Raw genomic sequence first — 49,873 nt, forward strand, 5'->3', positions numbered from 1 at the left:
GCCGGCGGGGCCGCCGAGTGCGAGATAGTGTCCGCGGATCGCGCCGTGCACTTCGCGGGCTCCGGTGCCGGGGCTCCAGTAGATCGAGCCTGCGGCGAAGTCGTTGTATCGGCCGGCGGCGCCGGGGGTGGCGGTTTCGTCGGTGAGCGGGAGGCCGAGTATGCCGGCGGGGCCGCCGAGTGCGAGATAGTGTCCGCGGATCGCGCCGTGCACTTCGTGCGCTCCGGTGCCCGGGCTCCAGTAGATCGTGCCGTAACTGTATTCCTGGGCGCGACCCCCAGGGATGTCGTATGGGTTGCCGACCGGCGTGCCGAGGAACGATGAGCTGCCGCCGAGCTGCTCGTAGTGCTGGACAATCGCGTCGTCGCCAGCCTGTTCGACCGCCATCGATGCCGGAATGCCCAGCTGCGCAGCCGCCGCCGATGCGGCGGCCGGGGGAAACCCCAGAGCCGTGCCCCCGAGGCCGCCGCCGAGGGCGAGGGCCAAAGCCATTCCGAGGACGGCCGGTCGAGACTGCCGCATGGTACCCCTCCGTGCTGATCAAGACATGCGTGCCTTGGTCAAGACGCTACGGCGCCAGGGCGTGCCCGGGTAGGACCAGAAGTCCCGAGCCGCAATCCGAAGACTTTGACAGGTCGAGGAAAGGGGGCCGCCGGATCTTCCTATTTCAGGAACTTGGATGTCCGCCGGTCGGCGAGGATTTTGCCCTTGGTCTGGCAGGTGGGGCAGTACTGGAGCGCCGTGTCCGCGAACGACACCTCACGCACCGTGTCGCCGCACACCGGGCAGGCCTGCCCCGTGCGGGCATGCACACGCATGTGGCTTCGCTTGACGTCCTTGAGATCCTTGGGCGGCTTGCCGTGCGCCTCGGCCATCGCCTCGCCCAGAACGCTGTGGATCGCATCGTACAAGACCCGGACCGTCTGCCGGTCAAGGGACTTTGCCACGGCGAAGGGCGAGATCCTGGCCGCGTGCAGGATCTCGTCGCTGTAGGCGTTGCCGATGCCGGCGATGACGCTCTGGCTGCGCAGGAGTCCCTTGATCTGCTGCGAACTGCCGGCCAGGATTTCAGCCAGCATGTCGGCGTCGAACGCTTCCGTGAACGGATCCGGGCCCAGGGTGGCGACGCCGGGCACCTCCGAAGGATCACGCACCACGTAAACGGCAAGGCTCTTCTTGGTTCCCGCTTCCGTCAGGTCAAAGCCGCGCGGGCCATCGGGGCCTGAAAAGGCGCAGCGGACCGCGATCAGGCCCTTTCCCATCCGCAGCTGGCTGTCAGCGGGGGAGTCCGTGAACCGCAGCCAGCCCGCCCGCGCGAGGTGGAACACCAGGCACAGCCCGTCCGTGTCGATGCTGATGAATTTTCCGAACCTGCGGACACCGGAAACGGTACGGCCCTCCAGGGCCGTGAAGGGCGGGTCGGCGGTCTTGAGTACGGCGAAGGAGACGATCTGCACCTTGCTGACCACCATTCCCCGCAACTGTTCGTCCAGGAACGCGGCCAGCCCGGCAACCTCGGGCATTTCCGGCATGGCCTACCCGTCCTGTCCCGATGATGCTCCAGCGGCGATTGCCCTCATGCGTCCCATCTTGTCAGAAAGCCGGGCGGTGGCTCCGGCAGTTGTGCCTATACTTTCAGCGGCGGCCCGATCACAGGGCCGCGACGTTGGTGTACCCCGATGAAAGGCCTCCCATGAGCAACATTCCCGAAGACCTGTCCTACACCGCCGAACACGAGTGGGTATCGGCCCCCAACGCCGACGGCGTGGTCCGCGTGGGAATCACCGATTTCGCCCAGGACGCGCTTGGAGATGTTGTCTACGCCCAGATGCCCGAAGCCGGCACGAAGATTACGGCAAACGAAGTCGTGGGCGAGGTGGAGTCCACCAAGAGCGTCAGCGACATCTACGCGCCCGTGAGCGGTGAAGTGGTGGCCCGCAACGACTCCCTGGACACTGATTCGGCCCTGATCAACACCGATCCCTACGGTGACGGCTGGCTCATCGAGGTCAAACTGGCCGAACCGGACGCCGTTGACTCGTTGCTCAGTGCATCGGAGTACGAACAGCAGGTAGGCTAAAGCTAACCGGTATTTCCGGTCCGGCCCCGCGTCGCAGGCAGGACGTCTTCGCACGTCAGCGGCCGGATGGGGAGCCGGGGCCGGACCTGCCAGGGCCGGAGGGTAAACGTTGGCTGCAGGCTTGGGGCCTGCAGCGTCGAAGAGGAGGAATCCATGGCTGGCCACACACACAACCCTGCCGATGGGGATTACGGCACGGGTGCGGCTAAGGCGTCGGAGACCACCTCGATCCATCTCACCCCGGTCACCGATGAACCCACCATCGCACCGAAGCTGTCATCCGATGAGCGGAACTCCGTGGAGGCGCTGCCTGCCGGTTCCGCGCTGCTCGTGGCGCACAGCGGCCCGAACGCCGGCGCCCGCTTCCTGCTCGACTCGGACGTCACCACCGCCGGCCGGCACCCGGACGCGGACATCTTCCTGGACGACGTCACGGTGTCCCGCCGCCACGTCGAGTTCCACCGCACCGCGCGCAGCTTCGAAGTGGTGGACAAGAACAGCCTCAACGGCACCTACGTCAACCACGACCGCGTTGACCGGGTTGAGCTGAAGTCCGGCAGCGAAGTCCAGATCGGCAAGTTCCGCCTCACCTTCTACCTGAGCCCTGCCACAGCTGCAGGCCGCGGCTGATCCGGGGACCGCTGCCTGTGGCAATGGCACAACCGGAACGCCGGGGCCCCCAGGTCCTGAACATCGGCGAAGTCCTCGCCCAGCTCAGTGCGGACTTCCCTGGCATGACAGCGTCAAAAATCCGGTTCCTGGAAGAAAAGGGACTGATCAATCCCCGCCGCACCCCGGCGGGTTACCGGCAGTATTCCGACGCCGACGTTGAGCGGCTGCGCTTCGTGCTGGCCCTGCAGCGCGACCAGTACCTGCCCCTGAAAGTCATCAAGGACTACCTTGACGCCATCGACAGGGGAGAGCGGCCGGACAACCTGCCCGCCGGCGTCGTCGTTTCCCCGCGGATCGTCTCGGACGAGCTCGCCGCGGAGCTGCAGAGCCGGGGCCGGAAGCTGACCGAGGAACAGCTGCGGACCGAGTCCGGCGCCAGCGTGCCCCTGCTCCAATCGCTCCTGAGCTTCGGGCTCATCAGCCACAGCAACGGCCAGTTCGATGAACACGCCCTCCAGGTGGCGCGTGCGTGTGTCCAGCTGGAAAGCCACGGCCTGGAGCCGCGGCACCTGCGCCCTTTCCAGGCGGCGGCCGAACGGGAATTCGGCCTGGTGGAACGAGCCGTGGCACCCCTTGCCTCACGCAAGGACCCGGCATCGCAGGCACGGGCAGCCGAGGCCGCCCGTGAGATCAGCGACCTCTGCCTTACCCTGCACCGGGCCCTGGTGCAGGACCACATCTCACGCATGGACATCTGATGATTGAAGTCGAGATCGTAGGCGTTCGCATCGAACTGCCCTCCAACCAGCCCCTGGTCCTGCTCAAGGAGATGCACGGGGAACGGCACGTGCCCATTTGGATCGGCACCCCCGAGGCCAGCGCCATCGCCCTCGCCCAGCAGGGCGTGGTCCCGCCCCGGCCCATGACCCACGACCTCCTGGTCGACGTCGTGGAGTCGCTGGGGCACTCTGTGGTCAGCGTGAACATCGTGGCTGTGGAGGACAACATCTTCTACGGCCAGCTCCAGTTCGAAAACGGGACGACCGTCAGTTCCCGTGCCTCCGACGCCCTTGCCATTGCGCTGCGCGCCAAGTGCCGGATCTGGTGCGCTGACTCCGTGATGGACGAAGCCGGGGTGCGCATCACCGAACACGATGAGGGAGAAGACGCAGAGCCCGGCCCCACCGTGGACGAGGAGCGCGAACTGCGCCGTTTCCGGGAGTTCCTGGACGACGTGGAGCCCGAGGACTTCGACGGCTAAGGTCACGTTAAGGTTAAAGTTGAGGCTGAAAGTTTCGACACGCCATTTCCAACGGCCCAACGTCTTTGACCTCGGGGCCCCCCGGGCCTAACGTCGAAGTATCAAGTTCCCTTGCCTACGGCAGCCGCGCAAGTCACACTGGAAAGTGCGCCCCGCGGGAATCACACGCATGGTCGTCATGCCACGTCTGCTGAACTGGTTATCGGGAGCGTACGACAAGGAGGATCCAGGTGAGTCCCAAAGGCGAAGCAGGCGGGCTGAAACAGCCCACGGCTGGTGTTGCTGTGCCCGTGAGCGGTGCCCAGGGCCTCCTGTTCACCGAGGACCTCCCGGTGCTGGACGAGGACGCCGGCTACCGCGGGCCCACCGCGTGCAAGGCCGCCGGAATCACCTACCGCCAGCTCGACTACTGGGCGCGCACAGGTCTTGTGGAGCCGGCCGTTCGGGGCGCGGCAGGGTCCGGATCGCAGCGGCTCTACGGCTTCCGCGACATCCTCGTCCTCAAGGTGGTCAAGCGGCTCCTTGACACCGGAGTCTCCCTGCAGCAGATCCGCACCGCCGTCGAACACCTGCGCGAACGCGGGGTGGAGGACCTGGCCCAAATCACGCTCATGAGCGACGGCGCCAGCGTCTACGAATGCACATCCGCGGACGAGGTCATCGATCTCGTGCAGGGCGGGCAGGGCGTTTTCGGCATCGCCGTAGGACGCGTGTGGCGGGAAGTCGAAGGCAGCCTCGCCTCCCTGCCCAGCGAGCACGCCGCCGAGCAGACTTTCCCCGACGACGAACTCAGCAAGCGCCGGGCCGCGCGCAAGATCAGCTAAAGCATTTTGGAACCAACAGAGGGGCCGCTCTCCTGGAGAGCGGCCCCTCTGCCTTGCCGTCTGCGTTGTGCAGGCGGCCCGGGCTGGCGGCCCGGGCTGGCGGGCGCGGCGCAGGCTACCGGGCGCGGCTGCGCAGGCCGTTGCCGGCCGACATCAGGTTGGCGAGGAGGTCGTCAAACAGCTCCGCGGCGGATTTGGCTGAATCCCCGGGCCAGTGGTGCACGGGATGTGCCGCGCCTTGGATCTGCTGCCAGTTGGCCTGCTCCGGGATGCGCGGGCTGAGCAGCAGCTCGCCGAACATGGATTCCATCTCGGCCAGTCGGTAGGTGTGCTCGGACGAGCCGGACCGGACCCGGTTGGCCACAATTCCGGCAGGCGAAAGGTTCGGCGCGAACTCCTGCTTGAACAGCTGGATGGCCCGCATGGTGCGCTCCGTGCCGGCCACCGAGAACAGGCCGGGCTCGGCAACGAGGGCCACCTTGTCACTGGCTGCCCACGCCATGCGCGTGAGGCCATTGAGCGACGGCGGGCAGTCCACCAGGACCAGCTGGTAGGTGTCAGCGCCGGCGAGGACCGTGGAAAGCCGGCGGAGGTCGCGCCGGCCAAGGTCCGGCCGGTCGTAGATGCCGGTGTAGGCGGAGCCGACTGCGACATCCAGGACGGCGGGCCCGGAGCCGTTGGTGTGGGCCCGGTCAGTCCAGGAACTGCGGACGACGTTCTCGGCCAGCTTGGCGCGGCGGGGGCTCTTCAGCATCCGGCCCACGTCCAGCTGGTCGCCTGGCTGGACGCCGAGGGCGGTGGTGGCATCGGCGTGCGGATCGAGGTCCACCACCAGCGTGCGGACTCCCGCGGCCAGCGCCGCAGACGCCAGTCCTGTGGTGACGGAAGTCTTGCCGACTCCACCCTTAAGGCTGCTGATGCTGACTACTTGCACTTGAGAGACCAAAACCTAACGCCGGATGCAGTGTTGGGGGTAATGTTTGCTGCGGCAGAGCCGAAGCCGGACGGTCCTGCCGCCCTACTCATCATATGTTGATGCGTCGGCGAATCCTGCTTAATCGGGCGTCGGCATGGCACCGACTGTGCTGCCGGGGCGGATTCCGCCAGCCAGGCTGTAAGCGTTCGGGACATGACGGGGAAATCTGTGATGGTCGACACAAAGATTTGTGTTTGTCCTTGTAGGTCCTAGACACTGTGACCACTCACCGATCCACCCCGCAATGATGCAGGAGAAGTATGTTTTCCAAAGTTCTGGTGGCCAACCGCGGCGAAATCGCGATCAGGGCCTTCCGCGCCGGCTACGAGCTGGGCGCCAAGACTGTTGCCGTCTTCCCGCATGAAGACAGGAACTCCATCCACCGCCAGAAAGCTGATGAGGCGTACCTGATCGGGGAGGAAGGACATCCGGTCCGGGCCTACCTGGACGTCGATGAGGTCATTCGGGTCGCCAAGGAATCCGGGGCCGACGCGATCTACCCCGGTTACGGTTTCCTTTCCGAGAACCCGGAGCTGGCCCGCGCGGCCAAGGAGGCCGGCATCACGTTCGTTGGCCCGCCCGCCGAGGTCCTGGAGCTTGCCGGCAACAAGGTGGCTGCCCTCAAGGCCGCCCGCGAAGCAGGCGTGCCGGTGCTCAAGTCCAGCGAACCGTCCAAGGACCTGGACGAACTGCTGGCAGCCGCGGATGAGATCGGCTTCCCCATCTTTGCCAAGGCCGTCGCCGGCGGCGGCGGGCGCGGCATGCGCCGGGTCGACACCCGCGAGGCACTGCCCGAGGCCCTGAAGTCAGCCATGCGCGAAGCCGACGCCGCATTCGGTGACCCCACCATGTTCCTGGAACAGGCCGTCCTGCGCCCGCGGCACATCGAAGTGCAGATCCTGGCTGACGCCGAGGGCAACGTCATGCACCTCTTTGAGCGTGACTGCTCCATCCAGCGCCGCCACCAGAAGGTCATCGAGATCGCCCCGGCACCCAACCTGGACGACAGCATCCGCCAGGCCCTCTACCGGGACGCCGTCAAGTTTGCCCAGGCCCTGAACTACGTCAACGCCGGCACGGTGGAGTTCCTCGTGGACACCGAAGGCGAGCGGGCCGGCCAGCACGTCTTCATCGAGATGAACCCCCGCATCCAGGTGGAACACACCGTGACGGAGGAAGTCACGGATGTGGACCTGGTGCAGGCCCAGATGCGGATCGCCTCAGGGGAGACGCTCGCGGACCTGGGACTGTCGCAGGACTCCGTGCACCTCAAGGGCGCCGCCCTGCAGAGCCGCATCACCACCGAGGACCCGGCCAACGGCTTCCGCCCGGACGTCGGAAAGATCACCGGCTACCGCTCCGCCGGCGGAGCCGGCGTGCGGCTCGACGGCGGCACCGTCTACTCCGGTGCCGAGATCAGCCCGCACTTCGACTCCATGCTGGTCAAGCTGACCTGCCGCGGCAGGGACTACCCGGCCGCCGTCGCACGTGCCCGCCGTGCCCTGGCCGAATTCCGCATCCGCGGCGTCTCCACGAACATCCCCTTCCTGCAGGCCGTCCTGGACGACCCCGACTTCATCGCCGGCGACGTCGCGACCAACTTCATCGACCAGCGCCCGCAGCTGCTCAAGGCCCGCGTCTCCGCCGACCGTGGCACCAAGCTGCTCACCTGGCTGGCCGACGTCACCGTTAACAAGCCCAACGGCGAGCTGGCCGTCCACTCGAACCCCGCCGACAAGCTGCCCTCCTTCAAGGGCCAGCAGGCCGCCCCGGGTTCCCGGCAGAAACTCCTGGAGCTCGGCCCGGAAGGGTTCGCCAGGGCACTGCGCGAGCAGACCGCCGTCGCCGTTACGGACACCACCTTCCGCGACGCCCACCAATCGCTGCTGGCAACCCGTGTCCGCACCCGCGACCTCGTGGCCGCAGGACCCGCCGTCACGCACCTGCTGCCGGAACTGCTGTCCGTGGAAGCCTGGGGCGGCGCCACCTACGACGTCGCACTGCGCTTCCTGGGTGAGGACCCCTGGGACCGGCTGGCGGCACTGCGCGCAGCCATGCCGAATGTCTGTATCCAGATGCTGCTCCGGGGCCGCAACACCGTTGGCTACACCCCGTACCCCGAGGAAGTCACCGAGGCGTTCGTCAACGAGGCAGCGGCCACCGGCATCGACATCTTCCGCATCTTCGACGCCCTGAACGACGTCAGCCAGATGGCACCCGCCATCCGCGCCGTCCGCGCCACCGGAACCGCCGTCGCCGAGGTTGCGCTCTGCTACACCGGCGACCTGCTGGACCCGGCCGAGAAGCTGTACACGCTGGACTACTACCTGGACCTGGCGCAGAAGATCGTCGACGCCGGCGCCCACATCCTGGCCATCAAGGACATGGCCGGCCTGCTGCGTCCCGCCGCGGCCGCCAGGCTCGTCACCGCCCTGCGCGAGCGTTTCGACCTGCCCGTGCACCTGCACACGCACGACACCGCCGGTGGCCAGCTGGCCACCCTGCTGGCTGCCGTGGACGCCGGCGTGGACGCCGTGGACGTCGCTTCGGCGTCGCTCGCCGGCACCACCAGCCAGGTCTCGGCGTCGGCCCTCGTGGCAGCCCTGGCGCACACCCCGCGCGACACGGGCCTGAGCCTGGAAGCCGTCAGCTCCCTTGAGCCGTACTGGGAAGCGGTCCGCCGTGTCTACGCGCCGTTCGAGTCGGGCCTGCCGGGCCCCACCGGCCGGGTGTACAAGCACGAGATCCCCGGGGGCCAACTGTCCAACCTCCGCCAGCAGGCCATGGCCCTGGGGCTGGGGGAGCGGTTCGAGGCCATCGAGGACATGTACACCGCGGCCGACCGCATCCTGGGCCACCTGGTGAAGGTGACCCCATCGTCCAAAGTGGTGGGCGACCTCGCCCTGCACCTGGTGGGCCTCAACGCCGATCCCGCCGACTTCGAAGCGAACCCGCAGAACTACGACATCCCCGATTCCGTGATCGGCTTCCTGTCCGGCGAACTGGGCGATCCTCCGGGAGGCTGGCCCGAGCCCTTCCGCACCAAGGCCCTGCAGGGCCGGAGCGTGAAGGTCCGCGACGTCGAGCTCAGCGCAGAGGACAGTGCGGCGCTGAAGTCCGACTCCAAGACCCGCCAGCACACCCTGAACCGGCTGCTCTTCGACGGACCCACCAGGGACTACCTGAAGAGCGTGGAGACCTACGGCAACATCTCGGTGCTGGACACCCGCGACTACCTGTACGGCCTCCAGCGCGGCACCGAGCACGAAATCCAGCTGGAGCGCGGCGTCCGGCTGATCGCCTCCCTGGAAGCCGTTTCGGAGCCCGATGAGAAGGGCATGCGCACGGTCATGTGCACCCTCAATGGCCAGTCGCGGCCGGTGGCGGTCCGCGACCGTTCGGTGGTCAGCAACGTCAAGACCGCCGAAAAGGCCGATCCGTCCCAGCCGGGACAGGTGGCTGCACCGTTCGCGGGCGCCGTCACCGTGACGGTCAAGCCGGGGGAGACGGTCAAGGCCGGCGACACCGTGGCCACCATTGAGGCGATGAAGATGGAAGCATCCATTACGACGCCGGTGGGCGGCAAGGTCAGCCGCCTCGCCATTTCGTCGGTGGAGCAGGTCCAGGGCGGGGACCTGCTGCTGGTCATCGAACAGTAGGCAGCGCCGCACTGCGGCAAACCAAAGGGCCGCTCCGTTCGGAGCGGCCCTTTGGCGTTGGGCGGGAGCGCGTCAGGCGCGGGGCGCCGAGTACATGTCCTCGATGACGTTCTCGAAGTCCTTCATCACCTGCGCACGCTTGACCTTCATGGAGGGCGTCAGATGCCCGGAGGCCTCTGTGAAGTCGGCCGGCACGATGCGGAAGGACTTGATGGCCTCGGCCTGGGACACGGAGCCGTTGGCGGCGGTGATCAGGTCCTGCACCGCGGCCCTCACCACCGGGTTGTCCGCAGCGGCCTCCAGGGACGTGTCTGCCGGCAGGCCATGCCGCTGGAGCCAGCCGGGCAGCGCCTCCTGGTCCAGCGTCACCAGGGCCCCGATGAAGGGCCGGTTGTCGCCCACCACCAGCACCTGCGACACCAGGGCATCGGCGCGGATCTGGTCCTCAAGCAGGGCGGGGATGACGTTCTTGCCGCCGGCGGTGACGATGATCTCCTTCTTGCGGCCTGTGATCCAGACGAAGCCGTCCTCGTCCAGCCTGCCGATGTCTCCGGTGCGGAACCAGCCGTCAGCAAACGCCTCCGCCGTCAGGTCCTCACGCTGGTAGTACCCGCGCATGACGCAGACGCCCTTGGCGAGGATCTCGCCGTCGTCGGCAATCCTCACGGCGTTTCCAGGCAGCGGCTTGCCCACGGACCCGATCTTGATCCGCGACGGGGTGTTGACGGTGATCGGTGCCGTGGTTTCCGTGAGGCCGTAGCCCTCCAGCACCTGCAGCCCGATGCCCTGGAAGAAGTGGCCCAGCCGCTCGCCGAGCGGACCTCCGCCGGACACCGCGTGGGCGACGTGGCCGCCCATGGCCGCGCGCAGCTTCCCGTAGACCAGCTTGTCGAACAAAGCATGCCGCAGTTTCAGGCCAAGCCCCACGCGGCCGTGCTGGCGGGCCTTCGAGAACGCGATGGCCGTCTCCGCGGCCCGGTGGAAAATGGCGCCCTTGCCGCCGTCCTCGGCCTTGGTCAGCGCCGAGTTGTAGACCTTTTCGAACACGCGCGGCACGGCAAGGATGAACGTCGGCTCGTAGCTCTGCAAGTCCGCCAGGAGGTTCTTGATGTCCGGAGTGTGGGCGACGGTGGTCCCGGCCGCCATCGCCAGGACTGAAATGAAGCGGGCGAACACGTGAGCCAGCGGGAGGAACATGATGGTCTTGGCGTTCTCGTGGACGATCTCGCCGATGATGGCCAGCGCGTTGTCCGAGAGTTCGACGAAGTTGCCGTGGGTCAGTTCACAGCCCTTGGGCCGGCCCGTGGTGCCGGACGTGTAAATGATGGTGGCGACGTCGCGAAGGCCCGCAGCGCTGCGGCGGGACTCCAGTTCGTCGTCGGTGACGCCGCGTCCCGCCTCGCGGAGTGCCTCCAGGCCCTGCCCCTCGAGCTGCCAGACGTGCTGCAGCGCTGAGAGCCCCTCCGCATTCACTGCCTGGCGGATGACATTTTCGTGGTGGGCGGACTCGCCGAACGCGGCTACGGCGCCGGAATCACCGAGGTTCCAGGCGACCTGGGAAGGAGAGGAGGTTTCATAGATGGGAACGGAAACGGCCCCCGCGAACCAGATGGAGAAATCCACCAGGGCCCACTCGTAGCGGGTGCGCGACATGATGCCCACGCGGTCCCCGGCCCCCACGCCGCTGGCGATCAGGCCTTTTGCCAGGGCCCGGACGTCGGCCAGGAAGTCGGTGGCCCGGACGTCCTGCCACGAGCCGGCCGAATCCCGGCGCGAAAACAGTGCGGGGTTGCTGGGCTTGCCTGCTTGCCGCAGCACCAGGTCCGTGATGTTTGTTTCCGTTGGGACAACAACAAGAGGCGGAACACTGAATTCGCGCACTATAGCTCCTTTGATATCCGAAGTCCCGCGCCGGGCCATGCCTAAAGACTAGTACCCGCGGCGGGACTGTGCAGTACCCAAACCTACTGGCGAGTAACTTAGCCGTCAATGCGGAAAGACATGGACTGCGTATGTCAAGACAATCCTGCGCCGCGCCTAGAATGGGTCACTATGTACGGACCGTTGCCCGGCGAACAGGCCGGCCCCCTCAAAAGACCGGCACCGCGCCGCACCGGCTACCGGCCGGGCAGGCTGCCCGGGCATGCCGCGCGGAACCACCTGCGCCTCAACCGCAAGGGCCTTGCCATCGGGATCGACATTGGGGGAACCAAGGTGGCTGCCGGCGTCGTCGATGCCGAGGGCCACATCCTGAATGAGGCACGCCGGTCCACGCCCGGAACCGACCCCCGGGCAGTGGAGCGGGTCATCGTGGAACTGGTCGAGGAGCTCAGCCGCGGGCACCGGATCAGGTCCGTGGGCATCGGTGCCGCCGGCTGGATGGACCTCGCCGGCGGAACCGTCCTCTTCAGCCCGCACCTGGCCTGGCGGAACGAGCCGTTGCGCGAGAACCTGGAGCGGCTCCTCCGCCGTCCGGTACTCCTGACCAACGACGCCGACGCCGCGGCCTGGGCCGAGTGGCGTTTCGGGGCGGGCCAGGGCGAAGACAGGCTGGTGTGCATCACGCTGGGCACCGGCATCGGCGGAGCCATGGTCATGGACGGCAGGCTGGAACGCGGACGGTTCGGGGTAGCCGGGGAGTTCGGCCACCAGGTCATCATGCCCGGCGGCCACCGGTGCGAGTGCGGCAACCGGGGATGCTGGGAACAGTACGCTTCCGGCAACGCCCTGGGCCGGGAAGCCAGGCTGCTGGCCCGGGCAAACTCCCCCGTTGCCCAGGACCTGCTGGCCGCGGCCGGGGGACATCCGGAAGACATCACCGGGGCCATCGTGACGGAGCTGGCCCTGGCCGGCGACCGGGCGTCGCGGGAACTGATCGAGGAAGTAGGAGAGTGGCTCGGCCTGGGCCTCGCAAACCTCGCCGCTGCACTGGACCCTGGGCTCTTCGTCATCGGCGGCGGTCTGTGTTCGGCGGGGGACCTGCTCGTGGAACCTGCCCGGAAGGCGTTCGCGCGGAACCTGACCGGCCGCGGCTTCCGCCCGGAGGCAGGCATCGAGCTCGCCGCCCTGGGCCCGAACGCCGGACTGATCGGCGCCGCCGACCTCTCCCGGGTCAGCAGCCGCGTGCGCAGCCAGGGAGCGCGTTAGACCCGGGCGCCGTCGTCGTCCCCATCCTTTTCCTGCGGCAGCTTCATGATCAGGTACACCGTGCCTAAAACGAACACGGCGACGATGCCCACAATGGCCAGCAACGGCGCGGAGCGCCAGAACATCGCCGACAGCAGCAGGGCGACCGGTCCGCCGACGGCGGCAAGCCAGGCAAGCATGGTCAGCGGGTCCGTGCCGGCCAGGCTGGGCGGCTCCTCGGGGATGAACTCCCCGCCGTCGTCGTCCACTTCATAGTCCCGTGGTCCGGCCGGATCGTCCGGCGGCGCGTGCTCGCCGCGGGCCGTGCCGTCGGGCGCCGCAGTCCTGGCCGCTGACCCGTCTGCCGGCGGCGTTCCGGCCAGCCCCAGGGGATCGAAGTCGCGGAACGACGGCGCCGGCTTGCCGGAGGCGCCGGTTGCGCCGGCAGGGGGTTGCCCGCCGGGTACCGGCGGGTCCGGCCGCGTTGCGACGACATCCGATTCGAGGCGCGCCACCAGGTCGAGCCACACGGCGTCGTCCTGGTTGGCGCCGGGATCCGGCACCCCGGGGTCAGGCCTGGCCATGGCGGAGCTCCTGCCCGGCCTGCAGGATGCGCCGGATAAAGGCCACGGATCCCTCGAAGATGCGCTCAGCGTCGTTATCGAGCGTGGCAACGTGGTAGCTGTTCTCAAGCCGCACCACTTCCAGCGGCGCATGCGTCAGCCCGCGCCGGAGCAGCGCCATGCTCGAATCCGACACCACATGGTCCACGGCCGAGCGGTACACCTGGACAGGCGCCGTGACCCGCGGCAGGAGCCGGACAGTGTCCTTGAACATCTTGTTGAGCTCATGGGCTGCCGCGACGGGCGTGCGGGTGTAGGCACCCTCGTCCATGCCGGCCTTGAGGATGTCATTGCCGATCGCGGGGGTGCTCTTGAGCACCAGCTTCAGGATCCCGGCCAGCGGGGCGCGGGGGTCATCGACCGTCAGGCCCGGGTTGACCAGGACCACTCCGGCCACCGGCCGGGTGGCGGCGATCCGCAGCGCCAGCGCCCCGCCCATGCTCAGCCCGGCGGCAAAGACGTGGTCACATTCGGCGTCGAGTTCCAGGTAGGCCTGGTCCAGGGCCCCGTGCCACTGCTGCCACCGCGTCCGGTTGAGGTCCTGCCAGCTCGTCCCGTGGCCGGGCAGCAGCGGCATCCGGACGGCGAACCCGGCAGCGGCGAGTGCGTGCGCCCAGGTGCGGAGCCCGTGCGGGCTTCCCGTGAAGCCGTGGGACAGGACCACCCCGGTGCGGGAACCCTCGCTGCTGAACGCGCTGCTGAAGGGGCTGTGGTCGGGGCCGGCGGTCATGGCGTCTCCAAAGGGCTGGTGCGGCGGGCATGGGCGGCGACGAAAGCGCCCGACTCCGCGAAGATCAAGGGCGCGTCAACGTCAAGGGTAGCCACATGGCCGCTGCCGGCAAGGTCGACCACCTGCACCAGGTTGGCGCCGAGGCCCTTCTTCAGCAGTGCCAGGGAGGTTGGCGGCACGACGGCGTCGGTGCGCGACTTGAAGACCTGGACCGGCGCGGACACGGCGGGCAGGCTGCGGATTGTTGTGGCAAACAGCTTCTTGAGCTCGTGCACGGCGGCCAGCGGCGTCCGCGAATAGTCGCCGTCGTCGGTGTGCGGTGCCCCGGTCTGGTCCTCCTGGATGGGGATGGTGGTCCGCTGGAAATACTTGAGCAGCCCGATCACCCGGACCCTTCGGTCGTAGAAACTCAGGCCCGGGTTGACCACGGTGACGCCGGCCACGGGATGGCGGGAGGCCGTGAACAGGGCGATGGCGCCGCCCATGGACAGGCCTGCCGCGAAGCAGGAATCCGTTCGCGCCGAAAGATCCAGGAAGGCGGTTTCATAGCTGTGGTACCAGTCGCGCCACCCGGTGCGCGCCAGCTGGCGCCAGTCCGTTCCATGCCCCGGCAAAAGGGGGACCGTGACGGCGTAGCCCTGCTCCGCCAGGTGCTGGGCCCACGGCATCACGCTCAGGGGGCTGCCGGTAAAGCCATGGCAGATGGCAACGCCGGTGCGGGCATTGGGACCGTGGCCGGGGTAGCTGAAAGCGGCTGGACGGGACGGGATGCTGCTTTCAGTCATGACTCCATCGTGTCACTGTTCCAGCCAAATCTCACTAGAGTAGGGTTGCATTGAATCCGCTGGCCAGGCCCGTTGCAGGGCTGGGAGCCGCCTTCCGGAGAGGGTCACTACGTGTTCTATTGGGTCATGAAAAGGATCTTCCTCGGTCCGGTGATCAAGCTGCTCTTCCGGCCCTGGGTCAAAGGCCTCGACAATATCCCGGCGCACGGGGCGGCCATCATCGCCTCCAACCACCTGTCGTTTTCCGATTCCATTTTCATGCCGCTCATGGTCCGCCGGCCGGTGGTGTTCCTGGCCAAGTCCGAATACTTCACGGGCACGGGCGTCAAAGGCAGGCTGACGGCGGCGTTCTTCCGGCTCACCAACCAGCTGCCCATGGACAGGTCCGGGGGAGCCGCTTCCGCCGCCTCGCTGAACGCCGGCATGGAAGTGCTGAACCACGGCGGGTTGCTGGGTATCTACCCCGAGGGAACGCGGAGCCCGGACGGCCGGTTGTACCGCGGAAAGGTCGGGGTCGCCAGGCTTGCGCTGCAGGCAGGTGTGCCCGTCATTCCCGTGGCCATGATCGGAACCGACAAGGTCCAGCCCATCGGCAAGCGCCTCCCCAACATCCGGCGGATCGGCATGGTCTTTGGCGAACCCCTGGACTTCAGCCAGTACCGCGACCAGGCAGAGGACAGGACAGTCCAGCGCAAGGTCACTGACGACATCATGGCCCGGTTGATGCGCCTCTCGGGCCAGGAGTACGTGGACGAATACGCCGCTGTGGTCAAGCTCCGTCTCGCGGGCAAGCCGGCGGAACCGGAGGCGGTGGCTGAGCCACTGGCCGCACCCGGACCTGTGGAGGGCGGGCTTGTGCAGGACACCGATACAGCCGCCGGCAGCCAACGGCGCAGCGAGGACGACGGCGGCACCTCCGCCGCCGGTTAACGGCAGGCCCAGCCGGGCCCGGGTTCAGTTGTGACGCCCCGGCCGGGCAGCGTGACAGGGCGGTGTCCACCGGCCGCGGCCTGCCGCTAGTCTTAGATGGTGACTGAGCTATCTGCAAAACCCGCCTTTACGCTGTCCAGCACCGCCCAGAGCGGAGCGGCCAACTATCCCGGACTCGACAACTGGCGGGACCTTCCCATCTCGCAGCAGCCCAGCTGGCAGGACCGGGAGGTCTTTGAGGCCTCGGTCAAGGAACTCTCCGTCCTTCCGCCGCTCGTCTTCGCCGGCGAGGTGGACGTGCTGCGGCAGCGGCTGGCCGCCGCGGCCCAGGGCAAGGCGTTCCTGCTGCAGGGCGGCGACTGCGCCGAAACGTTTGAAGCGGCCACTGCCGACAAGATCAGCGCCCGCGTCAAGACCATCCTCCAGATGGCCGTCGTGCTCACGTACGGTGCGGCCATGCCGGTCATCAAGATGGGCCGCATGGCCGGCCAGTTCGCCAAACCGCGCTCCTCCAATGACGAGACCCGCAACGGCGTCACCCTGCCTGCCTACCGCGGCGACATCGTCAACGGTTACGACTTCACGCCCGAGTCCCGCGGCCATGACGCCTCCCGGATGCTCCGCGCGTACCACACCTCCGCCTCCACGCTGAACCTCATCCGGGCCTTTACCCAGGGCGGGTTCGCCGACCTTCGGTCGGTGCACCAGTGGAACAAGGGCTTCACCGAGAACCCTGCCCACGCCCGCTACGAGTCCCTGGCCAGGGACATCGACCGCGCCATCAAGTTCATGGACTCCTGCGGCGCCGACTTCGAGGCCCTCAAACGGGTCGAGTTCTTCGCCAGCCACGAGGCCCTGCTGCTGGACTACGAGCGCGCCCTGACCCGGATCGACTCCCGCACCGGCTTCCCGTACGACACCTCGGCCCACTTCCTGTGGATCGGCGAGCGCACCCGGGAACTCGACCACGCGCACGTGGACTTCCTCTCGCGCGTCCGCAACCCCATCGGCGTCAAGCTCGGCCCGTCGACCACGGGCGACGACGCGCTGCGGCTGATCGACAAGCTGGACCCCGAACGCGAACCCGGCCGCCTGACCTTCATCACGCGCATGGGTGCCGGCAACATCCGCGAAAAGCTGCCGGCCGTCGTCGAAAAGGTCACCGCGTCCGGTGCGCAGGTGCTGTGGGTCACCGACCCCATGCACGGCAACACGGTCACCTCGCCCAACGGCTACAAGACGCGCAATTTCGACGACGTAATCGACGAAGTGCGCGGGTTCTTCGAAGTGCACCACGGGCTGGGCACGGTTCCCGGCGGCCTGCACGTGGAGATGACGGGCGACGACGTGGCCGAATGCCTCGGCGGCGCGGATCCGATCGACCAGGACGCGTTCCTGGACCGCTACGAGTCCGTGTGCGATCCGCGCCTGAACCACATGCAGTCGCTGGAAATGGCGTTCCTCGTGGCAGGCGCCCTGGCGAAGCACTGATGTCTGCTCCCTGCGGTGGGCGGCGATAACAGCCCGCCGCAGGGCAGCCGGGCCGGGCTACACCACCGTGATGGTGACGACCGAGCCTTCCGGCGCCTTTCGGTTCACGGGGTCCTGGTCCCGGACCGTGCCGAAGAATCCGCCGAGGATGTTGTTCACCTTGACCTGGAACCCCAGGGCCTCCAGGGCCTTCCGGGCCTCCGCGGCCTGCTTCCCGATGAAGCTTGGCACGTCCACCATCCGCGGGCCTTTGGAGATGGTCAGCGTCACGGTGCCGCCACGGGTCAGGGTTCCGTTCGCCGGGGCCTGGCTGACGACCGCGCCCTCGGGGACGGTGCGGTCGAACACCTCATCGCGGGCGACGTCGGCCTTCAGGCCTGCGGCGTCAATGGCGTTCACGGCCTCGCCCTTGGACTTTCCCACCACGGAGGGAACAGGGATCGGCTGCGGCCCCTTGGACACCCCCATGGCCACCGGAGTGCCATGCCGGGCGGGAGTTCCGGCAGCCGGATCCTGGGACAATACCGTTCCTGCTGCCGCCTTCTCATCGAACTGCTCAGTGACGGTGCCCAGCGCCATACCGGCTGAATTCAGGGCATCCTTTGCCTGGTCGAGGCTACCGCCCGTGAGCTTCGGCAACGGAAACAGCTGGGGACCCTTGGAGACGAGCAGGGACACCGGCTGGAATTTCCTGATCTCCGTCCCGGCGTCCGGCTCGCTGCCCACCACCAGTCCCGTCGGCACCTGGTCGTCGAAGACATCGCTCGTCGTCGAGCGGAAACCCGCCGCGTCGAGCATCTGCTGCGCCTGCGCCACGGTCTTGTTGGCCACGGCCGGTACGGCGGCAGGAGCGCCCGGCCCCATGCCAAAGAACCACCCCGCACCCGTGGCGAGCAGTGCAGCGAGTATCAGGACGATCACCCATAGGAGTCCGCGCCGCCGCGGATTTCCCTCCCGAAGCATCCTCGCCGGGGTGGCCGCCGCCCGTGCCCGGTCCCGCGCGTCTTCCTTTTCGGCCCGGCGTACGGCCCGTTTGCTGGGGCGCGGCGGCGGGGGAGACCAGCCGACGCCGGCGTCCCCGTCGTCGGGCAGGGCCAGGCCCGGGTGGCGGCCAGGTGGGTGTGCCGGGGCCGCCGGCCTGCCGGCCGGCATCAGGGTGGTGGGATTGCTGGAGGCCGCCAGGACTTCGGTTTGGTGCTGCTGGGCGCTGGCTGTGACGGCGGCCGGGGGCTGCAGGTCCAGTTCCGCGTCCGTGAGGTTGGTACGGATGTGACGGAGTTCCTGGAGGAGCGCGTTGCCGTCAACCGGTCGGTTCTCCGGGTCGTTGGCGGTGCACCACTGGACCAGTTCGTCCACTTCCGCCGCCAGTCCCGGGACAAGGTCCGACGCCGGGCCGACGGCGCCGTTCACGTGCTGGTATGCCACCTGGATGGGAACCTCGCCGTCGAAGGGCTGCTTCCCGGTGAGCATTTCGTAGAGCATGATGCCCACGGCATAGACATCGCTGCGGGCATCTGCCGGCTTGCCCAGGACGAGCTCGGGCGATATATACGCGACTGTCCCGATCAAGGCACCGCTGCTGGTTGAGCTGGTGACGGCCCGGGCCAGCCCGAAGTCACCGATCTTGATCCTGCCGTCATCGGCAATCAGGACGTTCTCCGGTTTCACGTCACGGTGGATGAAGCCCGCCGCATGCGCGGCCCCCAGGCCTTCGATGACGGGATCGATGAGCGCCAGGGCGAGCCGGGGCGGCAACGCGCCCCTGTCCCTGATGACGTCGCGGAGCGTGTGGCCCTTGATGTACTCCATGACCAGGTACGCGGTGTGGCCGTCCGTGCCCTGGTCGAGGACACCGACGACGTGCGGATGGGAGAGCCGGGCTGCGGCCTTGGCTTCACGGCCGAGCCGGCCCAGAAAGTTCTCATCCGCAGCGAGGTGCGGGTGCAGCACTTTGAGCGCCACTTCGCGGTCCAGCCTCTGGTCGACAGCCAGGTATACGGTGGACATTCCGCCGCGGGCCAGCCTCGAGGTGACGGCGTAGCGGTTGTCCACCAGCGTACCCACCAGGGGGTCTGTCACGTGTTCCTGCACCTTACGATCCTAATCCCGCGGCCAAAGGTGCCTGAAACGGAACGGGTCCGAACCGGTAACGGTTCGGACCCGCTGTTGTGTCCGCGACGGCGATGGCCGGGCCTTAGCTGAAGTTCTTCTGGTGTGCCTTGATGGCTGCCAGGTACGCCTTGGTGTCGTCGTACATTCCGTGCTTGCTCACCGAGTACTGGCCTTGGTAGTAACCGGCAATGGCGGTGTCCTGGTCCTTGCTGGTGGCCAGCAGCTGGCGGATGATCGCCACGCCGGCAGTTGCGTTGTCGTACGGGTCCAGCAGGTTCAGCTTCCGGCCCACCAGGTCGGACGCCCACTGGCCCGAGCTTGGAATGATCTGCATGGTTCCGATCGCGTTCGCCGGCGACACCGCACGCTGGTTGAAACCGGATTCCTGGAACGCGAAGGCGAGGGCGAGCGAGGGATCCACGCCCATTCTGCGCGCCGTGTCTGCCACGATGTTCTTCATCTCCTCCCGGGACGGAACGGGTGACGCGTTCAAGAGGGCCTTGTTCTCGTTGGCGGAGCTCACTACGGCGGCCGGGTAGCTGAATCCGAGGAAGGAGCTGGGCACCAGGGGAGCGGCCGCCGGCTGCGGGGCGGCAGTTGCGGGCTGCGGGGCGGCCTGTCCTGCCGCGCCGGGAATCACCAGCTTGCTGCCGGGGTAGATGACAGAGGTCATGCTGAGCTTGTTCGCCGAGATGAGCTCCGAGAGCTTGACCCCGTGGCGGGAGGCGATGGCAGAGAGCGTATCGCCGGCTTTTATGGTGTAGGAGCCGGATTCCTGGGCCGGCGCCGTAGGAGCGGACGTGGTGGCCAGGACCGGAGCGGCGGCAGGTGCAGCGGGAGCCGGGGCGGGAGCGGGGTCACCGGCTGTGACCTTGATCTTCTGGCCCGGGTAGATGATGGAACGCATGGAGAGGTTGTTCCACGCGAAGACGTCCGAAAGGCCCACGTTGTGCCTGGCTGCGATGGCGCCCAGGGTGTCGCCCGGCTTGACCGTGTAGGTTGCGCCGCTGGCTGCCGATGGAGCTGCCGGGGCGGCCGCGGGCGCCGGAGCCGCAGGCTCTGCCGAGCCTGAAAGCTTAATCTTCTGGCCCGGGTAAATGATGGTGTTCGGCTGAAGGTTGTTCAGCTTCAGTACGTCCGCGGTCTGCAAACCGAAACGGCCGGCGATAGCGCTGACCGTGTCGCCGCGGGCGATGGTGTATTCGGCCGGCGCTGCCGGCTGTGCGGGCTGGAACGCGGCTGGAATCGTGGTGGAGACAGACGACGCCGGGATGACCGTGCCCGCTGCCTTCGCGGCGGCCTGGGCCTTCATCGCTGCCGCCAGGCTGCTGGGGATGGCCCGGGTCGGCTGCTGTGCTGCGGCCGGCTGGGCGAGGGCCAGGGATGACAAGACGACCGCTGGCAGCGCCGCAGTGGTGGCGGCAATCACCGGCAGACTCGGTTTGGGGGGCTGCTTGGGCGAGCGGGACATCGTCATGGAAGGAATCCTCTTCTCAACTGCGGGCGCGGGACGCGGACGGGGATCCGCGAATAATCTTGATACTACTGTGACTTAAGTTATTTCTGTTACTACTGTGATGGAAGTGAATCTCTCATGAAATCCCGAATAGCACAAGAATTTGCACTTTCCCGGCAAAGCCTTCTTTTTGGGAGTGTCCGCAGGTGGGTGAGGGGTTGGGAATTCCCCGACTAGGCGCCGCGGCGGCCAGCGTGGCAACCTTGATCCGTGAGTAATGTAGAAAACCTGGTCGGCGAGTGGTTGCCACTGCCCGACGTCGCCCGTTTATTGGATGTTTCTGTCACCAAAGTGCACAGCCTGATTGATGAGCACGCATTGGCGGCATTGCGGGTGGGGGAACGGAAGATCCGTTCAGTTCCCGCCGAGTTCATCCAGGACGGCCAGGTGGTCGACAGCTTGAAAGGCACCATTGTGGTGCTGGCCGACGCCGGCTACTCCGACGAAGACCTGATCGTATGGCTGTTCACCGCCGACGAATCACTGCGCGGACGCCCCATTGACGCCCTGCGTGAAGGACGCAAGACGGAGATCCGGCGGCGGGCCCAGACGCTGGCCTGGTAAATCCCCTAGGAAGCCCGGCTGACGGTCGCCTCAGCCAGCCTCCGCAGGGCCGTCTTGGGCAGTTCGTCCAACTCGAGTTCCTCCAGGGCGGCAAATGCGGCGGCGCCGAATTCGTCGATGAGGCCTTCGGTGGCCTGCAACGCCCCTGACTCTTCGATGATCCGGCGGATCTCGAGGATGTCCGCCCCCGAAAGGTCCGGGCTGCCAAGGCTGGCGTCGATAAAAGCCGATTCCGCGGGGGAGGCCTGGTCCAGCGCAAGGGCCACCAGGACTGTCCGCTTCCCCTCGCGGAGGTCGTCGCCGGCCGGCTTGCCGGTGGTAAGCGGATCCCCGAAGACGCCCAGCACGTCGTCGCGAAGCTGGAAGGCCTCGCCCAGCGGAAGGGCAAAGGCCGAGTAACCGCGGAGCAGGTCGTTGGAGGCGCCGGCGAGGGCGCCGCCGAGCGCGAGCGGGTGTTCCGTGGAGTACTTGGCGCTCTTGAACCGGATGATGGACTGTGCCCTGCTGACAGCGCCGGCCCGGTCGCGGACCGGCCCGGCGACCTCCTCAAGGATGTCCAGGTACTGTCCGGCCATGACTTCTGCCCGCATCAGGTTGAAGATGAGCCGTGCCCGGCTTCCCGATGCAGCCCGTTCACCGATGTCGGTGAACGCCTCCTCGCTGAATGAAAGGCACAGGTCGCCGGCAAGGATAGCTGCCGCCTGGCCGAACCGCTCGCTGTCCAAGGCCCATCCCTGGGCGGTGTGGAGCTGGCTGAAGCGCCGGTGCACGCTTGGGCCTCCGCGCCGGGTATCGGACCGGTCGATGATGTCGTCGTGGATCAGTGCCGCAGCCTGGAACAGCTCCAGCGCCGCCCCGGCCGTGACGATCTGGCTGGCGCCGGCGTCGCCGCCGGCGCCGCGCCAGCCCCAGTAGCACATCAGGGCGCGAAGGCGCTTGCCGCCGGTGACAAGGTTGGAAATGGACCCCATGATCGGTTCGATGTCCGCAGAGATTCCGGACATCACCGCCTGGCGTGACGTGAGGAACCCGGTCAGTTCGCCGGCCACCCCGGCCACGAAGTCCGCCTGCTCATTCCTCAGCTGCTCGGCGGCCGTCACTTGGCCGACTCAGCTGCAACGTTTGCACCGATGGTGAAAGTGGAAACCCCGGCGGCCTCAACCACGGAGAGATTGACGGTTTCGTTGTCGCCCCGGACGAAATCCTTGGAGGCGACGCCGCCCACTGCGTCGCCCGGTACGGCTTTGAACCCCTGCGCTTCCAGTGCCTTCGTGTAGAAATCGACAACAGCAGCTGTCGGTGCCTGGACTTTTCCGACCAGTGCGGCCGTGGCCGGCGCGGAGGCCTTGTCGAAACTGCTGGACACCACCGTGGCGCCGCCCATCAAGGGCAGGAGCTGCTGCGGAAAACCCTCCACCACGGCGCCCACGGTCGCCGACGTGTTGGGGGACGCGGAAGGGCTCGGCGGGGCGGTCAGCGTGGCCTCCGTGCTGGAACCGGCAGTGGAAGAGGAAGGCTCTGTTTGTCCGGACGGGCTTTGGCCGCAGGCTGCGAGGGCTAATGCCGCGATGGCGGCAAGGGCCGCCACGCCGGCTGGCTTGAAGTTTCCAATGGCCGTCACAGAGACTTTCCTCCTGGTGTTGTTGCCGGGACCAGCCTCCAGTTTAGCCAGCCTCCAGATGAGTCAGTACCAACGGATAGGATTGCAGCCGTGGGGCCCGCAGCAAGTAATCAGCCAGTGGCGGCGCGCGTTCCCGGGCGCCGCCGGACGTGCATCATGCACGTGGACATGGACGCCTTCTTCGTCTCCGTCGAGCTGCGCACCCGTCCCGAACTCCGCGGGAAGCCCGTGATCGTCGGATTCCCCGGCGAACGATCGGTTGTCCTCTCCGGGTCCTACGAGGCCCGGGCATTCGGGGTCAAGTCCGCCATGCCGATGGCGGTGGCCATGCGTATGTGCCCGCAGGCTGTCATTATCGAGCCGCGGCACAAGCTCTACTACGAGGTGTCGGCGGAATTGATGGCGATCTTCGAGTCCATTACCGGGCTCGTCGAGCCGCTCAGCGTTGATGAGGCCTTCCTTGATGTCACGGGGGCACTGCGCCGGCTCGGTCCGCCCCGGGGAATAGGGGAGCTGGTCCGGCGCCGCGTGACAGCCGAGCTCGGCATCACAGCGTCGGTGGGGATAGCCGAAACCAAGTTCGTGGCCAAGATCGCCTCTACCCGGTGCAAACCCGACGGGCTCCTGCTGATCGGGCCGGATGATACCGTCCCGTACCTGCACAGCCTCCCTGTCGGCGCTCTCTGGGGCGTCGGGGCGAAGACGGGGGAGGTCCTGGCGAAGATGGGCATCAGGACAGTCGCCGACGTCGCGGCGACGCCGGTCTCCTCGCTGAAGAAGGTCCTGGGGGCTACCGGTGAACACGTCCACCGGCTCTCCTGGGGCATCGATCCCCGTCCTGTCACGCCCCTGCGGCTCGAAAAGAGCATCGGAGCGGAGGAGACCTTCACGGTGGACACCGACGACGACGCCCTCCTGCACCGGGAGCTCCTGCGCCTCTCCCACCGCACCGCTGCCAGGCTGCGGACTTCGGGCATGGTGGCCAGGACTGTTGCACTGAAGCTGCGCTACGCCGACTTCTCCACTGTCACCCGCAGCCGGACTGTGCAGACGCCGGTGGACAGCGCCCATTCGATCTACTCGGTGGCCCAGCAGTTGCTGGCCTCGCTCGGGCCCCGGGCGATGGCGGTCCGGCTCGTGGGAGTCAGGGCCGAGCAACTCGAAGACGCCTCGCGGACCTCGCGGCAACTGAGCTTCGACCGCCGTGACGAGAACTGGCGGGCGGCGGAACAGGCGCTGGATGAAGTGACCCGGAGGTTCGGCAGCAAGTCCATCCTTCCGGCCCGGCTGATGGACCCGGAGGCAGGGACGGAACCGGGGGCCTAAAGCCCTGCTTCCTGCCTGTGGAGAGGCCGCTGCGAAGTCATTGCCGTCTTTCAGATCGGCCCTCAACAATCTATCCTTAGAGGTACATAGTTTCGAGTGAATGGACTTACTGCCGGACCCTCTTGGACATGCTCCCGCTCCAGCGCCTGCATGCAAGGTTCCCGTTGCCGCCAAAGCCGGCGCAGCGGGAACTTTCCAGCAATTGCAGACGTTCTACGGAGTAGAAGTAGTGGCTGGGATCAGCCCGGACGTTGGCCTACAAAAGGAGGTCGTGATGCCGCTGTCGGAGCACGAACAGAAGCTGCTGGAGCAGCTTGAAAAGCAGCTTCACGAGGACGACCCGAAGTTCGCGAACTCAATGGGTTCGGACCCCGGGCGTTCATGGTCCACCAGGCATGTGGTTATTGGGGTGCTCTGCGCGCTTGCCGGAATTTTCCTGCTGCTCATCGGCGTAACCCTCCAGAACATCTTTGTCGGGGTGCTGGGCTTTGTAGTGATGGGTGGCGGCGTCTATTTTGCCACCATGCGCAGTTCCGGTGGCAGGCGCGGATCCAAGGGACGCGCACCGAAATCGGGTAAACAAAGGAGCTCATTCATGAGCGGCCTTGAAGAGCGCTGGGACGAAAGGCGCCGGGGAGAGCCCTGAATTCCATCTGGCGGCGCGCCCCGGCGCTCCTCCATTTCGCTCCCCAGGCATCGGGGAAATGCGAAAAGACCCGCTGAAAGCGGGTCTTTTCGCATTTAACGGAGATTTCCCCCGCGTGGAGGCACCGAATTTCCTCCACTTCCCACCACCGCCGTGAATCCGCGTGTTTTGGCGGCTGCATTCCCATAAAACAGCCCTCCCAACAGCGGTTTTGCGTTGACTGTGGGGGAAAGTGGAGTAATGTGGAGGACATAAGAGGGTGGTTGCAACACAGGGGATGTGCAGTTCCTGACGGCGGACAGGCGGTGGGCCAGTGTTTCTGGGCACACACTCGCCACGTCTGGATGAAAAGGGACGGATCATTCTCCCCGCGAAGTTCCGCGAGGAACTTGCCAGCGGACTGGTGCTCACAAGGGGCCAGGAACGTTGCATCTACGTCTTCAGTGAGAAGGAATTTGCACGGGTCCACGAGCAAATGCGGGAGGCGCCAATCTCCTCGAAGCAGGCACGTGACTACATCCGTGTCTTTCTCTCTGGAGCCTCTGACGAGGTACCTGACAAGCAGGGGCGCGTGACCATTCCACCGGCGCTCCGGGAGTATGCAGGACTCGGCAGGGAACTTGCCGTCATCGGCGCCGGTACCCGTGCGGAGATCTGGGACGCCCAGGCTTGGAATGAGTACCTCGCGGAGAAGGAAACCGCCTTCTCCGAAACTGACGATCCCATTCCGGGCATTCTCTGAATACCGGAACGGGGCAGCAGATGGCTTCTGGGGTGGGATCTCCAGCCGGCCCATCGGCTGCCAACCTGGCTCACCTTCCCCGGAGCCAGGCGGGCGGAACGGTAGGCGCGGATGGGGATCCGGCTCCAGGAGCAGCAGGTGACAACGACGGCGGAAAGGATGCGGCATGAACGATCAACCCAAGCCCACGTCCGAACGCCATGTGCCGGTCCTGCGGGACCGGTGCATCAATTTGTTGGCGCCAGGATTCGAGGCCGCGAGGCTGCGCGGCGAAACGCCTGTGGCGGTGGACACCACGCTGGGCATGGGCGGCCACTCCGAGGCCATGCTGCAGCGCTTTCCCGACCTCCACCTGATCGGCATTGACCGTGATGAGGAAGCCCTGGCCCTGGCCGGGGAGCGGCTGGCGCCCTTCGCCGCCCGCACCGACCTCGTCCACGCTGTGTATGACGAAATCCAGGACGTCCTGGCCGACCTCGGCGTCACCGAGGTCCACGGCATCCTGATGGACCTCGGCGTCTCCTCCCTGCAGCTGGACGAGCGTGAACGCGGTTTCGCCTACTCCTTTGACGCACCCCTGGACATGCGCATGGACACCAGCCGCGGCCAAACCGCTGCCGACGTCGTGAATACCTACAGCGAGGAAGACCTGGTCAGGATCATCCGGAAGTGGGGCGAAGAGAAGTTTGCCGGCCGGATCGCCAACCGGATCGTCACGGCGCGCGCAGCCAAGCCGTTCACCACCACCGGAGAACTGGTCGAGCAAATCCGTTCCGTCGTTCCGGCCGCGGCCGCCAAATCGGGCGGACACCCTGCCAAGCGCACTTTCCAGGCCCTGCGGATCGAGGTCAACGAAGAACTCGACGTCCTGGAACGTGCGGTGCCCGCCGCCGTCGATTCGCTGGCCCTGGGCGGCCGCATTGTGGTCATGTCCTACCACTCGCTGGAAGACAAGATCGTCAAAAGCGTCTTCCAGGCCCGCTCCAAGTCGTCGGCCCCCCTTGGCTTCCCGGTGGAGCTGGAAGAGCACAAGCCCGAGCTGAAGACCCTGACCAAGGGCACCGAGGTTCCTACCGCCGTCGAAATCGCTGAAAACCCCCGCGCTGCCTCCGCAAGGTTGCGCGCCGCCGAACGAATCAGAGCCAGGAGAGCTGCATGAGCACCGCCGCCGTCAAGAACTTTCCCGTGGTCTCCGGCAGTTCGGCGGCCGACGCCAGGCCGGCGGGCGCCCCTGGCGACGGACGGAAGGGCCGCACCCCGCTCTCCGTGGTCCGCACGGCACCGCGCAAGCGCCGCGCGCCCTTCGTGGTGCTCTGCTTTGCCATGCTGGCCGTGGCACTGCTTGCGGTGCTGGTCCTGAACATCTCGGTCTCCACGGCCCAGTACCAGCTCGTGGAGCTGCGCGCCAAGCAAAGCACCCTGACCAAGCAGAACCAGGATCTCACCCAGCAGGTGCAGGGCTACGAGGCGCCGCAGAACCTGGCCGCCAAGGCCACGGAACTTGGAATGGTGGCATCCACCGTCAAGGGCCAGATCGACCTGTCCACCCTGTCCGTCACAGGAAAGGCGACGCCCGCGGTCAAGGGCGCAGCCGCGGGAGCTGTCATCCCTGCCCCGGCGGTGGCCGGCCAGCAGATTGTTCCGCCTGCCTCGAAGGCAGCCGAAGCTGACAAGGGCAAGGCTGCAGCCTCCGCCCCCGCAGCCTCCGCCGCGGCAACACCCGCTCCCGCAGCCACGCCGGCGCCGACGGCTCCCGCTGCGCAGCCCACCCCGGCGGCCCCGGCGCCCGAGCTTCACGGCGGCTCCGTTCCGGCGCCGCAGCAGAAGGTTCCCGGACAGTAGGTCAACAGGCAGGTCAGGCAGCAAGGTCAAGCAGCGAGGAATTACACGGTGGCGCAAAAGTCCGGCAAAGCAGGAAAAGGCAACGTGCCCAACGCCACCAAGAGGCTGCGCCTGGGGCTCGGCATCATGCTGACGCTCCTGCTGGTGGTCGGCGGCAAGCTCTTCCTGGTGCAAGGCCTCGACGTCGGGGGGATGGCCGAGGCCGCACTGAACAGCCGCATGACCTCCGCGGTGCTGCCTGCCGAGAGGGGCAGCATCCTTGACTCCCGTGGCACTGTCCTGGCGAACAGCGTCATCCGCTACAACATCGTGGTGGACCAGCGCGTCAACACCAAGACCGAGTCCTACAAGCGGCTGGAGCAGGCGGATGGCCACGAGAAGCTGGTGGACGTCAGTCGCGACCAGGCGATCTCCGAACTTGCCGCCGCCCTCGGCATGGACACCAACGCCGTGCGTGATGCAGTCACCGGCCAGGCGCCCTACTACATCGTCGCGAAGGACGTGAAGCCCGACGTCGAAGACCGGATCTCGAAACTCCAGGTACCCGGAATCGTGGCCGAAGGCGTCAGCAAGCGCGTATATCCCAACGGCGCGGTCGCCGGGGGAGTGGTGGGCTTCCTGCAGGACGGCACCACGGGACAGGCCGGCATTGAACAGACCCAGGACGACCTGCTCAAGGGCAAGGACGGCAAGCGTTTGTTCGAAATCGGGGCGGACGGCCTGCGCATCCCCGTCGGTGTCGACGAACTGACGCCGCCGCAGAACGGCAAGGACGTCAAGCTCACCCTGAACTCCGACCTCCAGTACTTTGCCCAGCAGGCCATCCAGAGCCAGGCGGACAAGCTCAGCGCCGAATGGGGTGTCATCATCGTGATGGACGCCAAGACGGGCAACCTCCTTGCGCTGGCCGATACGAACTCGCCCGACCCCAACAACCCCGGCATGGTGGCCGCGAAGGACCGCGGCGTGCGCTCCGTGACGGCCGCCTACGAGCCAGGCTCGGTGGAAAAGATGATGACGGCCGCGGCGGTCATCGATGAAGGCCTGGCCAGCCCCCTGGACCGGTTCACCATTCCGCCCACCTACACCGTGGACGGGCAAACCTTCAGCGACGCCTTCACCCACGGCACCGAAGAGCGCACACTCGCCGGCATCATCGGCTACTCCATGAACACCGGCACCGTAATGGCCGGCCAGCGGCTCAGCAAGGAACAGCGTTACGACTGGCTGAAGAAGTTCGGCATCGGCGAGGCCCCCGACATCGGGCTGCCGGCGACGGCGTCGGGCATCCTGACCCCCGCCGACCAGTGGGATGGACGCCAGCAGTACACCGTCCTCTTCGGGCAGGGCGTTTCGCAGTCCACGCTCCAGACCGTGCGTGCCTACCAGAGCATCGCCAACAACGGCGTGATGCTCCAGCCCCGGCTCATCGACTCGTACATCTCCCCGGACGGCACCGAAGAGAAAGTGCCGGCGCAGCCAGCCCGCGAGATTGTCTCCAATGAAACCGCCCAGCAGGTCCAGGACATCCTGGAAAGCGCGGTCACCGAGGGGGAGATCAAGGACGCCGGGATCGACGGCTACCGGGTGGGCGCCAAGACCGGCACGTCCGAGTCCCCGTGCGACGACGGCAAGTCGGGCTACTGCGGGTACACCGCCTCGATCGTGGGGATGGCGCCCATGGATGATCCTCGGTTTATTGTGGAGGTGGTGCTCCAGCGGCCGAAGGGCAGCATCTACGGCATCACCAACGGGCCGGTGTTCCGGTCCGTCATGAGCCAGACGCTGCGCACCTACAACATCCAGCCTTCCACCGGCGAGCCGGCCCGGATGCCCCAGTACGCCAAGTAACCGCCCGCGACGCCGGAAGTACCAGCAGCATCCAGCGCATCACGGTGCCCGGGAAATCCATGCCGGGCACTATCACTAGCACCATCGGAGATCCCCTTGTCAGAGTTCACCACGCCCGGCGGCGACGCCGCCCGGGAAGCCCGTCCAGGCCGCTTCCGGCCCTCAGCCGTTGAGGCAGTCCGCCTGGCCGCCGTGGGCGATGCACTCGGCGTGGTGGTACCGGCACCCGCTGCTGACGGGGAGATCACCGGAATCTCGCTCAACTCCCGGACCGTGGAACAGGGAGACCTGTATGTGGCGCTGCCGGGCGCCAGCAGGCACGGCGCGGATTTCGCTGCGGACGCCATCAAGGCAGGGGCGGCAGCCATCCTGACAGACGACGCCGGCGCACGCCTGCTTGCGTTGGCCACCGACACCAGCGTCCCCGTGCTCGTCGTGGACAACCCGCGCAACGTTGTGGGGCCGTTGTCTGCCATGATCTACCGGAGCCAGGCCGGGAGCCAGCTGCCGCTGTTCGGCGTGACCGGCACGAACGGCAAGACCACCACCACCTACTTCATCACCTCGCTGGTGCGCGCGCTCGGGAAGCGCAGCGGCCTGATCGGCACCATCGAGATCCTGGCCGGCGGTGAACCCATTCCCAGCCTCCTCACCACACCCGAATCGACCGAGGTCCATGGCCTGCTGGCCCTCATGCGCGAAGAGGGCCTCGACGCTGCGGCGATGGAGGTCTCTTCGCACGCCATCTCCTACCAGCGCGTCGACGGACTGGTGTTCGACGTCGCCGGCTTCACCAACCTCACCCAGGACCACTTGGACCTGCACCAGAGCATGGAAGGCTACTTCGCCACCAAGGCGGACCTGTTTACCGCCCGGCGCGCCCGCAAGGCTGTGGTGATGGTCGACGACGAGTGGGGCCGCCGCCTCGCCGGCTCGGCGGAGGTGCCCGTCACCACCGTCAGCACCACCCCGGGAACGCCCGCTGACTGGACGGTCACCAGCACCGCGTCCCGCGGGCTCGGCACGGGCTTTACACTCGCCGGACCGGACGGCGCCCGGCTCACCATCCACACCGGGCTGCCCGGCAGCTTCAACGTGGCCAACGCAGCCCTCGCCGTGGTCATGGTGCTCACTGCGGGGGTGGACCTGCCGTCCCTGCAGGAAGCGCTGGACACCCACGACCCCCTCACGGTGGCGGTTCCCGGGCGCATGCAGCTGATCTCCGAACAGCCGGCCGCCGTGGTCGACTTCGCCCACAACACCGACGCCCTGGCCAGGGCACTGGAAGCGGTCCGGTCACCCGAACCCGGCTCCCGGCTGATCGTGGTGTTCGGCGCCACCGGCCAGCGCGACCAGGGCAAGCGCCCCGCCATGGGCGCCATCGCCGCCCGGCTGGCCGACACCGTCATCATCACCGACGACGACCCCCACGACGAGGACGCCGCAACAATCCGTGCGGACGTCCTGGCCGGGGCCCGTGAAGCGGTAAAGGCCGGGTCCCTTGCCAGCGAACTGCTTGAAGTCTTCCCGCGCGGGGAGGCCATCCGCCGTGCGGTTGAACTGGCACGCCCGCAGGACACCATCCTCGTTGCCGGCCGCGGCCATGAAGTGTGGCAGGAAGTGAAAGGCGTCAATCTCGCCCTGGACGACAGGGTGGAACTGCGCAATGCCTTGACAGCCAGGGGATTCAACGTTCTCCATGACGACCGGATAGAGTCCTAGACCGAGATGATTGCATTTACAGCGGCGGAAATTGCCGAAATCACCAGTGGGCGCCTGGACGCCGATCCCGGAATCACGCCCCTGTCGGTGGTTACGGATTCACGCGAAGCCACCCAGGGCTCGCTCTACGTCGCGAAGCCCGGCGAGCACGCCGACGGCCACGACTTCATCGGGCAGGCGTTTGCCGCCGGGGCCAGCCTGGCCCTGGTTGAACGCCCGGCCGCTGCCGCAGACGGCACCACCTACCCGTCCGTTGTGGTGGCCGACGCGGTCCTCGCCATGGGCGCCCTCGCCGCCGAAGCCGTCCGCCGCATCCGCGCCGCCCGCGCCGAAGCCGGCGGCCAGCTCACCGTCGTGGGCATCACCGGCTCAGCCGGAAAGACCACCACCAAGGACCTGCTGGCAGGAATCCTTGCCACACAGGGGAACACGGTGGCGCCGCAAGGGTCCTACAACGGCGAAGTCGGCGTGCCGCTGACGGTCTTCCGGGCAGGCACCGACACCCGCTACCTGGTCATCGAGATGGGCGCCACCGGCGTGGGCCACATCCGCTACCTCGCCGACATGGTCAAGCCGGACATCGGTGTCGTCCTTGCCGTGGGCACGGCACACGCCGGGGAATTCGGCGGAGTCGACAACATCGCCGTGGCCAAGGGCGAGATGGTCGAAGGCCTGACGGCGGAGGGCACCGCCATCATCAACCTCGACGACGAACGCGTGGCCGCCATGCGCAGCCGCACCACGGCAACGGTCCTTGGCTTTTCTGCCGAAGGCCGGCCCGATGCGCAGGTAGCGGCACTGAACGCCGACACCAACGCCGGCGGGAGCCCCGAATTCGATCTTCAATTGCCCGACGGCGCCGCCCCGCGGCACGTCAGCAGCCGCATCATCGGTGCCCACCACACCGGAAACCTGCTTGCCGCCGCAGCCGCGGCCTGGGCCGCCGGGGTACCGGGCGAGCAGATTGCGGGGTCCCTTAGCAACCAGGCCGCCGCCAGCCGCTGGCGGATGGAACGCACCGAACGCGAAGACGGCGTCACGGTCATCAACGACGCCTACAACGCCAACCCCGAATCCATGCGCGCGGCCCTGCGCACCCTGGCCGACCTCGGCCGTGGCCGCCGCACCTGGGCGGTCCTGGGAGCCATGCTGGAACTTGGCGAGGACTCGATCCGCGAACACACGGCCGTAGGCACCCAGGTGGTCAGGCTCAACATCTCCCGGCTGCTGGTGGTGGGGCGTGAAGCCCGTGCCCTGTACGTCTCTGCAGTCCAGGAAGGCTCCTGGGGAGACGAGTGCCTCTTCGCGGAAACCCTCGACGAGGCCTACGACGTGCTGGACGCCGAACTGGAGCCCGGCGACCTGGTGCTGTTCAAATCCTCCAACAGCGTGGGCCTTCGCCATTTAGGCGATCGGATAGCATTACCCCCAACCCCGCGGCCGGCCGATGAAAGGAGCACTCAGCTGTGATTGCACTTTTGATCGGTGCGGGCCTGGCGCTGCTGTGCGCCCTGGTGGGCACCCCGCTGTTTATCCGGCTCCTTGTGCGCCGCGGCTACGGCCAGTTCATCCGGGACGACGGACCGACCTCGCACCACACCAAGCGCGGCACCCCCACCATGGGCGGCACGGTCGTGGTGACCGCGGTGCTCCTGAGCTACGGGCTTACCCACCTCATCATGCTGATGATGAACCCGGATTCCCCCGGGCCGTCCGCCTCCGCCCTCATCCTGCTCTTCCTCATGGTGGGCATGGGCCTGGTGGGCTTCCTGGACGACTTCATCAAGATTTCCCGGCAGCGCAGCCTCGGGCTCAATGCCAAGGCGAAGCTGATCCTGCAGGGCCTGGTGGGCATCGTCTTCGCGGTGCTGGCGCTGAACTTCCCCAACGAGGACGGCCTGACCCCGGCATCCACCAAGATCTCCCTGGTCCGCGACCTGCCATGGCTTGACCTGGCTTTCGGAGGCACCGTCCTCGGCGCCATCCTGTTCGTGATCTGGTCCAACATCATCGTCACCGCCGCCACCAACGGCGTGAACCTGACGGACGGCCTGGACGGGCTGGCCGCGGGAGCGTCGGTCATGGTGTTCGGCGCATATACGCTGATGGGCATATGGCAGAGCAACCAGGCCTGCGGGTCCCCCCGGGAAGCCGGAAGCGGCTGCTACCTGGTCCGGGACCCGCTGGACCTGGCGCTCCTGGCCGCGATCCTCAGCGCCGCGCTGGTGGGCTTCCTCTGGTGGAACACCTCGCCGGCCAAGATATTCATGGGGGACACCGGATCGCTCGCCATCGGCGGTGCCGTCGCCGGCTTCGCCATCCTGTCCCGGACCGAACTCCTGCTGGGCATCGTGGGCGGACTGTTCGTCCTGATCACCCTCTCGGTGATCATCCAGGTGGGCTACTTCAAGGCCACCGGCGGCAAGCGCGTTTTCAAGATGGCGCCGCTGCAGCACCACTTCGAACTGAAAGGGTGGGCCGAGGTCACCGTCGTGGTTCGGTTCTGGATCCTGGGCGGCCTCTTCGTCGCCGTCGGACTGGGCATTTTCTACGCTGAATGGGTTGTACTGCTGTGACCGTTTCCCCCCGCCTGCAAAACCTCGTCTCCTGGGACTCGGACTGGGCCGGCCTGCGCGTGGCCGTGACCGGCATTGGAGTGTCCGGCTTCGCCGCGGCGGACACCCTGATCGAACTTGGCGCCCGCGTGGTGGTGGTGGACGCTGCCACCAGTGACACGGCCCGGGCCCACGCCGACACCCTGAAAATCGTCGGTGCCGCCGACGTGCTGTTGGGCCCGGAGGCAGTGACCCGCATGCCCCGGATCGACGGTGAACTCCCCGAACTGATCGTCACCTCGCCAGGCTGGCGGCCGGACCAGGCGCTGCTCGCAGCGGCGGCACGGGCCCACATCCCGGTATGGGGCGACGTGGAACTCGCCTGGCGGGTGCGGGTGCGCGAGGGCCGGAAGACGGCTGACTGGCTGACCATCACGGGCACCAACGGCAAGACCACCACCGTCGGCCTGACCGAATCAATGCTCCGCGCCGCCGGGCTGAAGGCCGTTGCTGTCGGCAACGTCGGAAAACCCATCCTGGATGCCATCCGCGAGCCGGTCGACTACGACGTCTTCGCCGTCGAACTCTCCAGCTTCCAGCTGCACTGGGCGGAATCCGTCTCGCCCGTGGCCAGCGTCTGCCTGAACGTCGCCGAAGACCACGTCGACTGGCACGGCTCCTACGACTCCTACCTGGCGGACAAGGCGAAGGTCTACGAACGGACCCGGAAGGCCTGCATCTACAACGCCGAGCAGGTCGAAACCGAACGCATGGTGGAGAACGCCGACGTCGTGGAAGGCTGCCGCGCCGTCGCTTTCACCACACTCACCCCCGCCATCAGCATGCTCGGCGTCGTGGAGGGGCTGCTGGTGGACCGCGCCTTCATCGAAGAACGCAAGGACAGCGCAGCTGAGCTGGCAGCCATGACGGACCTCGGTCCACTGGCGCCCCGGCACATGATGGCCAACGCCCTCGCTGCCGCGGCCCTGGTCAGGGCCTACGGGGTGGAACCCAAGGCGGTGCGCCAGGGCATCCAGGACTACGTCCCCGGCGACCACCGCATCCAGCCCGTGGCCCGCATGAACGGGGTCCTCTGGATCAACGACTCCAAAGCCACCAATCCACACGCCGCCTCGGCCTCCCTGTCCGCGTTCAACCACGTGGTCTGGATCGCCGGGGGACTGTCCAAGGGCGTCACGTACGACGACCTGGTCCGCGAACACGCCCACCGGTTGAAGGCCGTGGTCCTGATCGGAACAGAGACATCGCCGCTCCGCGAGGCCCTCCAGCGACACGCGCCCGATGTCCCGGTGATCGAGCCGGGAGCGGGTGACACTGAAGGGGTGCAGACTGCTGCGGCACCTGGCGGCACCCCGGCCGGAACCCCCGGCCACGGTGAAGAGGTGATGGCCAGGGCCGTTGCGGCGGCAGCGCGGCTGGCCGAATCAGGCGATACCGTGCTGATGGCTCCGGCAGCTGCGTCCATGGATCAGTTCTCTTCCTATGCTCACCGTGGTGGTGCTTTCATCGACGCTGTCCGCGAGCTTGTGGAAGGGCAGGCCCAGACCGGCGAGGAGTAACAATGGTCAGCACGCCCACCAGGCCGCAGAACGGCAAGCCGCGCGCCGGTTCCACCGCGGCGGGCACCCGGGGCCAAGCTTCCGCCTTAGACAGGCTGCGGACCATCTACCGCAGGTTCTGGTCCGCCCTGGAAGGTACGGGCACGTCACGAAACGGCTCCACCTACTACCTCATCCTCGGCGCCACCCTCGCCCTGACGGCCATCGGGATCATGATGGTCCTGTCGGCCTCAAGCGTCGAATCGATCGCCGCCGGCAAGTCGCCGTACGGTGACGCCCTGAAGCAGGGCGTCTTCGCCGCGCTGGGCATCTTCACCATGTTCGTGCTCTCGCGCGTCAACGTCGTGTGGCTCAAGCGGCTGGCCTGGCCCGGCATCGGTGCGGCCGTGGTGCTCCTGGGCCTGGTGCAGGTCATCGGCGACGAGATCAACGGCAACCGCAACTGGATCGACCTGGGCGGCGTCACCTTTCAGCCGTCGGAGGCAGCCAAGCTTGCCCTGGCGCTCTGGATGGCCACCGTCCTGGCCCGGAAGGGGCACCTGATCAGCCGCTGGCAGCACGTGCTGGTCCCGGCGGTGCCCGTGGCCGCCGTCATCGTCGTCCTGGTCCTGGTGGGCAACGACCTCGGCACCGCCATGATCATCATGATGATCGTCGCGGCCGCCCTCTTCTTCGCGGGCGTTCCGCTCTATCTTTTCGGCATCGCGGGCATCATCGCCGCCGCGGGCACCGCCGTCATGGCCGTCACCAGCTCGAACCGCATGTGCCGCATCACCTCATGGTGGACAGGACAGTCGTGCGCTGACGGGATCGATGCGAACTACCAGGCCACCAACGGCATGTACGGGCTCGCCTCCGGCGGGTGGCTGGGGGTGGGCCTGGGGCAGAGCCGGCAAAAGTACAGCTGGATCCCGGAAGCGCACAACGACTTCATCTTCGCCATCATCGGCGAGGAACTCGGGCTGGTGGGGACCGTCGTCGTCCTGATCCTCTTCGCCATCCTCGGCGCCGCCATCTACCGCGTGGTCGTGGCCCAGGCCGACATGTTCCACCGGGTCCTGGCCGGTACCATCATGGTCTGGCTGCTCGGCCAGGCAACCGTGAACATGTCGGTGGTGACCGGGCTGATGCCCGTTATCGGCGTCCCGCTGCCGTTTATCTCCTACGGAGGGTCCGCGCTGCTGATGTCCCTGTGTGCCATCGGCGTGGTCCTGTCCCTGGCCCGCGAACAGATGGCGCCCGCCATCCGGCCCAAGCGGATGCTCACATTCAAGTCCCGGAAAGGGCGGAACACCACCCGCCAACCAAAGACTGCAAGGAAGCGTGCCTAACCCGAAATGACTCCGACCCACCCCTCCATCGTCCTGGCCGGCGGCGGAACAGCAGGCCATATCAGCCCGCTGCTCGCCATTGCCGCCGCCCTTCGGAGTGCCTCGCCGGAGGCAGCGATCCTTGCCGTGGGAACACCGGCAGGGATGGAAACCCGGCTGGTCCCGGCCGCCGGCGTCGAGCTGGCAACGATCGACCGCGTGCCCTTTCCCCGGAAGCCGTCCGCCGACCTGCTGCGCCTTCCGGCCCGGCTGTCCGGCGCCGTCCGCCAGGCGGGCGCCATCCTCGACAGTGCCGCGGCCGACGTCCTGGTGGGCGTGGGCGGCTATGTCTGCACCCCGATGTACCTTGCGGCACGGAAGCGGCGGATTCCCATCGTGATCCATGAAGCCAATGCCCGGCCGGGCCTTGCCAACCGAGTGGGTGCGCTCCTGGGCGCGCGGGTGGCTGTCGCCTTCGAGGGGACACCCCTGCCGAAGGCGGTGCATGTCGGGATGCCCATGCGGACGGAGATTTCCAGCCTGGACCGCAAGGCCGCCCGCGCCGCGGCCCGCGAAGCGCTGGGTCTGGACCCCCACCAGCCCACCCTGATCGTCACCGGCGGATCCTCCGGAGCGCAAAGCATCAACCGGACCATCGCCAATGTTGTCGGGCAACTTTCCTCCGCGGGGATCCAGACCCTGCATATCACCGGCCGCGGCAAGACCGTCCTGGACGAGGGGGGCCGGCCGCTGGCCGCCCAGGGCTACCGCCAGGTGGAGTACATCGATGGCATGGAACTCGCCTACGCGGCGGCTGACCTGCTGCTGGCCCGGTCCGGCGCCGCTACGGTGTGCGAGGTGGCCGCCGTCGGCGTTCCCGCCGTCCTGGTGCCCCTGCCGATCGGCAATGGGGAACAGGCGCTGAACGCCGCAGGGCTCGTCGCCGCAGGAGGTGCCCTGCTGGTGGCCGACCGGGACTTCACGGCCGGGTGGGTCGCCAGGGAACTGGTCCCGCTGATCACTGACAAAGCACGGCTCGCCGGGATGGAAGCCAATTCCTACCGGCTGGGCATCCGAAACGCCGACCAGCGCATGGCTGGCCTCATCCTGGAAGCGGTACCCGCATGAACCCCAACAGCGCAGGACTGGATGCCCTTGGCCGGGTGCACTTCATCGGCATCGGGGGAGTAGGCATGTCTGCCGTGGCCCGGATCATGGTGGCCCGCGGCGTGCCCGTCAGCGGCTCCGACGCGAAGGACCTTCCCGTCATGGCCGACCTCGCCGCGGCTGGTGCGCGCATCGCCGTCGGCTACGACGCCGCACACCTGGGGGACGCGCAGACCGTGGTTGCCGGTTCGGCGATCCGCGGGGACAACCCCGAGCTCGCGGCCGCACGGCAGGCAGGCCTGCCGGTGCTGCACCGTTCCCAGGCACTCGCCGCGACCATGGGCGGGGACATCGTGGTGACCGTAGCGGGAACGCACGGCAAGTCCACGACGACGTCGATGGTCACCGTGCTGCTCCAGGGCGCCGGGCTCGATCCCACCTTCGCGATCGGCGCCAACGTGCCTGCCCTCGGCGTCAACGCCGCCTCCGGGCACTCCGGGATCTTCGTCGCCGAAGCGGACGAATCCGACGGCTCCTTCCTCAACTACCGGCCCCGGATCGCCGTCGTCACCAACGTCGAGCCCGACCACTTGGACTTCTACGGCACGGCGGAGGCCGTGTACGAGTCCTTCGACCGCTTCACCGCCCTGCTGCCCGCCGACGGAGTGCTGGTTGCCTGCGCCGACGACCCCGGCGCGCTGGCGCTTGCCGCCAGGACCAAGGCCCGTGGCAACACCCGCGTCATCCTCTACGGCACAAGCGGGGAGGCCGACGTGAAGCTGCTTGACGGCGGTCCGGGCCAGGTGTCCGTATCCACGGCGGCCGGGACATTCGGCCTTGCCCTGCAGGTACCCGGCAGGCACAACGCGCTCAACGCGGCCGCGGCTTTTGCCGTCGCCCTCGAGCTCGGCGTGGAGCCGGCGGCGGCAGCGGCAGGGCTCGCACGGTTCTCGGGGGCATCGCGCCGTTTTGAACTGAAGGGCTGGGAACGGGGGGTGCGCGTCTTCGACGACTACGCCCACCACCCCACGGAAGTGCGGGCCGCCCTCGCCGCGGCGCGGTCCGTCGCGGGGGAGCACAAGGTCCACGTCCTGTTCCAGCCGCACCTGTTTTCCCGGACGCGGGAATTCGCGGAAGAGTTCGCCGACGCCTTGAACCTTGCCGATACCGCGCTGGTCCTGGACATCTACCCGGCGAGGGAGGATCCCATCCCCGGGGTCAGCAGCCGGCTTATCACGGACCACCTGCGCGCGGCCGGCAGGCTGGTGGCTCCCGGCGACGCCGTCGCGGCCGTGACCGCCGTAGCCTCAGACGGGGACATCGTCCTGACCGTCGGCGCCGGAGACGTCACGGCGTACGGCCCCCGGATTGTGGAGGCCCTGCGTGGCTAGCACCCGCCGCCCCACCTATTCCCCGGCCGGCCGCAACAGGCGCCCGGAAGCGGAACCGGGGACCGGCGCCACAAAGGACACAGCCGCCACTGGTGACGTGATCACCGCATCCCGCAGCGTCCCGGACGAGGCCGCACCGAAGCCGGCGAAGGATGCGCCGAAGGCGGCAAAGGAGCAGAAGGCCGCGGGCGCCACGGTCCTGGCGTTCCCGGAACCGAAGGGCAAGCGCCGCCGGAAGAGGGCGCTGCTCGTGGCGGGCACGGTGCTGGCCCTCGTGGCCGGGCTGCTGGCGGCCGCCGTCTGCTCGCCGCTGCTGGCACTGCAGACCATCTCCGTTTCGGGCACGAAACTCACCACGCCGGGACAGGTCGAGGCTGCGCTGGAACCACTGCGGGGCAAGCCGCTGCCGCAGATCAGCGACGACGAAGTCCGTGGCCTCCTGGACACGCTGGTCCAGGTCAAGTCCGTTACCGTGGAGGCCCGCCCGCCGTCGACGCTTGCCGTCGCCGTGCACGAACGCATTCCGGTGGCCCTGGTCAAGCAGGGGGAGCAGTACCAGTTGGTGGACGTCGACGGGATCCAGCTGGCCACCACGGACGACCCCGCATCGGCCTCCCTGCCGGTCATTGATGGGGGCGCGGGCGCCATCGGCCAGGACCTGTTCAGGGCCACCGCCGCAGTCCTGGCTGCCCTGCCGGCCGACGTGCTGGCCAAACTCTCCAATGCCTCCGCCCAGTCCGTGGACGCCGTCGAACTCAAACTCGTGGATGGCCAGACCATCGTTTGGGGAAACGCTTCGGAGAAGGAGCTCAAGGCCAAGGTTTTGGCCGCGCTGCTCAAGGCTCCGGTTGATCCCAAGAACCCTGTCCGGGTCTACGATGTCAGCGTGCCGCGCCAGCCTGTGACGCGCTGAGCACTTTCTTTCCCGGTATTAATCCGACACGCGGACCCGGTTATTGAATGTCCGAACCAGAGGAAATACCGTCACAGACAAGAGTTACTTGACATAACTATAACCTTCAACTCGAAGGTTAAGGTTGTAGCCTTCAAGCTCTCCATCAGTTTTCGCAATAAGACACGAACAAGGGACACGTAACGTGGCAGCTCCGCAGAATTACTTGGCCGTCATCAAAGTCGTCGGCATCGGCGGCGGTGGCGTGAACGCAGTCAACCGCATGATCGAGGTCGGGCTTCGGGGTGTTGAGTTCATCGCGATCAATACCGACGCCCAGGCACTGCTGATGAGCGACGCCGACGTGAAGCTCGACGTCGGACGCGAGCTGACCCGTGGCCTCGGAGCAGGTGCCAACCCGGAGGTGGGCAAGCAGGCCGCCGAGGACCACGCGGACGAGATCGAGGAAGTCCTGCGCGGCGCCGACATGGTGTTCGTGACCGCAGGTGAAGGCGGTGGCACTGGCACGGGCGGCGCGCCCGTCGTCGCCCGGATCGCACGCTCCCTCGGCGCCCTGACCATCGGCGTCGTCACCCGCCCGTTCACCTTCGAGGGCCGCCGCCGCGCCGGCTCCGCGGAAGCCGGCATCGACGCCCTCCGCGACGAAGTCGACACCCTGATCGTGATCCCCAACGACCGCCTGCTGTCCATCAGCGACCGCAACGTCTCGGTCCTTGACGCCTTCCGCTCCGCGGACCAGGTGCTGCTCTCCGGTGTCCAGGGCATCACCGACCTCATCACCACTCCGGGCCTGATCAACCTCGACTTCGCCGACGTCAAGTCGGTCATGCAGGGCGCCGGCTCCGCCCTGATGGGCATCGGCTCCGCCCGCGGTGAAGACCGCGCCGTCAAGGCGGCCGAACTGGCCATCGCCTCGCCGCTGCTCGAAGCGTCCATCGATGGCGCCCACGGCGTGCTGCTGTCCATCCAGGGGGGTTCGGACCTGGGCCTGTTCGAGATCAACGAGGCCGCCCGCCTGGTCCAGGAGGTTGCCCACCCCGAGGCCAACATCATCTTCGGTGCCGTGATTGACGATGCCCTCGGGGATGAAGCGCGTGTCACGGTGATCGCCGCTGGCTTCGACGACGTCAAGGCCACCTCACCTTCCATGGACCAGTCGCAGTCGCAGGCAGCGCCGCAGCGGCCGGCCGCCCCGGCTGCAGCCCCCGCATCCGCGCAGCCCCAGTCCACCAGCCACCAGGCCAACGTCCAGCCGATCCACGCCGGTGTCGGCGCCGCGGGGCTGAGCAACTGGGGCCAGCAGCGGCCGTCAGCTGTGCCGGCGGACTCCGGCTTCGACGTCGACCTCCCGTCCGTTGTGGAGCCGGACCTGACCGGCACCCACCCGGACGACCTGGATGTCCCCGACTTCCTGAAGTAGGCAGCGGCTTGTTCCATTGGCGCGCCGACATCCTTCCCGGGGTGTCGGCCGCATTCACTGACGCGGAGGCCGGCAACCTGGCCCTGCACGTGGGGGATGACCCCGCGGTGGTCCGGGAGCGCCGGCGGCGCGTGGAACAGTCCATTGGCGTGGAGACCCAGTCGCTGCGCTTCATGAACCAGGTCCACGGCGCAAACGTTGCCGTGATGGATGCCGGCACCCCGCTTCCGGAGGCAGACGCCATGGTCTCCCGCGGCCTGCCGCTGGCCGTCATGGTGGCCGACTGCATTCCCGTCCTGCTGGCGGGAATCTCTGCCAACGGTCCCGTCCTCGCCGCCGTCCACGCCGGCCGCCCCGGCATTGCCAACGGCGTCCTTCCGGCCTCGGTGGAAAGAATGGCGTCCCTTGGCGCCTCCGGCATCCGCGCCTGGCTCGGTCCCTCGATTTGCGGCGCCTGTTACGAAGTTCCGGCAGCCCTCCGCGATGAGGTCGCCGGCCGGGTGCCCGCAACCTGGAGCGACACCTCGTGGGGAACGCCAGCCCTGGACCTGCCGGCGGGGGCCCGCAGCCAGCTCGAGGCTGCCGGTGTGCAGGTGGAATACTCCGGTGCCTGCACGCTGGAGACGGAGAACCTGTTTTCGTACCGCCGCGACCGGAATACCGGACGCTTCGCCGGGCTGGTGTGGTGCCATGACTGACCCCAGCACCTCCGCCGAAGAACACAACGACCCCCGGACTGCCGAACTGGCCGTACGCCTCGCCGCTGTGCGGCAGCGCATCTCGGACGCCGCCGCGGCCGCGGGGCGCAGCGACAGGTTGCCGACCCTGATCGTGGTCACCAAATTCCACCCGGCCGCGGACATCCGGCGGCTCGCCGCGCTTGGTGTCACGGACGTGGGGGAAAACCGGGACCAGGAAGCATCCGCCAAGACCGCGGAACTCGCCGACTGCCGGCTCACCTGGCACTTCGTCGGCCAGCTGCAGACAAAAAAGGCCAAGTCAGTGGTCCGTTACGCTACCGCCGTGCACTCGGTGGACCGGCACCAGCTGGTTGACGCCCTTGCAAAGGCGGCCCGGAACGAGATGGACGCCAGCGGGCGTCCACCATTGGACTGCTTCATCCAGGTCTGCCTGGCGGACGACGGCGGCGCGCACCGCGGCGGAGCGGCCCCGGCCGACGTCCCGGAACTGGCGGAGAGGATCGCCGGCGAAGGCAGCCTGAACCTTGCTGGCGTCATGGCCGTGGCCCCGTTGGGCCTGCCGGCGGGGCCGGCCTTTGAGAAGCTGGCCGGCATCTCCGCGCGGCTGAGGGCCCGACACCCCGGTGCCACAGCCATCTCCGCCGGCATGAGCCAGGACCTGGAAGAGGCCATCATGTTCGGAGCGACACACCTGCGAATCGGTTCCGATATTCTCGGTTCCCGTCCCGCGGTGGGGTAGCGTCGGTCCTGTTGGAAGTGATGGGCGGGGGACCCCAGTGCTGTCGAATCATTGGGCGGCCCGCTTACGGGACACGATTAGGAGTCGACCATGGCCGGCGCTCTGCGCAAGACAATGATCTATCTTGGGCTCGCCGACGGCGATGAGCATTACGAGCCCGAGCAACAGACCACACGTAAGGATGAGGACGAAACAATGGAAGTTGACCGCGAGGAACGCCGTGCGCCAGCACCGGTCCGCGAAGTCAGCCGTGAGGCGTCCTACACCCCTGAAGAGGAATACCGCGCCCCTGTGACTCCGATTAAGCGTGCGGCGTCGAGCCGTGAAGAGAACACCGGCCTCCGCCAGATCACCACGATCCACCCGCGCTCCTACAATGATGCCAAGCTCATCGGCGAGAGCTTCCGGGACGGCATTCCGGTCATCATGAACGTCACGGACATGGGTGAAGCCGACGCCAAGCGCCTGGTGGACTTTTCCGCCGGGCTGGTTTTTGGCCTCCGCGGCAGTATCGAACGGGTGACGAACAAGGTATTCCTGCTCTCGCCGTCCTACGTCGAAGTGATCGGCGATGACAAAAAAGCCAGCGACACGCAGGCCAGCTTCTTCAACCAGAGCTGATTTCAAGGACACGGCCGATGCCAGGCAGGGACACCTGCCTGGCATCTGTGCTGAAATAGAGAAGACGTTCGGCACCACCGCGGGATACGGAGATATGAATTAAGCCATGGCAATTGTTTTCGCACTGGTCTATCTCGCGCTGCTGCTCTTCTTTATCGCCCTCATCATCCGCCTGGTCTTTGACTGGGTGCAGATGTTCGCACGGGAGTGGCGCCCCAGGGGTGCGGCGCTGGTGGTGGCCCACACCGTCTACACGATCACGGATCCTCCCCTGAAGGGGCTGCGGCGGATGATCCCGCCCCTCCGGCTGGGCGGCATCTCGCTGGACCTGGGATTCCTGATCCTCTTCATTGGGGTCAGTATTGCGATGAACATCACCAGGGGACTCGCCTGATTTGCCTCCAACACCCCGGCGCCGCAACGGGGCTCCGTGACGGGGAACAGTTACTGTGAAAGCGGATAAAGCTTGAGTTTGACACCGCAGTGTTGAATTAGAGTAAGCAGACCAAATTTAGGTACCGTAGTTTTGACGGCCGGAAGGCCTACTGACTAACCAGACCAGTGAGGTGACCAGATGGCTTTGACGCCAGAAGACGTTGTCAACAAGCGCTTTCAGCCCACCAAGTTCCGCGAGGGCTACGACCAGGACGAGGTTGACGACTTCCTGGACGAGATCGTCGTCGAGCTCCGCCGCCTGAACCAGGAAAATGACGAACTTCGCAAGAAGCTCGCCGAGGCCGGTTCCAGCGTTCCGGCAAGCTCCGCCGCCGCTCCTGTGGTGGAAAAGGTCCCCGCACCGGTCAAGGCTGACAAGGACGAAGCCCGCGAAAAGGCCGAGGCTGAGGCCAAGGCTGCCGAGGCCGCCAAGAAGAAGGACGTCCAGCCGGCTCCGGCTGCTGCCGCTCCCGCCGCGCAGGCTCCTGCCGCCACCGCTTCCGCCGAGTCGGCCGCCGGCCTGCTCGCCATGGCCCAGCAGATGCACGACCGCCACGTCGCTGACGGCCAGGCGCAGAAGGACAAGATCATCGCCGAAGCGCAGATCGAAGCCAGCAGCCTCGTCAACGACGCCCAGGAAAAGTCCCGCAAGATCCTCGGCGCGCTGGAACAGCAGCGTTCGGTCCTGGAGCGGAAGGTGGAGCAGCTGCGCGGCTTCGAACGCGACTACCGTTCCCGCCTGAAGGCCTACATCGAGGGCCAGCTGCGCGACCTGGAAGCACGCGGCTCGGTTGCGACGCCGGAAGTCAGCGAAGCCAACTAACCTGGCAGCACGTATTCTGAAAGCCGGTGGCTGAGGATTCCTCGGCCGCCGGCTTTTGGCATCACACGGTTTTACGAATGAAAGCACCATGACTGACGAAATTGCCGCCGACGCCGCACGCCCGGTGCCGCCATCCCCGCGCCCGCGCCGGGCTGTGCTGCTGTCCCTCTTCGCCGGATTCGCGGTGTTTGCCTATGTCCTGGACCAGCTGACCAAACTCTGGGTCACCTCCACCATGGTCGAGGGCGAGCGGATCCCGGTGCTCCCGCCCCTCCTGCACTGGTACTTCATCCGGAACTCCGGGGCTGCGTTCTCCATTGGCGAGAACATCACCTGGGTGTTCTCCTTCATCATGGCCGGAGTCGCCGTTGCCATCCTCTTCCAGGTCCGCAGGCTGGGATCCGCCTGGTGGTCGTTGGCGCTGGGCCTGCTGCTGGGCGGTGCGCTCGGAAACCTGACCGACCGGCTGTTCCGTGAACCGTCCTTCGGAATGGGGCATGTGGTCGATTTCATCCAGTTGCCCAACTTTGCGATCTTCAACATCGCCGATTCCGCCGTGGTGTCCGCCGTCGGCATTATCTGCATCCTGACCATCCGGGGCATCGCCCTGGACGGAACCCGCGTGGGCGGCGGACGCAAGGAGGGGCCCGGCGATGAGTGAGCGGATAGTCGTTGAAGACGCCTACGCCGGAACCCGTGCCGACGCCGGACTGGCCGGGATCCTCGGAGTCTCGCGCTCCGTCGCGGCCTCCCTGCTGGCGGAGGGCAATGTGCTCCACCGCGGCAAAACGCTGGGCAAGTCGGCAAAACTCGTGGCCGGGGATGTCCTGGATATCACCGTGCCGGAACGGCGCGACCCGCTGGAAGTCGTGGAGGAACCTGTGGAAGGCCTGAACATCCTGCTCGACGACGACGATTTCGTCGTCGTCGACAAACCCGTGGGCGTGGCCGCGCACCCCTCGCCCGGCTGGGTGGGACCAACCGTGGTGGGCGGCCTGGCCGCCGCGGGCTACCGCATTTCCACCTCAGGGGCCCCGGAGCGGGCGGGCATCGTGCACCGGCTCGACGTCGGCACGTCCGGTGTGATGGTCGTGGCGAAGTCCGAGCGGGCCTACACCGCCCTCAAGCGGGCGTTCAAGGAACGCACTGTCGATAAGGTCTACCACGCCGTGGTGCAGGGGCTGCCGGATCCTTTGACCGGGACCATCGACGCGCCTATCGGCCGCCATCCCGGGCATGACTGGCGTTTCGCCGTCATCGAGGACGGCCGCGATTCCGTCACCCACTATGAGGTGCTTGAAGCGTTCGGCAAGGCCAGCCTGGTGGAAGTCCACCTTGAGACCGGACGGACGCACCAGATCCGCGTCCACTTCTCCGCGCTCCGCCACCCCTGCGCCGGGGACCTTACCTACGGCGCAGACCCGCGGCTGGCTGCAAACCTCGGGCTCACCCGGCAGTGGCTGCACGCGCGGGAACTCTCGTTCGACCACCCGGTAACGGGGGAGCGCGTCACGGTGACCAGTGACTATCCGCAGGACCTGGCCTACGCCCTGGACGTGCTGGGATCCGGGAAGGCCTGACACGCCCCCACCGGCCCGGGCGGCGGGCACGCAGCGCTTAGAATAGTGCGGTGAGTTCCAGCAATGATTCGTTTGTCCACCTGCACACCCACACCGAATATTCCATGCTGGATGGAGCTGCCCGCCTGGGGGAGCTGTTCGACGAAACCGAGCGCCTGGGCATGCCTGCCCTGGCCACCACGGACCACGGGTACCTGTTCGGGGCGTTCGACTTCTGGCAGAAGGCCCAGGCCAAGGGCATCAAGCCAATCATCGGCGTCGAAGCGTATGTGACTCCGGGCACCGCCCGCACGGACAAGGAACGCGTGCGGTGGGGTGACGAGTCCCAGCGCAAGGACGACGTCTCCGGTGGTGGCTCCTACACGCACATGACGCTGCTGAGCTACAACAACGTGGGCATGCGGAACCTGTTCCGCGCCTCATCCATCGCGTCCCTGGATTCGGTCTTCGGCAAATGGCCGCGGCTGGACCGCGAACTGCTCAACACCTATTCCGAAGGCCTGATCGCCACCACAGGGTGCCCGTCCGGGGAGGTCCAGACGCGGCTGCGCCTCGGCCAGTACCGCGAAGCCCTGGAGGCGGCAGCCGAATTCCGGGACATCTTCGGCGCCGAGAACTATTTCTGTGAGCTGATGGACCACGGCCTGGACATCGAACGGCGCGTCACCGGAGACCTGCTGCGGCTGGCCAAGGACCTGAACCTGCCGCTGGTGGCCACCAACGACCTGCACTACACCCACGAGCACGACGCCAAGGCGCACGAGGCCCTGCTGGCCATCCAGTCCGGCTCCACGCTGCTGGAGCCGACGTATGACAACGGCGGTTCCCGGTTCGCCTTCTCCGGCAGCGGCTACTACCTCAAATCCCCGCAGGAGATGCGGGAGCTCTTCCGCGACCACCCCGACGCCTGCGACAACACGCTGCTCATCGCCGAGCGGTGCGAGGTGTCCTTCAACACGGACGCCAACTACATGCCCCGCTTCCCCTGCCCGCCCGGCGAGGACGAGACCTCATGGCTGGTCAAGGAAGTGGACAAGGGCCTGAAGTACCGTTACCCCGGCGGTGTCCCGGACGATGTCCGGAAACAGGCCGACTACGAGCTCGGCGTCATCACGTCCATGGGCTTCCCCGGCTACTTCCTGGTGGTCGCCGACTTCATCAACTGGGCCAAGAACAACGGCATCCGGGTAGGTCCGGGCCGTGGGTCCGGTGCAGGCTCCATGGTGGCGTACGCGATGCGCATCACCGACCTCGACCCGCTCCGGCACGGCCTGATCTTCGAACGCTTCCTCAACCCGGACCGCGTCTCCATGCCCGACTTCGACGTCGACTTCGATGACCGGCGCCGCTCCGAGGTCATCGACTACGTGACCCGGAAGTATGGCGACGAGCGCGTGGCCATGATCGTCACGTACGGCACCATCAAGACCAAGCAGGCACTCAAGGACTCCTCCCGAGTGCTGGGCTACCCCTTCAGCATGGGCGAACAGCTGACCAAAGCCCTGCCGCCGGCCGTCATGGCCAAGGACATCCCGCTGGCGGACATCCAGAACCCGGAAGCCAAGCGGTATTCGGAAGCCGGCGACTTCCGGCAGCTCATCAGCACCGACCCCGAAGCCGCCAAGGTCTTCGAAACGGCCCTGGGCATTGAGGGCCTGAAGCGCCAGTGGGGCGTGCACGCGGCCGGCGTCATCATGTCCTCGGACCCGATCATCGACGTCATCCCGATCATGCGCCGCTTCCAGGACGGCCAGGTCATCACCCAGTTCGACTACCCCACGTCCGAGGGCCTGGGCCTGATCAAGATGGACTTCCTGGGCCTGCGGAACCTAACGATCATTTCCGACGCCCTCGAGAACATCAAGATGAACCGCGGCATCGACCTGGACCTGGAAAACCTGGAGCTGGACGACGCCCCGTCCTACGAACTCCTGGCCCGCGGCGACACCCTGGGCGTCTTCCAGCTCGACGGCGGACCCATGCGGTCGCTGCTCAAGCTGATGAAGCCTGACAACTTCGAAGACATTTCCGCCGTCCTGGCGCTCTACCGTCCCGGCCCCATGGGTGCCAACGCGCACACCGACTACGCACTCCGGAAAAACGGGATCCAGGAAGTCATTCCCATCCACCCTGAACTCGAGGAACCCCTGAGGGAGATCCTGGGCGGCACCTTCGGCCTGATCGTGTACCAGGAGCAGGTCATGGCCGTGGCGCAGAAGCTGGCCGGGTACTCGCTGGGCCAGGCAGATATTCTCCGCCGTGCCATGGGCAAGAAGAAGAAGTCGGAACTGGACAAGCAGTTCGCCGGCTTCTCCCAGGGCATGCAGGACAACGGCTACTCCATGGAGGCCGTCAAGACCCTCTGGGACATCCTGCTGCCGTTCTCCGACTACGCCTTCAACAAGGCGCACTCGGCCGCGTACGGGGTCATTTCCTACTGGACCGCCTACCTCAAGGCCCACTATGCGCCCGAGTACATGGCCGCGCTGCTGACCTCGGTGGGTGATGACAAGGACAAGTCCGCCATCTACCTCAACGAATGCCGCCGCATGGGCATCACGGTGCTGCCGCCGGACGTCAACGAGTCCGCCCTGAACTTCACCCCCGTGGGTAACGACATCCGCTTCGGCATGGGCGCCATCCGCAACGTCGGCGTCAACGCCGTGGAGGCCATGGTGGCGGCGCGCGAGAGCGAGGGCGCGTTCACGTCCTTCAAGGACTACCTGATGAAGGTCCCGGCCGTGGTCTGCAACAAGAGGACCATCGAATCGCTGATCAAGTCCGGCGCGTTCGATTCCCTGGGCCACCACCGCCGCGCCCTGGCGATGGTCCACGAGGAGGCCATCGATTCGGTCATCACGCTCAAGCGCAACGAGGCCATCGGCCAGTTCGACCTCTTCGCCGGCTTCGAAGAGGCCGAATCGGAGGCGTCCCTGAGCATCGAGATCCCGGACCTGCCCGAATGGGAGAAGAAGGACAAGCTCTCCTTCGAACGGGACATGCTGGGCCTGTACGTGTCCGACCACCCGCTGCAGGGCCTTGAGGGACTCCTGAGCCAGCACGCCGAAATGAGCATCACGTCCATCCTCGGCGAGGACGGCCCCCAGGACGGCGCCATCATCACCATCGCCGGCATGATCACCTCGCTCAGCCGGCGGATCGCCAAGGCCAGCGGCAACGCCTACGCCCGTGCCGAGGTGGAGGACCTGGGCGGTTCCATCGAGGTGATGTTCTTCGGCCAGGTGTACGGGCCCATCGCTTCCGTGCTTGCCGAGGACCTGATCGTGGTGGTCAAGGGCAGGCTGCAGAAGCGCGACGACGGTGCCATCACCCTGAACTGCATGGAATTGTCCGTCCCGGACCTCAGCGAGGGACTGCACGGCCCGCTGGTGATCACCATGCCCACGCACAAGGCCACCGAGGCCGTGGTCACGGAACTGGGCGACGTGCTGCGCACCCACCGGGGCAATTCGGAGGTCCGCCTGCACCTGCAGGGCGATACCCGGACCGAGATCATGGGCCTGCCCGTGCACCTGCGGGTGAACCCGAGCCCCTCACTCTTCGGTGACCTGAAGGTCCTGCTGGGCCCCGCCTGCCTGGACGCCTAGGGCGTGTCTCCTAAACCTTGGCTGGTTTAGCCGGGATGCTTGATGGGTGTC

The 49,873-nt window shown here is 67.0% G+C and carries 44 protein-coding genes; 33 read left to right on the forward strand and 11 right to left on the reverse strand.

Annotated elements, in window-relative coordinates:
- Positions 1-486, reverse strand: a 486-nt coding sequence (locus ACYSM9_RS17415; protein WP_461858215.1) for an LGFP repeat-containing protein, incomplete at its 3' end; no start/stop codon positions are given.
- Positions 487-662: 176 nt separating this feature from the next.
- Positions 663-1,532 (reverse strand): Fpg/Nei family DNA glycosylase, encoded by an 870-nt coding sequence (locus tag ACYSM9_RS17420; protein ID WP_461858216.1) that lies wholly within the window; start codon positions 1,530-1,532, stop codon positions 663-665.
- A gap of 161 nt (positions 1,533-1,693) precedes the next feature.
- Here ACYSM9_RS17420 and gcvH point away from each other — a divergent pair, with 161 nt between their 5' ends.
- The 5 genes from gcvH to ACYSM9_RS17445 all read left to right on the forward strand — a co-directional run bounded on the left by gcvH (position 1,694) and on the right by ACYSM9_RS17445 (position 4,777).
- The gene (gene gcvH, locus ACYSM9_RS17425; RefSeq protein ID WP_461858217.1) at positions 1,694-2,080 is read left to right on the forward strand and encodes a glycine cleavage system protein GcvH; all 387 of its coding nucleotides are present in this window, start codon (positions 1,694-1,696) and stop codon (positions 2,078-2,080) included.
- Positions 2,081-2,233: 153 nt separating this feature from the next.
- The gene (locus ACYSM9_RS17430) at positions 2,234-2,710 is read left to right on the forward strand and encodes an FHA domain-containing protein (RefSeq protein ID WP_461858218.1); all 477 of its coding nucleotides are present in this window, start codon (positions 2,234-2,236) and stop codon (positions 2,708-2,710) included.
- A gap of 23 nt (positions 2,711-2,733) precedes the next feature.
- A complete protein-coding gene (ftsR, locus tag ACYSM9_RS17435; RefSeq protein ID WP_461858255.1) occupies positions 2,734-3,450 on the forward strand; it encodes a transcriptional regulator FtsR in 717 nt (238 codons plus the stop codon).
- Positions 3,450-3,953 carry a bifunctional nuclease family protein gene (locus ACYSM9_RS17440; protein WP_043453120.1) on the forward strand — a complete coding sequence of 168 codons (504 nt, stop codon included), beginning with the start codon at positions 3,450-3,452 and terminating at the stop codon, positions 3,951-3,953. Before ftsR ends, ACYSM9_RS17440 begins: the two co-directional genes overlap by 1 nt.
- Before the next feature lie 230 nt (positions 3,954-4,183).
- Positions 4,184-4,777 (forward strand): MerR family transcriptional regulator, encoded by a 594-nt coding sequence (locus ACYSM9_RS17445; RefSeq protein ID WP_461858219.1) that lies wholly within the window; start codon positions 4,184-4,186, stop codon positions 4,775-4,777.
- Positions 4,778-4,892: 115 nt separating this feature from the next.
- Here the strand turns inward: ACYSM9_RS17445 and ACYSM9_RS17450 are convergent, their stop codons facing one another.
- Complete coding sequence (locus ACYSM9_RS17450) at positions 4,893-5,711, reverse strand: ParA family protein (protein ID WP_461858220.1); 819 nt, start codon at positions 5,709-5,711, stop codon at positions 4,893-4,895.
- Positions 5,712-6,013: 302 nt separating this feature from the next.
- Between ACYSM9_RS17450 and ACYSM9_RS17455 the strand changes: the two genes are divergently transcribed.
- Complete coding sequence (locus ACYSM9_RS17455) at positions 6,014-9,412, forward strand: pyruvate carboxylase (RefSeq protein ID WP_461858221.1); 3,399 nt, start codon at positions 6,014-6,016, stop codon at positions 9,410-9,412.
- Between the two features lie 72 nt (positions 9,413-9,484).
- On the opposite strand, the gene ACYSM9_RS17460 is transcribed toward ACYSM9_RS17455, so the two are convergent.
- Positions 9,485-11,293, reverse strand: coding sequence for an AMP-dependent synthetase/ligase (locus tag ACYSM9_RS17460; RefSeq protein WP_461858222.1), 1,809 nt, complete (start codon positions 11,291-11,293; stop codon positions 9,485-9,487).
- A 171-nt stretch (positions 11,294-11,464) separates the two neighbouring features.
- On the opposite strand from ACYSM9_RS17460, the gene ACYSM9_RS17465 reads away from it, so the two are divergent.
- Positions 11,465-12,559, forward strand: coding sequence for an ROK family glucokinase (locus ACYSM9_RS17465; RefSeq protein ID WP_461858223.1), 1,095 nt, complete (start codon positions 11,465-11,467; stop codon positions 12,557-12,559).
- Here the strand turns inward: ACYSM9_RS17465 and ACYSM9_RS17470 are convergent.
- Genes ACYSM9_RS17470 through ACYSM9_RS17480 form a run of 3 tightly spaced genes read right to left on the reverse strand, consistent with a single transcriptional unit; the run spans position 12,556 to position 14,676 of the window.
- The gene (locus ACYSM9_RS17470; protein ID WP_461858224.1) at positions 12,556-13,122 is read right to left on the reverse strand and encodes a hypothetical protein; all 567 of its coding nucleotides are present in this window, start codon (positions 13,120-13,122) and stop codon (positions 12,556-12,558) included. The genes ACYSM9_RS17465 and ACYSM9_RS17470 overlap by 4 nt on opposite strands.
- A complete protein-coding gene (locus ACYSM9_RS17475) occupies positions 13,109-13,891 on the reverse strand; it encodes an alpha/beta hydrolase (protein ID WP_461858225.1) in 783 nt (260 codons plus the stop codon). Before ACYSM9_RS17475 ends, ACYSM9_RS17470 begins: the two co-directional genes overlap by 14 nt.
- The gene (locus ACYSM9_RS17480; RefSeq protein ID WP_461858226.1) at positions 13,888-14,676 is read right to left on the reverse strand and encodes an alpha/beta hydrolase; all 789 of its coding nucleotides are present in this window, start codon (positions 14,674-14,676) and stop codon (positions 13,888-13,890) included. Before ACYSM9_RS17480 ends, ACYSM9_RS17475 begins: the two co-directional genes overlap by 4 nt.
- Positions 14,677-14,787: 111 nt before the next feature.
- On the opposite strand from ACYSM9_RS17480, the gene ACYSM9_RS17485 reads away from it, so the two are divergent.
- Positions 14,788-15,606, forward strand: coding sequence for a lysophospholipid acyltransferase family protein (locus ACYSM9_RS17485; protein WP_461858227.1), 819 nt, complete (start codon positions 14,788-14,790; stop codon positions 15,604-15,606).
- A 96-nt stretch (positions 15,607-15,702) separates the two neighbouring features.
- Positions 15,703-17,097 (forward strand): class II 3-deoxy-7-phosphoheptulonate synthase, encoded by a 1,395-nt coding sequence (locus tag ACYSM9_RS17490; protein ID WP_461858228.1) that lies wholly within the window; start codon positions 15,703-15,705, stop codon positions 17,095-17,097.
- Between the two features lie 57 nt (positions 17,098-17,154).
- Here the strand turns inward: ACYSM9_RS17490 and pknB are convergent, their stop codons facing one another.
- Together pknB and ACYSM9_RS17500 are read right to left on the reverse strand one after the other, a co-directional pair.
- Complete coding sequence (pknB, locus tag ACYSM9_RS17495; protein WP_461858229.1) at positions 17,155-19,188, reverse strand: Stk1 family PASTA domain-containing Ser/Thr kinase; 2,034 nt, start codon at positions 19,186-19,188, stop codon at positions 17,155-17,157.
- Between the two features lie 103 nt (positions 19,189-19,291).
- The gene (locus ACYSM9_RS17500) at positions 19,292-20,686 is read right to left on the reverse strand and encodes a lytic transglycosylase (RefSeq protein WP_461858230.1); all 1,395 of its coding nucleotides are present in this window, start codon (positions 20,684-20,686) and stop codon (positions 19,292-19,294) included.
- Between the two features lie 249 nt (positions 20,687-20,935).
- On the opposite strand from ACYSM9_RS17500, the gene ACYSM9_RS17505 reads away from it, so the two are divergent.
- Positions 20,936-21,289, forward strand: a complete 354-nt coding sequence (locus ACYSM9_RS17505; protein WP_461858231.1) for an Rv2175c family DNA-binding protein — start codon at positions 20,936-20,938, stop codon at positions 21,287-21,289.
- A 5-nt stretch (positions 21,290-21,294) separates the two neighbouring features.
- Here the strand turns inward: ACYSM9_RS17505 and ACYSM9_RS17510 are convergent, their stop codons facing one another.
- Entirely contained in the window at positions 21,295-22,389 is a 1,095-nt protein-coding gene (locus ACYSM9_RS17510) for a polyprenyl synthetase family protein (protein ID WP_461858232.1), read from the reverse strand.
- Positions 22,386-22,910 (reverse strand): hypothetical protein, encoded by a 525-nt coding sequence (locus ACYSM9_RS17515; RefSeq protein WP_461858233.1) that lies wholly within the window; start codon positions 22,908-22,910, stop codon positions 22,386-22,388. The genes ACYSM9_RS17510 and ACYSM9_RS17515 overlap by 4 nt, the downstream gene beginning before the upstream one ends.
- A 90-nt stretch (positions 22,911-23,000) precedes the next feature.
- On the opposite strand from ACYSM9_RS17515, the gene dinB reads away from it, so the two are divergent.
- From dinB to dnaE, 23 genes are all read left to right on the forward strand, one after another.
- Positions 23,001-24,236 carry a DNA polymerase IV gene (dinB, locus tag ACYSM9_RS17520; RefSeq protein ID WP_461858234.1) on the forward strand — a complete coding sequence of 412 codons (1,236 nt, stop codon included), beginning with the start codon at positions 23,001-23,003 and terminating at the stop codon, positions 24,234-24,236.
- Between the two features lie 274 nt (positions 24,237-24,510).
- Entirely contained in the window at positions 24,511-24,882 is a 372-nt protein-coding gene (locus ACYSM9_RS17525; RefSeq protein ID WP_461858235.1) for a DUF3040 domain-containing protein, read from the forward strand.
- Between the two features lie 313 nt (positions 24,883-25,195).
- A complete protein-coding gene (gene mraZ / locus ACYSM9_RS17530) occupies positions 25,196-25,624 on the forward strand; it encodes a division/cell wall cluster transcriptional repressor MraZ (RefSeq protein WP_018763545.1) in 429 nt (142 codons plus the stop codon).
- A 166-nt stretch (positions 25,625-25,790) separates the two neighbouring features.
- The gene (gene rsmH / locus ACYSM9_RS17535) at positions 25,791-26,783 is read left to right on the forward strand and encodes a 16S rRNA (cytosine(1402)-N(4))-methyltransferase RsmH (RefSeq protein WP_461858236.1); all 993 of its coding nucleotides are present in this window, start codon (positions 25,791-25,793) and stop codon (positions 26,781-26,783) included.
- Positions 26,780-27,466 (forward strand): hypothetical protein, encoded by a 687-nt coding sequence (locus tag ACYSM9_RS17540; RefSeq protein ID WP_461858237.1) that lies wholly within the window; start codon positions 26,780-26,782, stop codon positions 27,464-27,466. Before rsmH ends, ACYSM9_RS17540 begins: the two co-directional genes overlap by 4 nt.
- Before the next feature lie 48 nt (positions 27,467-27,514).
- Positions 27,515-29,317 carry a peptidoglycan D,D-transpeptidase FtsI family protein gene (locus ACYSM9_RS17545; RefSeq protein ID WP_461858238.1) on the forward strand — a complete coding sequence of 601 codons (1,803 nt, stop codon included), beginning with the start codon at positions 27,515-27,517 and terminating at the stop codon, positions 29,315-29,317.
- 96 nt (positions 29,318-29,413) lie between these two features.
- The gene (locus ACYSM9_RS17550) at positions 29,414-31,039 is read left to right on the forward strand and encodes a UDP-N-acetylmuramoyl-L-alanyl-D-glutamate--2,6-diaminopimelate ligase (protein ID WP_461858239.1); all 1,626 of its coding nucleotides are present in this window, start codon (positions 29,414-29,416) and stop codon (positions 31,037-31,039) included.
- 6 nt (positions 31,040-31,045) lie between these two features.
- Positions 31,046-32,509 (forward strand): UDP-N-acetylmuramoyl-tripeptide--D-alanyl-D-alanine ligase, encoded by a 1,464-nt coding sequence (locus ACYSM9_RS17555; RefSeq protein WP_461858240.1) that lies wholly within the window; start codon positions 31,046-31,048, stop codon positions 32,507-32,509.
- Positions 32,506-33,615 (forward strand): phospho-N-acetylmuramoyl-pentapeptide-transferase, encoded by a 1,110-nt coding sequence (gene mraY, locus ACYSM9_RS17560; protein ID WP_461858241.1) that lies wholly within the window; start codon positions 32,506-32,508, stop codon positions 33,613-33,615. The genes ACYSM9_RS17555 and mraY overlap by 4 nt, the downstream gene beginning before the upstream one ends.
- A complete protein-coding gene (gene murD / locus ACYSM9_RS17565) occupies positions 33,597-35,174 on the forward strand; it encodes a UDP-N-acetylmuramoyl-L-alanine--D-glutamate ligase (protein WP_461858242.1) in 1,578 nt (525 codons plus the stop codon). The genes mraY and murD overlap by 19 nt, the downstream gene beginning before the upstream one ends.
- Positions 35,175-35,176: 2 nt before the next feature.
- Positions 35,177-36,505 (forward strand): putative lipid II flippase FtsW, encoded by a 1,329-nt coding sequence (ftsW, locus tag ACYSM9_RS17570; RefSeq protein ID WP_461858243.1) that lies wholly within the window; start codon positions 35,177-35,179, stop codon positions 36,503-36,505.
- A 6-nt stretch (positions 36,506-36,511) separates the two neighbouring features.
- Complete coding sequence (gene murG / locus ACYSM9_RS17575; RefSeq protein WP_461858244.1) at positions 36,512-37,612, forward strand: undecaprenyldiphospho-muramoylpentapeptide beta-N-acetylglucosaminyltransferase; 1,101 nt, start codon at positions 36,512-36,514, stop codon at positions 37,610-37,612.
- Entirely contained in the window at positions 37,609-38,982 is a 1,374-nt protein-coding gene (gene murC / locus ACYSM9_RS17580; protein WP_461858245.1) for a UDP-N-acetylmuramate--L-alanine ligase, read from the forward strand. The genes murG and murC overlap by 4 nt, the downstream gene beginning before the upstream one ends.
- Positions 38,975-39,895, forward strand: a complete 921-nt coding sequence (locus tag ACYSM9_RS17585) for a cell division protein FtsQ/DivIB (protein WP_461858246.1) — start codon at positions 38,975-38,977, stop codon at positions 39,893-39,895. Before murC ends, ACYSM9_RS17585 begins: the two co-directional genes overlap by 8 nt.
- Before the next feature lie 184 nt (positions 39,896-40,079).
- Complete coding sequence (gene ftsZ, locus ACYSM9_RS17590) at positions 40,080-41,315, forward strand: cell division protein FtsZ (protein WP_461858247.1); 1,236 nt, start codon at positions 40,080-40,082, stop codon at positions 41,313-41,315.
- A gap of 8 nt (positions 41,316-41,323) precedes the next feature.
- Entirely contained in the window at positions 41,324-42,013 is a 690-nt protein-coding gene (locus ACYSM9_RS17595; protein WP_461858248.1) for a polyphenol oxidase family protein, read from the forward strand.
- Positions 42,006-42,755 carry a YggS family pyridoxal phosphate-dependent enzyme gene (locus tag ACYSM9_RS17600; RefSeq protein WP_461858249.1) on the forward strand — a complete coding sequence of 250 codons (750 nt, stop codon included), beginning with the start codon at positions 42,006-42,008 and terminating at the stop codon, positions 42,753-42,755. Before ACYSM9_RS17595 ends, ACYSM9_RS17600 begins: the two co-directional genes overlap by 8 nt.
- 90 nt (positions 42,756-42,845) lie before the next feature.
- Positions 42,846-43,376 carry a cell division protein SepF gene (locus ACYSM9_RS17605; protein WP_221387504.1) on the forward strand — a complete coding sequence of 177 codons (531 nt, stop codon included), beginning with the start codon at positions 42,846-42,848 and terminating at the stop codon, positions 43,374-43,376.
- A gap of 106 nt (positions 43,377-43,482) precedes the next feature.
- On the forward strand, positions 43,483-43,770 hold the full coding sequence (locus ACYSM9_RS17610) for a YggT family protein (protein ID WP_461858250.1): 288 nt from the start codon (positions 43,483-43,485) through the stop codon (positions 43,768-43,770).
- 180 nt (positions 43,771-43,950) lie between these two features.
- The gene (locus tag ACYSM9_RS17615) at positions 43,951-44,634 is read left to right on the forward strand and encodes a DivIVA domain-containing protein (protein WP_461858251.1); all 684 of its coding nucleotides are present in this window, start codon (positions 43,951-43,953) and stop codon (positions 44,632-44,634) included.
- Positions 44,635-44,722: 88 nt separating this feature from the next.
- Positions 44,723-45,295 carry a signal peptidase II gene (lspA, locus tag ACYSM9_RS17620; RefSeq protein ID WP_461858252.1) on the forward strand — a complete coding sequence of 191 codons (573 nt, stop codon included), beginning with the start codon at positions 44,723-44,725 and terminating at the stop codon, positions 45,293-45,295.
- The gene (locus ACYSM9_RS17625; RefSeq protein ID WP_461858253.1) at positions 45,288-46,214 is read left to right on the forward strand and encodes an RluA family pseudouridine synthase; all 927 of its coding nucleotides are present in this window, start codon (positions 45,288-45,290) and stop codon (positions 46,212-46,214) included. Before lspA ends, ACYSM9_RS17625 begins: the two co-directional genes overlap by 8 nt.
- A gap of 50 nt (positions 46,215-46,264) precedes the next feature.
- A complete protein-coding gene (gene dnaE / locus ACYSM9_RS17630) occupies positions 46,265-49,822 on the forward strand; it encodes a DNA polymerase III subunit alpha (protein WP_461858254.1) in 3,558 nt (1,185 codons plus the stop codon).
- Positions 49,823-49,873: the final 51 nt, after the last annotated feature.

It is taken from the genome of Arthrobacter sp. C152, assembly GCF_054890965.1.

Coding starts and splice junctions, on each gene's coding strand:
- murC (WP_461858245.1), top strand. CDS start 37,609: ATGAACCCCAACAGCGCAGGACTGGATGCCCTTGGCCGGGTGCACTTC.
- ACYSM9_RS17500 (WP_461858230.1), bottom strand. CDS start 20,686: ATGACGATGTCCCGCTCGCCCAAGCAGCCCCCCAAACCGAGTCTGCCG.
- ACYSM9_RS17490 (WP_461858228.1), top strand. CDS start 15,703: ATGGTGACTGAGCTATCTGCAAAACCCGCCTTTACGCTGTCCAGCACC.
- ACYSM9_RS17615 (WP_461858251.1), top strand. CDS start 43,951: ATGGCTTTGACGCCAGAAGACGTTGTCAACAAGCGCTTTCAGCCCACC.
- ACYSM9_RS17470 (WP_461858224.1), bottom strand. CDS start 13,122: ATGGCCAGGCCTGACCCCGGGGTGCCGGATCCCGGCGCCAACCAGGAC.
- ACYSM9_RS17605 (WP_221387504.1), top strand. CDS start 42,846: ATGGCCGGCGCTCTGCGCAAGACAATGATCTATCTTGGGCTCGCCGAC.
- ACYSM9_RS17475 (WP_461858225.1), bottom strand. CDS start 13,891: ATGACCGCCGGCCCCGACCACAGCCCCTTCAGCAGCGCGTTCAGCAGC.
- ACYSM9_RS17440 (WP_043453120.1), top strand. CDS start 3,450: ATGATTGAAGTCGAGATCGTAGGCGTTCGCATCGAACTGCCCTCCAAC.
- gcvH (WP_461858217.1), top strand. CDS start 1,694: ATGAGCAACATTCCCGAAGACCTGTCCTACACCGCCGAACACGAGTGG.
- ACYSM9_RS17600 (WP_461858249.1), top strand. CDS start 42,006: ATGACTGACCCCAGCACCTCCGCCGAAGAACACAACGACCCCCGGACT.
- ACYSM9_RS17430 (WP_461858218.1), top strand. CDS start 2,234: ATGGCTGGCCACACACACAACCCTGCCGATGGGGATTACGGCACGGGT.
- ACYSM9_RS17540 (WP_461858237.1), top strand. CDS start 26,780: ATGAGCACCGCCGCCGTCAAGAACTTTCCCGTGGTCTCCGGCAGTTCG.
- ACYSM9_RS17455 (WP_461858221.1), top strand. CDS start 6,014: ATGTTTTCCAAAGTTCTGGTGGCCAACCGCGGCGAAATCGCGATCAGG.
- ACYSM9_RS17420 (WP_461858216.1), bottom strand. CDS start 1,532: ATGCCGGAAATGCCCGAGGTTGCCGGGCTGGCCGCGTTCCTGGACGAA.
- ACYSM9_RS17610 (WP_461858250.1), top strand. CDS start 43,483: ATGGCAATTGTTTTCGCACTGGTCTATCTCGCGCTGCTGCTCTTCTTT.
- lspA (WP_461858252.1), top strand. CDS start 44,723: ATGACTGACGAAATTGCCGCCGACGCCGCACGCCCGGTGCCGCCATCC.
- ACYSM9_RS17480 (WP_461858226.1), bottom strand. CDS start 14,676: ATGACTGAAAGCAGCATCCCGTCCCGTCCAGCCGCTTTCAGCTACCCC.
- ACYSM9_RS17525 (WP_461858235.1), top strand. CDS start 24,511: ATGCCGCTGTCGGAGCACGAACAGAAGCTGCTGGAGCAGCTTGAAAAG.
- ACYSM9_RS17465 (WP_461858223.1), top strand. CDS start 11,465: ATGTACGGACCGTTGCCCGGCGAACAGGCCGGCCCCCTCAAAAGACCG.
- murG (WP_461858244.1), top strand. CDS start 36,512: ATGACTCCGACCCACCCCTCCATCGTCCTGGCCGGCGGCGGAACAGCA.
- ACYSM9_RS17625 (WP_461858253.1), top strand. CDS start 45,288: ATGAGTGAGCGGATAGTCGTTGAAGACGCCTACGCCGGAACCCGTGCC.
- ftsW (WP_461858243.1), top strand. CDS start 35,177: ATGGTCAGCACGCCCACCAGGCCGCAGAACGGCAAGCCGCGCGCCGGT.
- rsmH (WP_461858236.1), top strand. CDS start 25,791: ATGAACGATCAACCCAAGCCCACGTCCGAACGCCATGTGCCGGTCCTG.
- ftsR (WP_461858255.1), top strand. CDS start 2,734: ATGGCACAACCGGAACGCCGGGGCCCCCAGGTCCTGAACATCGGCGAA.
- ACYSM9_RS17555 (WP_461858240.1), top strand. CDS start 31,046: ATGATTGCATTTACAGCGGCGGAAATTGCCGAAATCACCAGTGGGCGC.
- murD (WP_461858242.1), top strand. CDS start 33,597: ATGGGTTGTACTGCTGTGACCGTTTCCCCCCGCCTGCAAAACCTCGTC.